This window comes from Chryseobacterium culicis, assembly GCF_002979755.1.
Taxonomy (GTDB): domain Bacteria; phylum Bacteroidota; class Bacteroidia; order Flavobacteriales; family Weeksellaceae; genus Chryseobacterium; species Chryseobacterium culicis_A.
The window spans coordinates 173,015-230,685 of sequence record NZ_PCPP01000003.1 but is presented as its reverse complement, the minus strand read 5'-3'; the positions used below and the strand labels follow the sequence as shown (position 1 = coordinate 230,685).

The following is a 57,671-nucleotide window of genomic DNA, read 5'->3' as shown; positions in this document are numbered from 1 at the left end:
TATAGGAGGAGATACTACCCTGGATATCCAAAATGCTAACCGGTGGAAGAAAACCAATATCACTACCGGTATAAATGCGTTTATCTGGAAATATACAGCTTATCATGCGACGGCAAAATGGCATTATTATATGACCAAGCAGGGTTGGGATCCCAATCAGCCGCTTACTCGTCAGAATCTTGAACTCATTGGTACAGTTATGCATAATGGAACTCCACCACAGGATAATGTTTCTCATCAGATCACAGTTCCTGCTAATCGTACGGGCTACCATATTATTTTAGCGGTCTGGGATGTAGCAGACACTACCAATGCATTTTATAATGTTATTGATGTGAATGTAACCTCAGGAACAGGAGTTTCAGCACCAGCCACTCCTACAGGGTTAACGCAGCTGGGAGTTACCAGTTCCTCTGCTAAAATTAGCTGGACACCACAGTCAGATGCCGTATCTTACATTGTGTTCCGCAACGGACAAAGTGTGCAGCAAGTGAGTGGGGCTCAGTTTGAAGATACTGGTTTAACGGCTAATACAGTTTATACTTATGAAATACAGGCCAAAGGTTCTTCAGGACTTATGTCAGGGAAAAGTGCTCCGCTCAGTGTAAAAACGAACAGTGAGGGTATTCCTGAAAAACCCACAGCGCCATCAAATCTTCATTCAATGGGAGTTACTGAAAATTCTGTTTCCCTAATGTGGATGGCCTCAACCCATACCCAAGGCATTAAAAATTACCATGTATTTGAAAATGGGATTAAAGTAGGAGAGACTGTTCAAACAAGCTTTTCAAGAACAGGATTGGCACAAGATACAGAATATGGTTATACGGTAAGATCTGTTGCTATGAATGATCAGCTTTCTGATATGAGTAATGAATTAAAAGTCAGAACAAAGAAAGTAACACCTGGTAATGGTCAGTCATATTGCGGAACAGAGCAGTATAATGCGGCTAATGCATATCCTACAGCCGGAGTGAAAGTTTTTTACTCCTGTAAAATCTGGAAAAATAAATGGTATGCGAATCCGGGAGAACTGCCAGGAACAAATATGGTATGGGAGGAAGTAAGTGCTTGTACCGAGGGTCCTGGATGTGAATCAGGCGGGCCGGTGACCTATTGTGGAGCACAGGAATATAATCCGGTAAAAACTTATCCAACAGCAGGAACAAAGGTTTTTCATGCCTGTAAAATCTGGGAAAACAAATGGTATGCAAATCCGGGAGAAGCACCGGGAAGTAATGCGGTCTGGAAGGTGGTAAGTGACTGTAGTGAAGGAACAGGCTGTACTGCCGGGCTTACCAATAAAGAAGCTGGTTTTTCAATAATCGTATCTGATCATCTGATCAGTTTCGCACCTGAAAGTGCTTACAGTAAAATAAGCAGAGTAGATGTCATTACTCCTCAGGGACTTCAGATTATGACTTTCATGAATCCAGGACAGAACAGTATGAATATCAGCCGCCTTCAGTCTGGAATATATTTTGTGAAAATTCTTTACAAAGATGGCCGCAGTATCACTAAAACTATCAGAAAATAATAAAAAGAATAAACAAAAAGGTGGTCTCAAAAGTGTCATTTTGAATGAAATGTAGTGAAGAATCTCATATTACAAATTACAAATAAGACTCTTCCTTCGTCAGAATGATAAAATGCAAATTGTTTGACTTTTGAGACAATTTCTTTTTTCAAAAATATTTAACAGCTCTTAACAAGATTATTGCACTATTCTTGTTATTAAAGCCTATACTGGAAACAGTATAAATTGTTGATAATGCAGTGAAAATCCGGGCATCAAAGATGCCCGGATTTTTAACAGATTAATTTTTATCTTTTTTCCCTGATTTCCATTTTCTCCAAACGAAAACAATAATAGGAATAAGTAAAAAGAACGGCCATAACGAAACCAATCCCAGAAGGAAACTTACAAAACTGTTCCAGCCTTCAGTCAGAGAATCCATAAAACGACTTCCAAAACCAATTTCTGAGGTCGCTGAGCTTCTTACTTTCTCTTTGTATAAGTTGAGCGTTAAAGTGCTGTAGTTTACACGGTCATCAATAAAACGGAGTCTGCCTTCAGCAACATCAATCTCATCTTCCAGTTCTCGGATATTTTCCTGAATTTCCAGCATATCCTTTGTGGTAGCAGCACTTTTGAGCATATTACGATACTTTTCAAGATAGATTTTTTTATTGGCCAGTTTTATCGATATATCAGTGTACTCTTCCGTGACATCATTGGATGAAATATTTTTGGATAAAACCGAGCCTACTCCGTCTGAAAATGAACTGACAAGAGCATCGAAATTTTTATGAGGAACTCTGATGATTAGGTTAAGGTTATCATCCATGTCCGTATTTTGAAACTCTTCTTTCTGGATATAGGCATTATTTTTCTTTATGATTTCATTGACCTGACTCTGTGCTTTTTTAATATCACCAATCTGAATTTTCATATCTCCATTTTTGATGATTTTTTTGGAGATGGTATCTGTTTTCTTTGGGGTGTACCCATCTTTGTTAGATGTATTATTATCGGGAAGCAGTTTCTCAGAAACAGCAAGGGGTGGAGGTATGGCCACAGCTGCAGCAGGTGCTTGATCTTCAGCGATAACTTCCATCAGATCAGCTTTGACTTCCTGTTTTGCCACTCCTGATTTATTACAACTAATAAGAATAAGTCCTGATAAAATGAGAATAATATTTTTCATGGGTTAGTTTTTTGTGGATATGATCAAAAAGTGTGCTTAAAAATGTTCATATTTTAAAATTGTTAAAAAATTAAAATGAAAGAAAACGTAAGAGCAGATCAAAAAAATAATAAGATGGCTTTAAAACCGGGCTGAAAAATTGCTGAGACTGATAAATTATCTCTATTTTTAATTCATGAAAAAAAGTCTTTTAGCATTTGTATTTTCACCATTTCTGATGTATGCCCAGGAAGCTCCAAAACTTACAGATGAAATGGCCATGAAATTGTCCGACAAGCCTCTTCACTGTATCAATCAGGAATATCCAAATAAAACAGCTCATATTATCAATAATGCTGGCGAAGTTCCTTTAACTCCCAAAGATCTTCACCCTAGTTTTTATGGGTGTTTTGATTGGCATAGCTCTGTTCATGGGCATTGGATGCTGACAAGACTTTTGAAAACAAAACCTAATCTTTCTCGTGCTAAAGAGATTGAAAAAATTTTAGATGAATCTTTTCAGAAGGAGAAACTGCAGACAGAAGCAGATTATTTTACAAAATATCAGCTGACAGGAACTTTCGAGAGAACTTACGGCTGGGCATGGATCTTAAAACTGGATGAAGAACTGACCAATTGGGATCATCCAAAAGCTAAAATATGGCATGAAAACCTGAAACCGCTCACTGATCAGATTCTGAAGTCATGGAAAACATATCTTCCAAAACAAACCTATCCGAACAGAACCGGAGTTCATCCTAATACAGCATTTGCAATGGCATTTGCCATAGATTGGGCAAGAGCCAATAAAGATAAAGAGTTTGAAAATCAGCTGATGGAAAAAGCGAAATACTTTTTCTTAAAAGATCAGAAAACACCTGCCTATCTTGAACCGGACGGGTCGGATTTCTTTTCGCCAAGTCTTGAAATTGCAGATCTGATGCGAAGAGTTCTTCCTCAAAAAGAATTTGTACAGTGGCTGAATGCTTTTTACGAAAAAAGAAGCCTGGAGAATGTTGAAAAAATTCCTGTAGTAAGTGACCTTAGCGATTATCAGACGGTTCACCTGGTAGGGCTCTCTTTTTCCAAAGCATGGTGTATGAAAGGAATTTCAAATGCACTTCCTGCCAATCATCCCATGAAAAAGGATTTCAGGAAAACTGCAGACGTATTTCTTGCCAATGGACTGCCTTTGCTTTTCCAGGGAAATTATGGAGGAGACCACTGGCTGGCAAGTTTTGCTGTATATGCTCTGGAAGATTAATATTTGATTCCTGTTTTTTTCAGAATAAAGCCTAGAAGCCATATAGGTCCTATCAGAAGAAACTGTAGATCTTTAAGGAAAGAAGGTTTTTTTCCTTCAATTTTATGACCTATAAACTGAAAAATCCAGGTGATAATAAATACACTAAGGTAAACCATCCGTGATTGTCTTCCGACATTGATATTGGTAAGATAGATAAAATGCTCCATCATAAGCATTATTACAATCATCACAATAGCGATCCGAAAAGACAGTCTTATATAGAACAGAGTGATCAGAATAATCGCAATAATACTTATGATACTGGCACATCCGAAGTAGGAAGCGCAGAAATGAGGGGAGGGAATCAGGGATGCAAAACCTAGAATGGTCCAGAAAATTAAGGGTACGCAAATCCAGTGAATGAACTTGTTGGTCGCATTTCTGTGACTTTTACTGTATTCGGCAAATAATAAATCGACCTTTCTCATGCTGAAGGAAAATTGGATGAATGCTAAAATAATAAAATTTTGTAATCACTGGTAAGATTGCTTACATTTGTCTTATGTCTGCCCTAGAAAAATTCGGAGTTGATATTTTTACGGAAAGAAATATTTTCGAGAGAATAGCTGTCGATAAGCCTTTCCGTCCTGATAATCCTGCGTTTATATTTATTAAATCAGGAACGATAAAACTGCGTCAGCATTTCAGTGATCTTGAAGTTTCCGCCAATATGTTTATGGTAACCGATCCGCAAACTATTTATGAAGTGGTTTCCGTAACAGACGATTTTCAGTCCAGGATGGTTTCTTATAAAAGAGGATTTATTTCGGCCTTATCATTGAAGTTTAACCGTTTGATTACTTACCGTTATTTCAGGCAGCAGATGAATAAAGGGGTCCCTTTTCCAGAGGATGAAATGGAAGTGGTCTGGAAAAGTGTTAATTTCCTGAAATATATCCTGGATTCTGATACGGAAATGCTTTACAAGAAAGAAATGGTGGAGCATCTTTTTTCTGTTTTTTGTTATCAGATGGCAGGAATTATTTCCAAGGAAGATAACAGTTCTATGAACCAGATGTCCAGACAGGAAGAAATTGTATTTGTATTTCTTACTGATCTTTCGGAACATCATCTTACAGAAAGGACTGTTGAGTTTTATGCCGAACGACAATCAATTACAACCAGACATCTTTCCGCAGTAGTGAAGACGATTACAGGAAAGTCTGCAAGCCAGATCATCGCTTTAATTGTGATCAATGAGGCGAAGGTACTCTTAAACTCTTCCAGTAAACCGGTTTCAGAGGTTTCTTCTATTCTCGGATTTAGCGATCAATACTCATTTTCTCACTTTTTTAAGAAACATCTGGAGGTTAGCCCTACACAGTACAGACATCAGTTTGAAAACTAAAATCTTACATTTGAACATCTTTTTCCAAAAATCAAGCATTTGATTGATTTTGTTGTTGACCTAACTTTGCCTCTGTAAAACAAGGTAAAATGACAAAGAAAATAAAAACAGCACTATCTGTATTGATAGCAGCTTTTCCTGCGCTGTTTTTTTCACAACAGATTAAGCAGATGACCGCAAGTGAGGTAGCGGAACTTGCTGTTCATAATCATCAGCAGCTCAAAGTTTCTGCTCAGAATATTGATATTGCAAAGCAGAATATTAATGTTGTTAAACTTCAGAAACTTCCTACGATTACTGCTTCTACAAGCCAGTTCTATCTAGGAGATGCAGTTGCCATCGATACAGATTTTTCGAATTCTACAAAGGTTCCTATGCCTCATTACGGAAGTTCCTATGCGGTACAGGCTACACAGCTGATCTTTAAGGGAGGATTGGTGAATAAGTCTATCGAAATGGCAGGACTTCGTGAGCAGCTTTCTGAACTGGATCTTGAGAAAAATAAGCAGGATGTGAAATTTTTAGTGATTTCCAATTATCTGGATGTCTATAAAATCATCAATCAGGAAGAGGTATTTCAGAATAATAAGAAACTGGCTCAGGAGCGTCTTAAAAATATTCAGAAGTTCTATCAGCAGGGAATGGTGACCCGAAATGAAGTCATTCGTGGAGAATTGGCCATCAAAAACCTGGATCAGGGAATTCTTACTCTTTCAAACAATAAAAAGATCCTTAATTACAACCTGAATATTGCTTTAGGTCTATCTTCTGATACCGAAATTATTCCTACGGAAAGTTTAGAAAACAAAGAATCCGGAATAGGCATGGATTATTATACAAATCTTGCTTATGGAAGCAACCCCTTGCTGAAATCGGCTCAAAAAAATATTGCGGTTGCAGATAAAAATATTGAGATCATCAAAACGGATAATATGCCTACGCTGGCCGGATTTGGTGGATATACGCTGCAAAGACCGATTACAACCAGAAATCCTGTTTTGGATATGTATTCAGGAGGCTGGCAGACAGGAATTTCTTTAAGTTATAATATAGATACTCTTTATAAAACAAAAGAAAAAGTGAAATTAGGTGAGCTGCAAAAGAATCAGGCGAATAGTGCGATGATTCTGGTACAGCAGAATGTGGATATGGGAGTGAATGCAGCCTATACAAAATATCAGGAAGCCATTCAGCAGGCAGATATTCTGAATGATTCCAAAAGACTGGCAGAAGAAAACTACAAGATTACAGAAGCCAAGTATCTGAATCAACTGGCTGTACAGGCAGAAATGATTGATGCACAGAACCAGAAACTGCAGTCAGAACTCGATTATGCCAATGCTGAGATCAATGTTTTGTATCAGTATTACAACCTTTTGAAATCTACAGGAACACTTTAATTTTTAACACTGAAAATCAACACAATGGAAAACAAGGGACAAACTACTCAAGATACTACATCAACTCAAGCAGCATCTGCTGTAGAAAACAAGAAAAAGAAAAATAAAACCAATAAAATCAGAGCTATTATTTCCAATATCATCGTCTTTTTGGTGATCGGTTTCGGATTATTCTGGTTAATACGAGAATATTTTCATATTGGCAGCAAAACCTATACAGAAGCTGCACAGGTAGAAGAATTTATCAATCCTGTTAATACAAGGGTTTCTGCTTATATCAAAGAAATTAAGTTTATTGAACATCAGCATGTAAAAAAAGGAGATACCCTGGTCATCCTTGACGAACGTGAAATTCTTACTCAGCTGGGACAGGCAGAAGCAGCATATCAGAATGCAATGGCTCAAAAAACGGCAACAAGTTCTTCCGTGAACACGGTTTCCAACAATATCAATGTGATGCAGTCCAATATTGCGGGAGCAAAAGCAAGATTATGGAATGCTGAACAGAATTTAAACCGATATAAAAATCTTTTGGCAGCCGAAGCAGTTACAAGACAGCAATATGATCAGGTAAAAACAGAATATGATGCTCAAAAGGCGGCTTATGAAACTCTGGTAAATCAAAAACAATCTGCAAACCTTTCTACGACTGAAGTGAAAAGTAAGCTGGGAATCAATGATGCTGAAATTAAAAGAACAAAATCTGCTTTGGATATGGCAAAAATCAACCTTTCGTATACGGTGATCACCGCACCTTATGATGGAGTAATGGGAAGAAGAACCATCTCCGAAGGTCAGTTGATCCAGCCGGGGCAACAGGTGGCAACCATCGTACTGAATGGTCAGAAATGGGTAACCGCCAACTTTCTGGAAAGCCAGATGCCTAATATCAAAATTGGAGAAAAAATTTCCATGACAGCAGATGCTTTAGGAGGTAAACAATTCGAAGGAGTGGTAACTGCGGTTTCTGCGGCTACCGGATCAAGATATTCAAGCGTACCAACGGATAACTCTACCGGAAACTTCATTAAAGTACAGCAGAGAATACCGGTGAGAATAGAGTTTACAGCTTCCAATAAAAAAGAAGATCTGGATAAACTGAGCGCCGGAATGAATATGAACGTGAATATCGGTAGTCATTAAAAGATTTAATCATTGAAAGATTAAAAGATTAGAAAATACCGGAGTTAAGCTGAAAACTTCCAGTCTCTAACTTCTGGTTTCTAACCTCTAATTTCTAATTTTATCATGTACAACAAAGGATTATATAACAATTGGGTACCGAAACCCATACAGCTGCTGCTGATTGTATTACTGCTTGCAGTGGTAATGCCTATCGGTGGAGTGTATACGGGGAATATCAGTTCTCTGGTAAGTGGTACCGGCGCCATGACAGAATATTTTATGTGGGCCAATTATGCAACCACCATTGGTATGGGAGCTTGTATGCCTGTTGTCCTCAGAATCAAAATGAGATTCAAAGTAAGGGATAAGATGGTTTTGCTTCTGGTACTTTTAGGGCTGCTTAGTTATGTGAACGGAACTACTTTACAGCCAGTAATCTTCATATTTACTTCTTTACTCATTGGTTTTATGAAGATGATGGTTACCATAGAGCTGTTCCTGCCCCTGATGGTTATGATTGGAAACCGCGGTATGTTTTATGGCGCTTTCTATACATTCGTTCTTGTGATGAATCAGGTGGCTACTTATTATGCAGCAGAGTTTGCCCTGATTTATAACTGGCAGCAGTTTTATCTGTTTACAGCAGTTTTATGCTTTATTTTAGCATTGATACACTGGATTTTTATGCACAATAAATATTTTGCGTTAAAAGTTCCTCTTCATTATATTGACTGGTTGAGTATTTTGCTTTTTATTTCAACGTTCATGTTTTCAGCATACGTTTATTCTTTTGGAAGACAGCAGGACTGGTTCAATTCGAAGAATATCATGAATGCCAGTATTGCTGCTTTTGTAAGTTTTGCATTACTTTCTATCCGCCAGCTAACCTTAAAACGACCGTATATTTCTTTCAAAATTTTTAAAAAGAATAATGTACAGCACGGTTTGTTTATGCTTTTCTGGCTGGGAATGTTTCTTGGAACAGCCTCTATACAGAATACTTTTGCAGTGGGAGTTTTGGGATATGATCAATTGACCAATACCAGATTGAGTTTACTTATGATTCCCGGAATTATTCTGGCCGGAATTCTCGCAATTTTCTGGTTTAAAAAAGAAAAACCTTTGAAAATGTATATTCTTTCCGGTTTTGCCGCAATGATCGGATATGCCATTATTATGTACTTTTCTATGGTACTGGAGTTCAATTATGACAACTGGTATCTGCCTATGTTTTTAAAAGGTTATGGAATGTGTTCTCTGTTTATCTCCGTATGGTTTTATACACTGGATAAGCTTGAAATGGATGAGATGCTGGCTGCCATCGGACTTGTATTGGTTTGGAGAACTTTCCTTGCGGTAGGAATTTTTTCAACATTGTACTCTTGGTTTCAGTACCGATTTCAGGTGACAGCAATTGGAGATCTTGCCGTTTATATGGATGGGATGACTGTTACTCCTCAGAATGTAGCTGCCAATATGAAAACAATTCAGTTGAATGCCATCATTGTAGCGACCAAAAAAATATTCGGATATATTATTTTAGTTGGATTTGGAGTGATGATTTATATTGCTTCCCATCACTTTGGAGCCAAACGTTTTCAATATTTCAGATTTGTAAGAGTTCTCGGGGGTAAATCTGTCATTGCAAGAAGAAGACTTCGAGAAAGAAAAAAATTATTAGAAGAAATAAAAGATGCTGCAGGACCTGCAGTATAAAAGATACCTTGTTTTTCACGAGTAAAATCCTGGTCCTTCGTTGGGCTGGGGTTTTACATTTTAGTAGGGAAGATGGATGCTGGAAGAGGGAAGTAGTGAAAGGCGGTTTATAGCTATTTGTTTTATTTCAAACCTTTACTCCAAAGGAATTTATTATAACTTGTATTGATTACAGATCATCAATAACTTCCAGCTCCCTTCTTCCAGCTTCCATCTTTAAAAAAAGTAAAATTTCATATTTCGTTATTTTTATTCTTTCTAAATAAGGATTATCTTTGTGAGATTATAAAATTTTGAAGTAGAAAGAATGAAAAAGCAGTATGCATTCATAGGTCTTTTGGTTTCGGGAGTGATGATTTCCCAGACCGCTAAAGATTCTATTGCCGCTAAAGGTATTGAAGATGTGGTCATTGTAGCCTCCAGAAAACCTACAAAAATCTCTGAAGTTCCGGGAACAGTGTGGGTAGTACAGAAAGAAAAGATTCAGGAACAGGCTAAAAGCGGAGTTCCCATCAAAGAAATGTTGTCGATTCTTATTCCTTCTATGGATATTGGTCCACAGGGAAGAACCAATTACGGACAGAATATGAGAGGGCGTTCAGCACTTGTCATGATTGATGGAGTCACTCTGAACAGTATCCGTGCAATCAGCCGCCAGCTGGATGCTATTGATCCCTTTAATATTGAAAGAATAGAGGTGCTTTCAGGAGCAAGCTCAATTTATGGAGGTAATGCGACTGGTGGAATCATCAATATTATTACAAAAATCCCTTCCAAAAAAGGAATCAGTGGAGAGACAGAACTAGGTGTACGTACCGGATTTATGGGTAAGGACGACCATGACTTCCGTGCCGCTCAGTCTATTGCGGCCAAAGGGGATAAGTTCTTCGGAAGATTAGGAATTGCTTACCAGCAAAATGGAGGAGTGTATGGCGCCGACCAGAAACAGCTCTTCACAGATATTACCCAGACTGACCTTCAGTATAACCAGTCGATTGATATTTTGGCTACAGGAGGATATCAGTTTAATAATAAACATAAAATAACAGCTTCCCTTCAATATTACAATTCTAAATTTAATGGAGACCGAAGTTTATTTTTAGGCGAAAACCTGAGTGCATTTACTACAAAAAATGCTTCATTGCTGGAAATGAGAGATGGTTTCTCATCTGATAAAAATGTAGGAACAGAACGTTATATGGCAACTGTAGCGTATAATGCAAACGGTATCTTAGGCGGGCAGGATTTGTATGTGCAATTGGCTACCCGTGGTGAAAAATTAGGATTCTATCCATTTCCTGGAAATGTTACCCTGCAGACGGGAAAAATACCTTATATGTCCTCTTCACAGCAGGATACTTATTATTCAGGGATTAAAGCCTTATTATCCAAATCATGGCGCGGACTGAATGTTACCTATGGAGCAGATTTCGATTTTGAAAAGTTTGAAGGAACACAATCTGTTTATGATATTGCAAAAACAATGTCTAGTGGTGGTTTAATTAATGAAACAAAATACAGCTTGGGAAGATACCCAACCAATCATTCACAGAGTTATGCAGGATATGTTCAGGCAAAATATAATATTCTTCCAAAATTACAACTGAATGCCGGGGTGCGTTATCAACATATCAATGTAAAAATGGATGATTTTATTGGCTCCGAACAGCAGACACAGATGGCAATGGGATATGGGAGTTCAGCATCTGCAATTCCGGGAGGTGAAAGTTCTTATAATGTCACCTTAGCCAATGCCGGATTGTTGTATAAATTCAATGAAAAACATCAGATTTGGGGAACATTTTCTCAGGGAGCAAGCTTAGCTGATCCTGCCAAGTTTTATGGAATTGGACAATATAAACTGGTGGGAACAAATTGGGATGTGGTATCCAGCATCAATGTAAAAGAGCAGCCTCTTCAGGCGATCAAAACCAATCAGTTTGAGCTAGGTTACCGTATCAACAAAGGAGGATTAAGAGCTCAGATTGCGGGATTCCTGAGTAATTCTGATAAAACAGTTGCCGTAGATAAAAAGACCTTCCAGATTCTTGTGAATGATTTGAAATTAAGAAACATGGGAATCGAAGCTGAGGTTTCTTATGCTTTAAACAATGGAGTTTATTTTGGAGCAAGCGGACTTTTGATTAAATCTGAGGTAGATAATAAAGGAGAATGGCAGAAACAGGAAATTTACAATGCCTCTCCTTCAAAATTGGTAACGTATATCGGATATAATATTAAAAACTGGTCATTCAGATTCCAGTCTTTGCAGAATTTCAAACAGAAAGACGAGCTTAATAATGTTGTGGAAGGTTATAATACTTCAGATCTGATGATGGGATACCGTTTCAACTGGGGAAAATTCAATCTGGGAATCCAAAACCTGTTTAATACCGATTATCAAACCATCTGGAGCAAGCGTTCCCAGGTTTTATATTCTACTTACGGACTTCCGGAACTGTTTAATTATAAAGGAAGAGGAAGAACATTCAACCTTTCTTACACTTTTGAATTCTAGAAAATAAGATAAAGGTAAAAATGCCTTGATCTGAAAACATATTGTATTTCAAATCCGGTTTCTGAGATTGATCGGAAACCGGATTTTAATTTTAAAAAAAAATCAGTTATGGCCAAAATTTCAACAGGGCAGATTGTTGCCGAAGTAACCAGAAAAGAATACATTACTGACCATTTTATCAGAGTGTATTTGTATTCACCGGAAGTTCAGTTGTTCAGGAACACGATGGTGGGAGATAATAATAAAATTGCCGTTCCACCTGCTGGATTGAACGAAATTCATTTTCCGACTTTGGATGAAAACCATCAATGGGTGTATCCGCCTAAAGAAGTTGCTCCGGCAATCAGAACCTATACCCACAGAGGAATTGATCTTGAGAAAAATGAGTTGATCATTGATTTTGTAGACCATGGAGACGGTGGCCCGGCTTCCCGATGGGTAAGAGAGGCTGAAGCAGGCTCAAAATTGGGTGTGATGATGCGTTTGGAGGGAAAAGAGCTGTATCCCGCTGCAGATTGGTATTTGTTGGTAGGAGATGCTACAGCCATTCCGGTGATCAGTGCAATCCTGGAAACACTTCCCGAAACGGCAAAAGGAACATGCATCATCGAAGTTCATGGAAAAGAAGACGAGCAGCTGCTTGAAACCAATGCCCAGGTTGATTTTAAATGGTTACACAATGCACAACGTCACATCAGCAGCGAAATTGTCAATGTGGTAAAAAGCATTGAGATCCCCGAGACGACAAAATTTGGTTATGTAGCCTGTGAATTTTCAAGTGTGAAAGAAATCCGTACCTATCTGAGAAAAGAGAAAAACTGGACTTCCCAGGAATTGTATGCTTATTCTTATTGGAAAGCTGGGGTTGCAGAGAATGAATCTCAGGCGGACAGGCATAAAGAGAAGGATTCGATGGAGTAGGAAATAGGTGATAGGTGGCAGGTTTTAGGGATTAGGGAGATATTCTGTGAAATATTGATGGAAGCGCATTGATGTCAATAGTGAATTTTGCTTCGGAAGTGAATGGTGAATTTTGATACAGAACCAAGATTCAAGATTCAAGAGCCAAGATAATGACAACCTAATACAACCAGCAACAAAAACAACTAGCAACAAAAGAAACCAGCAACCAGTAACTCGCAACAAAATAAACTCGCAACTATCATCATGAACCCGTATCTTTGCCCTATGAAAGATTTAATGGGCAGAGCGATCTGGGATTATTATCACAATGAAAATCCGGAGGATCTGCAGACTGAAACGTCAATTTCTGAGCTGGATGAGCTTCCGGTGGATTATTTATTCAGAGCGTTTGACGAAATGAATGATATTGAGCAGAAAGCACTGCAGTTATCCGAAGGAAAAGTTCTGGATATTGGGGCAGGAGCCGGTTCTCATTCTTTATTCCTTCAAAACGAAAGAAACCTTGATGTGACCGCGTTGGATATTTCACCAAAGTCTGTTGAGGTTTGTAAACTGAGAGGAATTAAAAAGGCCGTTTGTGAAAATATGCTTGATTTTTCCGGAGAAAATTTTGATACCATTTTATTATTGATGAACGGTACCGGAGTGTTTGAAAGCCTGGCGAAAATTGATACCTATCTTCAGAAACTGTACACCTTGTTAGGTGATAAAGGACAGATCCTGATCGACAGTACGGATATCCTTTATATGTTCGACCGTGATAAGGATGGTGGAGTGTATATTCCTGCAGGAGGTTACTACGGAGAACTGGAGTATGTGGTTCATTATAAAGGAGAATCTGAAGAACCGATTACCTGGCTGTATCTTGACTTCAATACGTTGAAAAATGCGGCTCAAAATAACGGCTTCAAAATAGAAAGAGTTTTGAAAGATGAAGATTGTTATCTGGCAAAACTGACTAAGAAATAATTTACAACAAGTCATTGCGAGCTGAAAGCGAAGCAATCTCAAAAATAATAGAGTCATTCTGTAAACCGGGATGGCTTTTTTTGTGCTTCTTCCTAGCCCCGATAGAAACGGTTACCCCACAGCAAGGATTGGAATGTTTCGACTAAGCTCAGGGTGGCAGCGCTGGCGCGAGGAGTAAAAGTGGATAGCGGGAATTAGCTTCTGATCATGATCTGAATAAGCGAATAACCGTTGATAACGGATAATAAGAAAACCATTCCTGAAAATTGAAATACATCAGAACAGCAGTTGCAGCACATAAAATTACGGGAAAGACATAAGATTCTGCACGATAAGGAAGCTTTTTGGGAGTGGCTAAAACGCTTATGACAAGTAAGCCTAAAGCTCCTACTGAAAGAACTCCTATTTCCGGACTGTATCTGGATGTTGTTCCGAAATCAAAATGGGAAATCAGAACGTATTTTTGAAATACAAAAAAAAGAAAACCAAATACCAGCGTAAAAAAGGCAGCAAGGTATTTTTTGAGTTTGATTAAATTCAGAAATAATAAAATGGCTCCGGGAATCGGACTAAACAAAATACTGCTCACGAAAATAGTTGATCTTGAATAAAGCTTAATGGCATCAGGATCTTCTGTAATATGATCTCTCCAGACTTCTGCCTCTTCTGTACGTTTTGCTTCTTCTGCGTCTTTTTTACGCTGGATCAATTGCAGAACAGCTGCTTTTTTCTGTTCACTGAAAACACGTCCTCTTTCTTCCAGAATTTCAAAAGCCATCTGAACGGCTTCCGGAACAAAGCGGTTGCCTTCCTGTACATATTTCTCTAATTCTGAGTCAGAGAGTTTTCTCAAAACACTTCTATTCACCATAAGCTGTATACTGTCAAAAGAAAGGCTGCTTCTAATGAAACAGCCTGTGATCTTTATAAGGATTTTAATTATCCGATCTCAATACCGTTTTCAACATTGCTGTCGTCCGGTGTTACGAAAGATAATTTTCCGTCTGGTTTTGTTGTTAATAATAACATTCCCTGAGATTCAATTCCTCTGATCTTTCTAGGAGCAAGGTTCAGCAGGATCATTACCTGTTTTCCGATTACTTCTTCCGGAGTGAAACTTTCTGCAATACCAGAAACAACAGTTCTTACATCTACTCCTGTATCTACAGTAAGTTTTAATAATTTATCTGCTTTTTCTACTTTCTCAGCTTCTGTAATGGTTGCTGTTCTAAGGTCTATTTTAGTAAAGTCATCAAATGTGATTTCTTCTTTCATAGGGTTTGCGTTAGGGTTTGTTTTTTTATTGTTTTGTTTGGTGTCTTCCAGTTTCTGGATCTGAGCTTCAATGACATCGTCTTCAATTTTTGAGAAAAGGAGAGATGATTCGTTGATTGTATGTCCTGTTTCAATTAATACGGATTGATTTTCAATCGTATTCCAGTCTTTCTTCTGAACATTGAACATATTCAATAGCTTTTCAGAACTGAAAGGCATGAAAGGTTCGCATAGCTGAGCTAATGCAACTGCTATTTGTGCCCCAACGAATAAAGATTGAGCCGCTTTTTCCGGGTTATCTTTAATAGTTTTCCAAGGTTCTTCTGTTTGAAGATACTGGTTTCCAAAACGAGCGAGATTCATTAATGCCGTTAATGAATTTCTGAACTCATAATTTTCAAGGAATCCTGAAATCTCTTTTGCCGATTTACTTATTTCCTGCAATTCAGGACTGTTGATATCCCCTTGTGGAATAACACCATCATAATATTTATGAATAAGAACGGCAACTCTGTTGATGAAGTTTCCGAAGATTCCTACCAATTCAGAATTATTCTTAGTCTGGAAATCCTTCCATGTAAAGTTGTTGTCTTTAGTTTCCGGAGCTGATGAAAGAAGAGCATATCTTAAAACGTCCTGTTGTCCCGGGAAGTCTTCCACATACTCATGAGCCCATACTGCCCAGTTTCTTGACGTTGAGATTTTATCGTTCTCAAGGTTCAGGAATTCAAAAGCAGGAACATTTTTAGGCATGATATAATCTCCGTGAGCTTTCATCATTGAAGGGAAAATAATACAGTGGAATACAATATTATCCTTTCCGATAAAATGTACCAGGTCACTGTTTTCACTCTGCCAGTAATCTTTCCAGTCTTTTCCGTTTTTCTCTGCCCATTCTTTGGTAAAAGAAATATAACCGATAGGAGCATCAAACCATACATATAATACTTTTCCTTCAGCATTCGGAAGTGGAACCGGAACTCCCCAGTTAAGATCTCTGGTCATGGCACGAGGCTTAAGGCCGTCATTTAACCAGGATTTAACCTGTCCGTATACGTTAGGCTTCCAGTCATCTTTATGACCTTCAATGATCCATTCATTGAGGAAATCTTCGTATTCGTTTAAGGGCAGGTACCAGTTTTTTGTTTCTTTAAGGATAGGAACATTTCCGCTAAGCATTGATTTCGGATTGATCAGCTCAGAAGGAGAAAGGGTAGAACCACATTTCTCGCACTGATCCCCGTAAGCATTTTCGTTACCACAATTAGGACAAGTTCCTACAATATAACGGTCAGCAAGGAATTCTCCTGCCTGCTCATCAAAATACTGCTCAGAAATTTCTTCCGTGAATTTTCCTTTCTCGTATAAAACCTTGAAGAAATCCTGACTGGTTTCATAATGGTTTTTAGACGTTGTTCTTGAATATTCATCAAATGAAATTCCAAGGTCAGAAAAAGATTTTTTAATGATCTCGTGATATTTGTCAACGATATCCTGAGGAGTTACTCCTTCTTTTTTGGCTCTTATGGTAATAGGAATTCCGTGCTCATCTGAACCACAGATAAACGCTACATCTTTTCCTAATCTTCTCTGAAATCTTGCGTAAACATCCGCAGGAATATAAACACCTGCCAAATGTCCTATATGAACCGGACCGTTTGCATAAGGCAAAGCTGCCGTAATCATCTTTCTGTTTGACATTTATAGTAAAGTTTTGACTGCAAAGATAAGGAATATCTGCTGAATACCGCTATTGAAGGTATTATTATGGCAAAGAATGCAATTTTCAAAGGCTGAATATGAAATTAAGTTAAACAGTTGTTTAACCTTTTCTTAATTTAAAACAAATATTATGCAATGCATAGGACGTTCTAAATTATTGGATTTTAAAAAACTAACTAAAATCGGTTTCGTAATATACATAATTTTAACTAAAATTATATTAAATTTATAATAATTCTAATTTTTTTTTAAATTGCGAGTCTGGCTCTAGGCCAAAATATGACTGAAAACGAAACTATAAAAAAAATAAGATTGTGAAGAATTTTGCAACAGTATTAAAAATCGCACCTGCTTTTTTACTGGCAAGTACAGTAATGCATGCGCAGAAAACGGATTCTCTTCCTCAGGAGAAGAAAATTGAAGAAGTGGTTTTGATCGGATATGGAAAACAGAAAAAATCTGACCTTACCGGTTCCATAACTTCCGTCACTGCTAAAGACTTCAACGGGGGAGCTACTTCCGCCGGGCAGCTGATCCAGGGGAAAACTCCAGGGGTACAGATTACCAATAACAGTGGAGCGCCAGGTTCCGGAACAAAAATCAGAATCAGAGGTACTTCTTCTTTAAGTGGAGAAAACTCTCCGTTGATCGTCATTGATGGTGTTCCTCAGGATTTCGTGGGAATGAATGGTGTTTCTGATCCTCTATCTTTAATTAACCCTAATGATATTGAAACATTTGATATCCTGAAAGATGCTTCTGCAACTGCCATCTATGGTAACAGAGCTTCGAATGGGGTTATTCTCATTACCACTAAGAAAGGAACAGCAGGGAAGTTCAAAGTGAATTTCTCCACAGTGACTTCCGTTTCTACTAAAATGGGTAAAGTAGATGTATTAAATGCTCAGGAGTTCAGAGATTTTGTTAATACTTATGCACCTGCAGGGTATAAAACAAAACTTGGAAATGCCAATACAGACTGGCAGGATCAAATTTACCAGGCAGCATGGGGTACAGATAATAACGTAGCCCTTTCAGGAGGTATTAAAGGTCTGCCATACCGCTTATCATTAGGTTATAATGAGCAGAACGGTATCGTAAAATCAAACTCTTTCCGCAGAACTTCCGTAGGTTTGAACTTAAATCCTAAATTCTTTGATAACCATCTATCAGTAAATGTAAACGCAAAAGGAACATTTACCGATAACAGATTTGTAGACGGAGGAGTAATTAAGTCCGCTACTTATTTTGATCCTACTCAACCGGTATATTCAGGAAACTCTAATTATGGCGGTTATTATGAATGGCTGGATTCCGGATCTGCAACAGGATATAATGTAAACGCCAACTCCAACCCGCTTGGACTGATTAATGGGATTAGAGATGTGTCTTCTGTACTCAGAGGATTGGGGAATATTCAGTTAGATTATAAGTTTCACTTTCTTCCGGACCTGCATTTCAATGTGAACGCCGGATATGATTATACCAAAAGTGACGGACATAAATTTAAAGATGCCCGCCTGAGACCAGGTTTCGAAGATAAAGGAAGCTCGAATTTCTATTCTATGGAAAAGAAAAATAAGCTTTTGGAAACCTACTTTAACTATGTGAAAAATATCAGTGCCATCAAAACGGGGGTGGATATTACAGCGGGTTATGCTTATCAGGATTTTAATATTTTACTTCCCGGAGCTGTAACGTATAGAGGAACAGGGATCAATTCACAAGACTTGAACTTTGAAACTCAAAATACATTGATTTCATTCTATGGAAGAGCCATTTTTACCATAGATAATAAATATGTTATTTCAGGATCAGTTCGTAAAGATGGTTCTTCAAGATTCTTTAACGGAACCAGAGATAATGTATGGGGTGTTTTCCCGGGAGTTTCCTTGGCATGGAAGCTTAATGAAGAAAACTTCATCAAAAATATATCTTCCATCAGTACATTAAAGCTGAGAGCAGGATGGGGTAAAACAGGTCAGCAGGAATTACCTGCACTTAATGGTAACAAGCCAAACAATTACCCGGCCTTTGCCGCGTACAATCCAAGTTATCAGGGAGCAGGATATCAGTTTGGAAATGAATTCTATTTTATGTTCAGACCTGCTAACTATAACCCGAATCTTACCTGGGAAACAACTACTACCAAGAACTTAGGATTAGATTTTGGTTTTAATAAAAACAGAATTACAGGATCAATAGATGTCTTCAGAAAAGATACCAAAGACCTTTTGGTATATGCTGACGAACCTGCAGGAGGCTTAAGCAATGCAAGCTGGCAGAACGTTGGTGATATGAAAAATGAAGGGATTGAGGGAAGTATTACCGTAATTCCGGTTAAAAATCAAAATACAACCTGGGAAGTAAGCTTTAATGCTACTCACTATAAACCGGTTGTCACTAAGCTTAAAGATAGAGCTGATGCATCATTTAATATGGAAGTAGGAGGTATTGAAGGAGGTTCAGGGAACAGAATTCAGGCTCATGCAGTAGGATATGCACCTAATTCATTCTGGGTATACCAACAGGTGTATGATAACAATGGAAAACCTGTTGATGGAGCCTTTGTAGACAGAAACGGAGATGGAGCAATCAATACAAAAGATATGTATTATTACAAATCTACTACCCCTGATGCCATTTTAGGTTTCTCTACCAAAGTATCTCATAAGAACTGGGATTTTGCATTAAGCGCAAGAGCTGTATTAGGAAATTATGTCTATAATAATGCTGCTTCCAATAGTTCACTGCAATCAGCATCTACAAACGAATATCTTCAAAACGTATTCTCTACTGCACCTCAGTATCAATTCGCGGTTCCACAGTACAAGTCTGATATTTATGTTGAGAATGCTTCATTCCTGAGACTGGATAATATCAATGTAGGATACAATTTCGGGGAAATTTTCTCGAAAGGAAGCAATCTGAAAATATATGCGATGGCTCAGAATGTTTTTGTGATCACTAAATACTCAGGCGTAGACCCTGAAGTTTTTGGCGGAATAGATAACGGTTACTATCAAATGCCTAAAATTTACTCTTTAGGTCTTAACTTCCAATTTTAAATAAGAATTCAATGAAACTAAATAGAATTAAACTTAAAAATATAGTATTGCCTCTTTCGGCAGTATTTTTATTGACAGCAGCTTCTTGTGTGAAAGATCTCGAAAGAGAACCTATCACAGATGTTACTTCAGCCAGTATTTATAAAGATTTTGCCAATTACAAAAATGTTCTGGCAAAACTTTACGGAGGACTTGCTATGGGAGGTCAGGTAAGTGGAGATGGTGATCAGCCGGATAGTGATATTAATGGAATTAATGGTGGTTTTTCCCAATATACCAGATTAATGTACACCCTGAACGTTGTCACAACCGATGAAGCTGTGATTGGATGGAATGACGGAAACCTTCATACCCTTCATAAAATGACCTGGGATGCTTCCAACGAGTTCATCGCTGCGATGTACTATAGAGTATATACAGAAATTGCGTTTTGTAATGAATTTCTAAGAAACGTAACAGATGAAAAATTGGCTTCCAATAATATTACAGGAGATAATCTTGCCCAGGCAAAATTAATGAGAGCGGAAGCCCGTTTCCTGAGAGCGCAGTCGTATTTCCATGCCATAGATATGTTCGGAAATGTTCCTTTTGTAGATGAATCCTATTTACCAGGTTCTATCAATCCGCCACAAAGAATAGAGAGAAAAGCATTATTTAATTATATTGAATCTGAATTACTTGCTGTAGCAGGAGAACTAAAAGATCCTAAAACCAATGAATACGGAAGAGCCGATAAAGCAGCCGTATGGTCATTATTGGCAAAATTATACTTAAATGCTGAAGTTTATACAGGAACTCAAAGAAATACAGACTGTATCACATACTGTAACAAAGTAATTGCAGCAGGATATTCTTTAAAACCAAAATATGACGATTTATTCCTTGCGGATAATAATATCAACAATCCTGAGCAGATTTTAAGTGTCAATTTTGACGGAATCAATACACAGACTAATGGAGGAACTACTTATCTGGTACATGCTGCAATAGGCGGAGATATGAAAGCTGCTGATTTTGGAGTGAATGGTGGATGGAGTGGTTTAAGAACTACAAAAGCATTTGTAGGCCTGTTTCCAACGAATGGAAGTGATAAAAGAGGAAGATTCTTTACTTCGGGACAGAATTTGGAAATTAATGATTTGGGTTCATTTACAGATGGTTATGCTTTTATCAAATTTAAAAATGTTAAAAGTAACGGATCTGTTGGAGCTCATACCAACTGGGTTGAAGCCGATATCCCATTATACCGTTTAGCGGATATCTATCTGATGTATGCTGAAGCTGTATTGAGAGGAGGAGCTGGCGGAAACCAGGCTACAGCAATCGGTTATATTAACCAGTTGAGAGAACGTGCTTATGGAAATACAAGTGGAGATGTATCTTCTATCAATCTTAACTTTATTTTAGATGAGAGAGGAAGAGAATTATCTTGGGAAATGACCAGAAGAAGTGATCTTATCCGTTTCAACAAGTATACAACGGGAGATTATCTATGGCCATGGAAAGGAAATGTAAAAGATGGTAAAGCGGTAGAAAACTACAGAAATCTTTTCCCGATTCCTGCTAAAGATATTGTAGCAAATCCTAATCTGATTCAGAATCCTGGATATTAATTTAAAATCCTGTTAAAAATGAAAAATCTATTCAAAATATTAGCCCTGGTTTTTACCGGACTTTTAGTTTTTTCCTGTGAAAAAGACGAGGATCAGGCCATTATTAATGAAACATCTGCAGGTAAAATAGCTGCCGATAAAAGTGCAATTGTCCTGAATGAGCTTAATGCCAATACTGCAGTAATCAGTTTTACATGGACAAAGCCAACATTTAATATTGCCGTAGTTCCTAATCAGAAAGTAGAATTCGGAATCAAAGGGAACAGTTTCAAGAAAAGTGCTACTGTTGACTTTTCCAATGATATGACTTCAGGCTCTGTTACTCATGCAGCAATGAATGCCGCTATGTTTGCTATTGGAGCTACACCGGATGTTGTAAATGATATCGAGGTAAGATTAAAGACTTCTGTAGGATCAGCAGTTTTTTATTCCAATGTCATTGCACTTAAAGTAACTCCTTATACTCCAAATCCAGATTTGGTATATCCTAAAATTAATGTTCCGGGTAGTTATGCCGGAGCAGCAGGATATGCAAACTGGACTCCTGCTAATTCACCGAACTTGTTTTCTCCAGGAAAAAATGATGAATACAGAGGGTTTATCTGGATCAACACTGTTTCTGGTGATGAGGATGGTAAATATAAATTCTCTATCAACGAGGATTGGCCTGGAAATAAAGGAGACGATGGAACCAATACCGGAAAATTGAAACTAGATGGAGCAAACGTAAAAGCACCTGCAGTAGGAGCTTATTACATTAAGGTAAATTGGGCAGCAAATACTTATTCTTCCGTGTTGGCAAACTTCGGAGTTATTGGTGATGCAACGCCTACGGGATGGGGATCAGATACCGATTTTGTATATAATCCTGCAACCAAAACTTTTGTGATTAATTCTATTGCATTATCAAGTACAGGAGTATTTAAATTCAGAGCCAATGATGATTGGGCAATGAAATTCCAGCCAAAAGATGCAGATCAGACTCTGGTTTCCGGAACTGCTGTTCAGTCTTATTTAAGTGCAGAGAACACGGTAACAGGAGATCCTGCCTATAAAGTTTCACAGGCAGGAAATTATAAAATTGAACTTGATTTGCACAATTCAGCATATTATAAGTTAACCATTACAAAATTGTAAATCAAACTAGAATAAAGCAAAGTGCTGCTTTACCGCGGCACTTTATCTATTTTTTAAGTTAATAAATAGTCATTATGAAGAAAATTACAGTTGGAGCACTTTTGCTCTCAATGATGTTTACAGGTGTGAAAGCCCAATCTTTAAAATCTCCGGACGGGAAGTTCGAAATGAATTTTCAGCTGAAGGAAGGAGTTCCTTACTATAACCTGAAGTACAACGGTGCAGTAGTAGTTGAAGATTCTAAATTGGGATTGAGATTATTTAAAGACACAGCCATAAAATTCGCTTCTGAGATTGCCAAACCAGAAGATGCAAAATACGATCTGAACAACGGTTTTGCAAAGACAGATGAAAAAAGAGACTCCAAAAATGAAACCTGGCAACCGGTTTTAGGAGAAAAGAAAAATTATATCAACCATTATAATGAACTGGCAGTGACCCTGAATCAGGCTTCTACAGACAGAAGTATTGTAGTGAAATTCAGATTGTTTAATGATGGTTTAGGGTTCCGATATGAATTCCCGCAGCAAAAGAACCTTAATTATTTCGTAATCAGAGAAGAAGATTCTGAAATTGATTTCCCTACCGATATGAAGGCTTGGTGGATGGTAGCAGATTATGACTCTCAGGAATATCAGTATCAGGAAACTAAAGTTTCTGAAATTCCGGCAAAATGGGATAAAGCTTTTGATGCCAATGCTTCCCAGTCTTTGGTGAAAAATGCAGTTCAGTCTCCTTTAATGCTTAAAAAAGAAGGAAAAGAACCTTTGTATATCAACGTTGCAGAAGCAGCAGTGCTGGATTATCCGGCTTCACATCTGGAAGTAGATGCACAGAATTTTAAATTCAAAACGCATTTAACTGCCGACAGACAAGGAGCGAAAGGATATATTCAGACTCCGTCAGTAACCCCATGGAGAACCATTATTGTAGCTCCGAAAGCAGAGCAGGTTATGGATTCTAAAATGATCTTTAACCTTAACGAGCCTACAAAATATACGGATACCTCTTACATTCACCCTACAAAATACATGGGAGTTTGGTGGGAAATGATTATCGGAAAATCACAATGGGCTTATTCTACTGCTGAAAATGTTCATTTAGGGAAGACTGATTTTGCGAAGTTGACTCCCAACGGAAAACATGCAGCCAACAATACAAAAGTTAAAGAATATATTGACTTTGCTGCAGAAAATGGTTTCCAGGGATTATTGATTGAAGGTTGGAATGTAGGTTGGGAAGACTGGTTCGGACACTCAAAAGAATTTGTTTTCGATTTTATTACTCCTTACCCGGATTTTGACATCAAAATGTTGAATGAATATGCGCATTCAAAAGGAATTAAACTGATCATGCACCATGAAACTTCAGGTTCTGCAACGAACTACGAAAGATGGGCAGACAAAGCATTCCAAACGATGAACAAATATGGATATGATGCTGTGAAAACCGGATATGTAGGAGATATTATTCCTAGAGGAGAACATCACTATTCTCAATGGACTATCAACCACTACTATAGAATTGCAGAAAAAGCAAATGACTATAAAATCATGGTTAATTCTCATGAATCTGTACGTCCTACAGGAGAAAGCCGTACTTACCCGAACTATATCTCTGCAGAAGCAGCCCGTGGAACAGAGTATGAAGCATTCGGAGGAAATAAACCTGATCACCAGACGGTTCTTCCGTTTACAAGATGGATGGGAGGTTCTATGGACTACACACCGGGAATTTTCCAGACGAAGCTAGACTACTATTTCCCTGGAGATAACCGTTTTGTGAAAACTACGCTGGTAAAACAGCTGGCTCTTTATGTAACAATGTACATGCCGCTTCAGATGGCTGCAGATCTTCCTGAAAACTACAAAAAGCATATGGATGCATTCCAGTTTATCAAGGATGTGGCAGCAGATTGGGATGATACCAAAATTTTATCAGCAGAACCTGGTGATTATGTGGTTACAGCAAGAAAAGCAAAAGGTACTGAAAACTGGTTTGTAGGAGGTATTACCGATGAAAACAAACGTGAATACACAGTAGATTTCTCTTTCTTAGACAAAGGAAAAAAATATGAGGCAACCATCTATGAAGATGGAAAAGATGCTGATTATATTGATAATCCTCAAAGCTATAACATCTATAAAAAAGAGATTACAAGCAAATCAAAAATTAATTTTAAAATGGTAAGAAGCGGTGGTTTCGCAGTTTCAATTAAACCAGTAAAATAATTTTAAAGATACACTAAGGTGCCCCGGTTCATTAATTTCTAATGTTCCGGGGTATTTTTTATTTATCCTCTGTCTGCTGAATGAGTTGGGAATATTGATTTTCAGATTCTGAAATCTGTTCTTTTACGTTTAGAGGAGTTCCGGTTTTCATTTTCTCTTTATATTCTTTCTGATACTGTTTCACGGTTTTTCCAGTGCCATCATGTCTCCATCCCGGTGAATAAAAAAGATATTTTATCCGGTTTCTAAAGGAAATTCCCGGCTGTCTGATGTCTTTTCCTATTCTTCTCCATTCATAGAAAAGCATCGTTGCAGGATCTTTGGATTTTATTTTAGGATAAACCCCATATTTCACAGGAACTTCAGGGTCTTCTTTTTCAAAAGTTCCGAAAATTTTATCCCAGATAATCAGTCCCATTCCCATATTGCGATCCAGATATTTGATGTTGCAGGCATGGTGTACCCTGTGATGGGAAGGGGTAACCAGAATGTATTCTAAAAATCCCATACTTTTAATCGATTGGGTGTGTACAAATGTGCCGTAGATCTGTATAGAAGAGTAGGCTACCAGAATATGCCATGGATGGAAACCCATAAAAGCTAATGGAGAGAAAAATAAATACCTGTATAATGGCTGAAATACAGGACTTCTGAATCCCGTACTGATATTGAAATAATCAGAATTATGGTGCGTAATATGTACTGCCCAGAAAACTCTGGAATGATGATCTACATAATGATGAACATAATAGGCGAAATCCTGAGCAAGGAATACTGCAATCCAATACCATATTCCCTCCTGCCAGTCGAAAAGACGATGCTGGTAAAAAAACATCATAACAAATAACGAAAAACCTTTCATGATGATGTCTAGTCCATAATTAAGCAAAGCAAAAAGAACGTTTGTTGCTACATCTTTAGTTTCATAAATTTTCTCTTTATTAAAGTGGCTGTAGGCCATTTCTAAGAAAATAATCGTAGCAAACACAGGAATTGTCCATGTGTAAACAACATCCGGTCCTTCCGTTTTAAATATATTGCTGAAATCCAACATTTTTTCTATAAAACTAAAGATAAAAAGCATGAAAAGTTAATTTTTCACATGAATTTTTTGTGAAAAAGTTAATTATTCTTTATAAAAATTAAAATAAGGATATTTAATCTTGAAATTTTGCATGAATGAAGATCAAAAAAGAGACTTTCTCTTGCATTTTTGAACGTATATATGAAAATTTAATGCTAAATTGAACACTAATATGAAGACAATATATGCAGCATTCGCCCTTTCGATAGCTTCCATTGCTTTTTCCCAGAAAAATCTGGAAAGAGTAGAGCCGGCTTTCTGGTGGAAAGGGATGAAAAACCCTGAGCTTCAGATTCTTGTTTACGGAAAAGAAGTGGGGAATAATGAGATCACGCTTTCAGATGGAATTCAGATCAAAGATATCCGGAAAGTGGATAATCCCAATTATGTTTTTATTACAGTCAATACCAACGAAATAAACGTTCCGAAGTTTACCATCAATATTAAAAAAGGTAAAAAGAATGTTGGCTCATACCTCTATGAACTGAAACAAAGAAATCCGGGATCTGCAAACCGCGAGTCTTTTACTTCAAAAGACTTCATGTATCTGATCATGCCGGATCGCTTTGCCAATGGGGATGAGAAGAATGATTCAAAACCGGAACTGACTGAAAAAGCAGATCGCAGCCTGCCCAATGGCAGACATGGTGGAGATCTCCGTGGAATCCTTAACAACCTTGATTATATTCAGAATCTGGGAGCTACTGCTGTCTGGCTTACTCCTGTGAATGAAGACAACGAAAAAGTGTATTCCTATCATGGCTATGCCCAAACCGATCTGTATAAAATAGATGGCCGTTACGGAACGAATGAAGACTATAAAAATCTATCTCAGGAGCTGAATAAACGAAATATGAAGCTGGTGATGGATTATGTGACCAATCACTGGGGAGGCTCACACTGGATGATTAAAGATCTTCCTTCCAAAGACTGGATACACTGGTTTGATGAAGGAGAAAAAGGATTTAAACGTTCTAATTATAAAACGACAACGCAATTTGATACCAATGCTTCAGACATTGATAAAAAATATGCACTGGACGGATGGTTTGATACTACCATGCCTGATATCAACCAAAAAAATCCATTAGTCCTGAAGTATTTAATCCAAAATGCAATCTGGTGGATTGAATATGCTGAACTGGGAGGATTTCGTGTAGATACTTATCCTTACAATGATAAAGAGGCTATTGCAAAATGGGCTAAGGCGATCACTGATGAATATCCTAAATTCAATATTGTAGGAGAAACCTGGCTTTACACCGCTGCACAAATTGCAGCTTGGCAGAAAAATTCTAAAATAGGAGAGATAGAAGGATACAATTCAAATTTACCCTCGGTAATGGATTTTATGCTCTTTGAAAATATGCCGAAAGCGCTTAAAGAAAAAGAAGGCTGGGATAAAGGAATGATCCGTATTTACGACTCTTTTACCAGCGATTTCCTTTATCCGGATATCAATAACCTTTTGGTTTTCTTTGAAAATCATGATACCGAAAGATGGAATGAAATCTTCAATGCAAGTCCGGATGCTTATAAAATAGGACTTGCTATGATCTCCACAGTAAGAGGAATTCCACAGATCTATTACGGATCAGAAATAGGAATGAGAGGAGATAAAAAAGAAGGTGGCGATGCCGATATTCGCAGAGATTTTCCCGGAGGCTGGAAGTCTGATAAACAAAATGCTTTCAATCCATCCTCTCAAACCCCGGAGCAAAAAGAATTTTTCCATTTTACACAGAAACTTCTGAACTGGAGAAAGGGTAAAGAGGTGATTCATACCGGGAAAACTAAAAATTTCGTTCCTCAGGATGGCATTTTTGTGTATTTCAGATATAATGAAAAAGAAAGTGTAATGGTAGTGATCAACAATAATGAAAAAGATCAGACGTTAGATCTGAAACGGTTTGCAGAATCACTTAATGGATTTACAAAAGGAAAAGACATTATTTCAGGAAAAGATATTTTATTACAAAACAGCATGAATATTCCTGCGAAAACACCATTGATTATTGAACTAGAAAAATAATAATTACCTATGAAAAAACTAACGACTGCTTATACATTAATCCTTTTTTTACTGGGATTTTCTTCATTTACCGCACAGTCGAAGACCGGATTTGAGAAAGAAAAATCGGAAATAAGTACCATGCTTGATGCATTCAACGCAGCTGCCGCAAAAGCAGATTACAACGCTTATTTTAATCTATTTGCAGATGAATCTACCTTCATCGGAACAGATGCTACCGAAATCTGGGATAAAAAAGCATTTATGGTCTGGGCAAAACCTTATTTCGATAAAAAGAAAACCTGGAATTTTAAAGCACTTAAAAGAAATATTTATTTCAGCAAAGATGGAAAACTGGCATGGTTTGATGAATTATTGGATACTCAAATGAAAATTTGCAGAGGTTCCGGAGTGGTAGAGAAAATTAACGGAGACTGGAAGGTTAAACAATATGTTCTTTCTGTGACAGTTCCTAATGAGGTGGTAGATAAAGTGGTGACTGAAAAAGCCCCTATCGAAGATGCATTAATCCAAAAACTGAAGTCATAATGGCAATAATGATGGGGAAACATGATACTGAGGTATTTGGAAAAAGAAAAAAGCCAAACTTATCCATGCTCCAGATTATTAATATGAGTATGGGATTCCTTGGAATTCAAATGGCGTTCGGATTACAGAATGGAAATGCAAGCCGTATTCTTGGAAATTTAGGAGCTGATGTACATGAATTATCCTGGTTTTGGCTGGTTGCTCCTGTTACAGGGCTGATTGTTCAGCCTATTATCGGCCATATGGGTGACAATACCTGGAGTCCGCTGGGAAGAAGGAAACCTTATTTCCTGATTGGAGCTGTTTTGTGTGCAATAGGGTTGGTTTTACTTCCTAATGCAGCTTCCGTTACCCAGATGTTTGCCGCCAATGCCCTTTTATTAGCCGTAATATTTCTTGCGATGATGGATGCATCGGTGAATATTGCCATGGAACCTTTCAGAGCGCTAGTAGGAGATATGCTCCCGAAACATCAGGGAACAATAGGATTCTCAGTACAGACCATTCTGATTGGAATTGGAGCGGTATTGGGTTCTTATCTGCCGGACTGGCTGACAAAAATGGGAATTTCCAATGAAGCACCGGCAGGATTTGTAGCAGATAACGTGATTTACTCCTTTTATATAGGTGCAGGACTGCTGATCATATCAATTCTATATACCATCATGACAACCAGAGAATATTCCCCACAGGAATTTGCTGATTTTGAAGATGGAAAAGAAGTTGATAAGCAGGAATCTAAGTTTTCAGATATTTTTAAAGATTTTGCTGCGATTCCTGCACAGATGAAAAAGTTGGGAATTGTTCAGTTTTTCTCATGGTTTGCCTTGTTTACCATGTGGGTTTTCACCACCAGCGCTCTGGCAACCCATCATTTTGGACTTTCCCCGGAAGATACCCATTCCAAGGCATTTAATGATGCAGGAGATCTTACCGGAAAACTATTCGGAATGTATAACCTTTGGGCAATCCCATTTGCTTTTCTGTTGACACCCATTGCTAAACTGATTGGTAAAAAACAAACCCATGCTTTAGCTTTATTGTGTGGAGGGTTGGGACTTGTTTCAATGTATTTTATTAAGGATGTGAATAATCTATGGATCTCCATGATCGGATTAGGTTTTGCCTGGGCAAGTATTCTGGCGATGCCTTATGCAATGCTTATTGAAGTAATTCCACAAAGAAAAATGGGAGTTTATATGGGAATATTTAATTTCTTTATTGTTATTCCACAAATTATTAATGGATTATTTGGAGGTCCTGTGGTGAGTGGTATTTTCGGAAAACAGGCGATGGATTATGTGGTTGTGGGAGGAATTTGTATGCTGATAGGAGCTGTAGTAACCATGATTTTTGTTAAATCTGAAGATGAAACCCCTAAAGAAATTGAAGAGGAAATCAAGCAGGTGCATTTTTAAATTAGAAACAGAAGTTAGAGGTTAGAAATTAGTAATGTGATGTTTTTGAAATTTAATAATATCATAAAAATCAATAGGAGCGGGCTTTAGCCCGTTTTCTCTTTAAGTATTTATTGATTGGGTTTAGCCAAAACCTATCTTTTTTTTGTAATTTTTTTTTAACCAAAATTGTTTATCATGAAGCTTAATTTTTTGAATAAGTTTTTTTCGTCTATAAAACAAAAGGATAAGACTGAAAATGAAGATGTTACTGAAATTAAAGATGTTGCTGAAAATTTAGAAGATAACGGCTTCACTCAGGAAGAGTTACTTGAATACGATAAGCATGTACATCTCTATTATACTTATATGATCAATTCACTGATTCTTTATACCTATAATGTAGACCAATTGGATGAGATGGCTCCCATTTTAATAGATCCACTGGCTGAACTGTATGAAGAACTTGATTATGCATTTATCCCTGTTTTATTTAATACCATTTTCAGAAATAAACTCATTGACGAATCTTTTAAGGAAGACCTTCTGAATTTTAAAAAGAAAGTAGATGATATTCCTGTGGAAATTTGGGACTGGGACTTTTTAGATCATCATGAAACGTGGAAAAATATAAGACTTGAAGCCGAAATGCTTTTAAATAAACTCAATATAGAAACAAGAATTTATAATACAGACTATACTACAATTCTTTTTAAAAAATAAGAACAACAAATTCAATAGGAGCGGGCTTTAGCCCGCTTTTCTATGGATGTCTTTCATTGGCTTTAGCCAAAACTTAAAATCTATCCTTTATATACTTATTGTTTTTTGAGGTTCAGAATATCATAGTCTCCCGCAGATTTCACAAATAACACAGATGTTTGCGCTTATTCATACAATTGGTTTAATCTGTAAAATCTCCGTAAGAAAAGATGTCCAATATGAAATTTTATCGCAGATGAAATCCTTGCGTCCTAAAGCATATAGAAAATAAAGAAATTGCGTCTTTGCGTAATCCACCTATCCGATATTTTCACCTCCTCCACCTTTTTATCCCATAAAACGTCCTTTCTTAACCTACATCAACTTTTAAAATACCCACATCCCGTACATTTGTACCATAAATAATCACAGAAAATGAAAACAGTATATCATAAAGCAGATTCAAGAGGTCATGCCAACCACGGATGGCTAAATTCTTACCATACATTCAGTTTTGCCAATTATCAAAACAGAGACAGAACGAACTTTGGAGTTTTAAGAGTGTTGAATGATGACACCGTTTCTCAGGGAATGGGCTTTGGGACACATCCACACAGGGATATGGAAATTATTTCAATTCCTTTGGAAGGAGATCTGGAACATAAAGATTCAATGGGAACTACAGCAGTGATCAGAAAAGGAGAAATTCAGGTGATGAGCGCAGGAACCGGTGTCATGCACAGCGAATACAATAAAAATAAAGATGAGGAAGTGAAATTCCTTCAGATCTGGGTTTTTCCAAAAGAACAGAATGTTGAACCACGATATGATCAGAAAAGCATCAAAGAAGGTGAAAAAATCAATGGATTTCAACAGATTTTATCTCCAAATAAAAATGATGACGGAGTTTGGATTCATCAGGATGCATGGTTTAATCTGGCCAACTTTAAAAAAGGAAACGGTAAAAATTATATGCTGAACAAAAAAGGAAACGGAGTCTATGCATTTGTGTTGAAAGGAAGTGCGAAAATAGGAGACCGCGTTCTGAATGAAAGAGACGGATTAGGAATCTGGGATACTCAGAGTTTTAATATCGAAGCTGTGGAAGATACCGAAGTATTATTAATGGAAGTTCCAATGGAACTGCCGTCTTATCTTAAATAAAAAACTAAATTTGTAATCTTAAAAATAAACCTCACATATGAAAATTTTAGCAATAGCAGGAAGTAACTCAGACGTTTCAATGAACAAACAGTTGGTAGCCTATGCATCAACATTATTTGAAAATGCAGAAGTAGAAGTAGTGGATCTGAATCCTTTCGAAATGCCAATCTATAAACATGAAAGAGAATTAGCAGGTGGAGTTCCTCAGGAAGCTCATGATTTTGCAGCTAAAATTGATGGTGCGAATGTATTGCTTGTAGCTTTGGCAGAACACAATGGAACCTACTCTACAGCATTCAAAAATGTGTTCGACTGGGTATCAAGAATCAAAGACAGAACAGTTTGGAATGAAGTACCCATGTTATTGATGTCTACATCTCCCGGAGGTAGAGGTGGAGCAGGAGTTTTAGATGCTGCATCAAAGCGTTTTCCTTTCCATGGAGGAAATGTGGTGGAAACTTTTTCACTTCCTTTCTTTAATGATAACTTTGATAAAACAACTCGGCAGATTTCTAATGAAGAGAAAATCAATGAGTTGAAAGAAAAAATAAAGAAGATTGCGGCCATTGAAACCATCCTTGAAAAATAGAATTTGAATATTCATTTAAAATTACTATTTTTGCAAAAAGAAAAGAGATGAAAATTCAGACCTCCTATAAACAATGTTTTTCTCATAAAGGGAAAGTTGTGGGCTCTGAAATTCTGAGATAAAATAACGGCCGATAATCTGAAAAGATTGTCGGCTTTTTTGTTTTCTAAAATCGAGTATAAAAGTAATTGAAATATTAAAAGATAAGAAGACTCCAGAAGCCGTTACTAGATCATAAATAGTATGAAATCTGAAATCTGAAATCTAAAAATCTAAGCAGACATGAGCAACACTTACAAATCAGCAGGAGTAGACAAAGAAGAAGGATACAAAACGGTTGACAAGATCAAAAAAGCGGTCGGTGAAACCCACAATTCCAATGTATTGAATCATTTGGGAAGTTTTGGTGCTTTCTATGAAATCGGTGGATATAAAAATCCGGTTCTTGTATCAGGAACAGATGGAGTAGGAACAAAGCTGAAAGTAGCTTTAGATACCAAAAAATATGATTCTATCGGGGTAGATTGCTTCGCAATGTGTGCCAATGATATTCTTTGCCACGGAGCAAAACCTTTATTCTTCTTAGATTATCTGGCTTGTGGAAAGCTTGATTCAGAAATCGCTGCAGAAATCGTTTTAGGAATGGTGGAAGCTTGTAAGGATAACAACTGTGCACTGATTGGTGGAGAAACTGCTGAAATGCCGGGAATGTACCAGCCTGGAGATTATGATGTTGCCGGATTCTGTGTAGGAATCGTAGAAAAAGACCAGATCATTGACGGTTCTACCATTAAAGCAGGTAACAAAATTATTGCATTGCCAAGCTCAGGATTCCACTCAAACGGATTCTCTTTAGTAAGAAAAGTATTCCCGAACTTTGAAGAAGAGTTTGAAGGAAAACCTTTATATGAAACACTTCTTGTTCCTACAAGATTATACTATAAAGATATTCATAAAGTATTGGAAGAAGTAAAAGTAAGCGGAATTGCTCACATTACAGGAGGTGGTCTTTACGAAAACGTTCCAAGAATTATTCCTGAAGGACTTTGTGCTTCTATTGACGAATCAAAAATCAGAATTCCTAGTGTAATGCTTGAGTTGGAAAAAAGAGGTGGAGTAGCCCGTGAGGAAATGTACGGAACATTCAATATGGGTGTAGGGATGGTAATCGTTGTAGATGCTGAACATGCTGAAAAAGTATTACACCTTTTAGATGATGCTTACGAAATCGGAGAAATCACAGAAGGAAGTGAAAAGATAGATTTAAAATTTTAGGAGCTTACTCCCGCTTTCCGCTGTATCTTTTTTGTTACGGCCTCCGCTTCGCTGCGGCCGCCACAAAAAAGGATGTCGCTGCAATCGGGGCTAGTTAACAATATTCAAAGCCTTGTCAAGGTTCTACACCTTGACAAAGCTGCCAAAAAAATATGAAGAACATCGTTGTGCTTGTATCCGGTTCAGGAACCAATCTGCAGAGAATCATTGATACCATTGATAATGGAGAAATCCAGAATGCAAAAGTATCTTTAGTGATTGCCGACAGAGAATGTTTCGGATTGGAAAGAGCAAAAAATCATAACATAGAAAACGTTCTGATTCCGAGAGGAAAAAACTTCAGCAGCGAATTGGGTAAAATCATCCCGGAAAATACAGATTTAATCGTATTGGCAGGGTTTTTATCCATTCTGAAACCTGAGTTTTGTGAAAACTGGAACGGAAAAATTATCAACATTCATCCGGCATTACTTCCGAAATTTGGAGGAAAAGGAATGTGGGGACATCATGTTCATAACGCTGTGATTGAAGCTAAAGAAGTAGAGAGTGGGGCGACTGTACATTTTGTAACGCCGGGCATTGATGAGGGAGAACCTATTCTTCAGAAGTCTTTTGAAGTGACTGCTGATGATACTCCTGAAACACTGGCTCAGAAAGTCCACCAGATTGAATATGAGATATTTCCTATAGCGATCAATAAGGTCCTGGGAAATAAATAATGTAACAATCTAACGATTTACCAGTTTACCAATGTTAAAGGTATTGTTACATTGCTAGACTGATACATTGTTACATTAATAAAAAGAAATCTAAGTAAAAATAAAAGTAAGTTCGGAGGTGAAAGACCCGGACACAGTTTGAAATAGCTGTAAAAAGTAAAAAATTGAAAGTAAAATGAGTAAAAAGAGAGTTTTAATCAGTGTTTCTGACAAAGGTGGATTAATTGAATTCGCGCAGTTTTTGGAAGCTCAGAATTATGAGTTGATCTCTACAGGAGGAACGTTCAAACATTTGAAAGACGCTGGTTTAAATCCTATTCAGATTGATGAGGTAACCAATTTCCCTGAAATGTTGGATGGAAGAGTGAAAACTTTACACCCAAAAGTTCACGGAGGATTGTTGGCTGTTCGTAGCAACGAAGAGCACATGAAAACCGTTCAGGAACACGGAATTGGTCTGATTGACATGGTAATCGTAAACCTTTACCCTTTCTTTGAAAATGTAAACAAAGACATTTCTTTACATGAAAAAGTAGAGTTTATTGATATCGGAGGCCCTTCAATGCTTCGTTCTGCAGCTAAAAATTTTGATTCTGTAACGGTAATCACTGATGTTGAAGATTATGCAGCAGTGAAAATCGAAATGGAGCAAAACGGGGATACTTACATTGAAACCCGTAAAAAACTGGCAGGAAAAGTATTCAACCTTACCTCTGCATATGATGCCGCAATTTCAAGAATGCTTTTAGATGAGGAATATCCTACTTACCTGAATGCTTCTTATAAAAAAGTTGCTGACTTAAGATACGGAGAAAACCCTCACCAGACGGCTGCTTATTACGTTTCTACTTTCGAGAACGGAGCGATGAAAGACTTTGAACAGCTGGGTGGTAAAGAACTTTCTTTCAACAATCTTCGTGATATGGACCTTTGCTGGAAAGTAGTTACTGAGTTCAAAGAAGAAATGGCTTGTTGTGCGGTAAAACATTCTACTCCTTGTGGAGTTGCTATTGGAACTTCAGCACTGGAGACATATCAAAAAACATTTGAATGTGATCCGGTTTCTATCTTTGGCGGAATTGTTGCAATGAACTATAAGATCGATGCAGCAACAGCTGAAGAATTAAACAAAACTTTCCTTGAAATTGTAATGGCTCCTGAATTTGATGAAGAAGCTCTTGAAATTTTAAGAAAAAAGAAAAACCTGAGAATCATCAAAATCGTAAACCCTGTTTCTGATAAACAGACTTGGGTGAAAGTAGACGGTGGTATCTTGGTTCAGGATAATGACCTTCACTTCTCGGATGATATCAAAGTGGTAACAGAAGTACAGCCTACAGAAGAGCAGAAAAAGGCATTACTTTTCTCTCAGAGAGTAGTAAAATATGTGAAGTCAAACGCAATTGTAGTTTCCAACGGAATTCAGGCATTCGGTATTGGTGGCGGACAGGTAAACAGAATCTGGGCGACTCAGCAGGCTATCGAAAGAGCAAAAGAAAAATTCTCCGGAGATTTGGTACTGGCTTCAGATGCATTTTTCCCTTTCCGTGATGTAGTAGATTTCTGCGCTCAGGAAGGTATCAAGGCAATTATTCAGCCAGGTGGAAGTGTAAAAGACCAGGATAGTATTGAGGCTGCAAACGAGCACAATATTCCAATGATGTTTACAGGTGTTAGACACTTTTTCCACTAATTAAAATAGAATTAAAAAATAATTAGGGATTGTATTTTTAGCATTCAAAATTATATATTTGTAAAATAAGACTAGATAATAAATAAAGTATGAGAATATTAATCATAGGTGAAGGCGGTAGAGAATCTGCTTTAGCGGCAAAGCTTCAGAATGACTCAAGAATTTCTAAAATGTTTTTTGCCAACGGGAATGCTACTACCGATGTAATAGGGAAAAATGTTCATTTATCAGAAATCAAAGAACTTAGAGATTTCGCTATTAAAGAAAAGATTGATCTTACGATCGTAGGTCCGGAAGCTCCTCTTGTAGCGGGTATCAAGGACGAATTTAAAAAGCATGATCTTAAGGTTTTCGGGCCTACTCAAAAAGTAGCAAGCCTGGAAGGAAGTAAAGCTTTCTCTAAGAAATTTATGCAGACCTATGATATCAAAACAGCTAAAGCTGTGGTATTTGATTCATATAACGAAGCTAAAGAATATGTGCAGACACAGCAGTATCCTTTGGTAATCAAAGCCAGTGGTTTAGCTGGTGGTAAAGGTGTGGTTATTTGTGACACCCTTGAAGAAGCTGAAGCTACCATCCATGATTTCATGATCAGAAGAATCTATGGAGATGCTGGTATTCGTTTAGTTATTGAAGAATATTTACAAGGTTTTGAAGCTTCTATCATTGCTTTCTCTAACGGTGAGAAACTATTCCCGTGTGTAGCAGCAAAAGATTATAAAAAAGCCGGAAACGGAGATACAGGACCCAATACAGGAGGTATGGGTTCCGTAGCACCAAGCCCGGAATTTACTCAGGAACATTATGCAGATTTTGAGAAAAATATCTTAGAACCTACCATTACAGGTCTTAAAGCAGAAGGTTTCGGATTTAAAGGAATCATCTTCTTCGGATTGATGGTTACGAAAAACGGAGCTTACCTTCTTGAATACAACATGAGATTCGGAGATCCTGAAACTCAGGTATTGATGGCATTGATGGAAAACAATCTTCTTGATGTGATCCAGGACTGTATGGAAGGAAAAGACATTGAACTTAAATTTAAAGATGAAAAAGCTGTTTGTCTTGTAATGTGTTCTGGAGGTTATCCGAGAAACATCGAAATTGGTTTCGAAATTACAGGAGAAGAGAAGCTGAAACACAGTAAACTATTATACGCCGGAGCAGTTAGCAAAGGAGATAAAGTGGTTTCCAATGGCGGTAGAGTACTGAACATTGTGGCTACAGGAGCTACCTACGAAGATGCCCGCAAAAAAGTTTACGAAGATGCAGGTCATGTACATTTCGATTACGGCTTCTACAGAGAAGACATCGGAAAGTTTTAATAAAAATCACGAAAAAAGATTTGGAGCTGTTCCAAGTCTTTTTTTGTAAAACGTTTGAATAAACAACAGGGTTTAGCAATAAGCCGCAGATTTTTTTTAGGTTTTATATTCCATCAATAGGATCGGGCTTTAGCCCGATTGATTATAGTAAATAGTGATAGAATTGGGCTTTAGCCCAAACCTAAATAATTGCTGAAACAGTTTTTGAGTGAATATTTTGATGAACAGATATGATCCAGGCTTTGTCATTCCGTAGGAATCTAACCTTCCATATCTCTTATTGTTGAGATTCCTACGGAATGACAAAAGTACAGTGAATCTCTAATACAATTAAATAATCAAAAGAATCCTCATTATTTATAATTTATAAATCATAATTCAAAATGAACAACGGTATTATTATTTTAGATTTCGGATCCCAGTACAACCAACTTATCGGAAGAAGAATCCGTGAGATGGGTGTATATTCTGAAATCTTGCCTTACAATACACCATTACAAGATATTTTAGCAAAACAGCCAAAAGGAATTATCCTTTCCGGTGGACCAAGTTCTGTGAATGCAGAAAATGCTCACCTGGTTGAAAAAGAATTATACGAACAAGGAGTTCCTGTTTTGGGAATCTGTTATGGGATGCAGATGACTGCTCACCTTTTAGGAGGAAAAGTAAACAAAGGCGAAAAAGGCGAATATGGTAAAGCCAACCTTGAGATCGTTAAAGAAAGCTCTTTATTAAAAGGAGTGACTCAGAACTCTGTTGTTTGGATGAGCCACTTTGACGAAGTAGGAGAATTGCCTGCAGGCTTTGAATTAAACGCAAAATCAGGAGTAATTGCTTCCATTTCTAATGAAGATCAAAAAATCTTCTGCGTTCAGTTCCACCCTGAAGTTTCTCATACTGAAGAAGGAGGAAAAATGCTTGAAAACTTTGTTTTCGGAATCTGTAACTCAGAGAAAAACTGGAAACTGACGAACTATATCGAAAAAACAGTAGAGGAAATCCGTGAGAAAGTAGGAGACAACAAAGTAATCCTTGGTCTTTCAGGAGGAGTAGACTCTTCTGTAGCCGCTGTTTTGATCCACAAAGCAATCGGTGATCAGTTGACTTGTATCTTCGTAGATACGGGATTATTGAGAAAAGATGAAGGTAAAAAAGTAATGGATCAGTATGGAGAACATTTCCATATGAACATTAAAATGGTAGATGCTCAGGAAAGATTCCTTACTAAATTAGCCGGAGTAGATGATCCTGAAGCAAAAAGAAAAATTATCGGAAACGAATTTATCCATGTTTTTGATGAAGAATCTCACAAAATTGAAGGCGCTAAATTCCTTGCACAAGGGACTATTTACCCGGATGTTATCGAAAGCCAGTCTGTAAACGGACCCTCTGCAGTAATCAAGTCTCACCACAACGTTGGAGGACTTCCTGAAGATATGGAGTTCGAATTATTAGAGCCTCTAAGAGAGCTTTTCAAGGACGAAGTAAGAAGAGTAGGAGAAGAATTAGGTATTCCTCACCACATGGTATACAGACACCCTTTCCCAGGTCCTGGATTAGGAATCAGAGTATTGGGCGCTGTAGATGCTGAAAAAGTAAGAATCCTTCAGGAAGCTGATGATATTTTCATCGAAGAATTATACAAAAATGACCTTTACGAAAAAGTATCTCAGGCATTTGTAGTGCTTCTTCCGGTAAAATCTGTAGGAGTAATGGGAGACGAAAGAACTTACGAATACACAGCTGTAGTTCGTTCTGCCAATACCATCGACTTTATGACAGCAACGTGGAGCAGACTTCCTTACGAATTCTTGGATACTGTTTCCAGCAGAATCATCAACGAAGTAAGAGGAATCAACAGAGTAGCTTACGATATTTCAAGCAAACCACCTGCAACTATTGAGTGGGAATAATTTTTGACTTGAATTTTAAATACAAATCCTGCCCGCTTTGGGTGGGATTTTTTTTGTTAAAACTGTTTTAATGAAGAAATGATCAGTAAAATATTTAAAGCAATTAGCAAGCAATATATCAGCTTGAATAGTATACGCTTATGGAAGATAAGATAATTTAAAAATACTAATCCGGCTAAATATAAATAAACAAAGGTTTTAACTTCCTGAGCTTTTATTTCAGATACTGAAAATAGGTTTACGTTATGGGAAAGATTGATTATTGAGTCAGGATAAAAAAATCTTAAAATAAAAATAATAGTGACACTTATAATTAAGGTTAATGCATATGGTTTCATGGATAAATTATATGAAATTTTACCTACCAAATTTTTATTAATCCGGTAGGTTGACGAGGTCCTTCAATAATCATGGTAAGAGTATCTTTTAAATATGGTGTTTTTGAATATCCCCAAGCAACATCTGAACTGTCTAATTTTTTCACACTATCTTCTGTAAAACGCAAAACAATAGAGTCCTTTAAATTCCTTTCATAGCAGATGTTATATGGGTATAAAGAGTTTTGGATAATTTGGGTTTCTTCTGATGAATGCTTGCCAAATTTAAATCCTTTTTCCAAATAAGGAATAAAACGAAAATTTTTAAAACCTGCAGAATCTATGATTTTATAATTCAGGTGCTTTACAAAAACATGTCTATTTTTGGACTCTTGTATGCTATCCGTACCTATTCTGTATTTCCATTTACTATAACCATACCAGCCAATATAATTGGAAGCAAACGGTAGAAATATATAAACAAAAAATAATATACTTATTGTACCTATGATTAAGTATTTGAAGGCTTTCTTCATCATTTAAATTGACTGATTTGTCTTTTTTTTCTAAATTTTGAGTGTATTTTCATCAAATCTATTAAAACTGTTTTAATGAAGAAATGATCAGTAAAATATTCATGCTAATTAATAAACAATACACCAGCTTAAAGAGTATATGCTTATGGAAAATAAGATAATTTACTAACATTGTCACCATTAAATAAAAGTAAATAAAACTTTTTGCTTCCTGAGGTTTTATTTCAGATACTGAAAACAAGTTTAAATTATGTGAAACATTGACTGATGTGTCTGCATAAAAAATTCTTAAAATAAAAATAATCGTGACACTTATAATTAAGGTTAATGCATATGCATATGGTTTCATTAGCTAATAAAAATATTAACATCATTTGTTTTTTTAAACGACATTGTAAAAGTAAAAATCTTCAGCAGAAAAAGCATTCAAGTTTTCCATAAAATCAAAATAAGCATTATAAATCTCAGGATCTACAGATAGATATGGATGAGATAGAGTATTGACCATAATGTATTCTATATCATGAAATGTATGAAGAAGATTTTTTACTTGTAAAGCATATTGATTCTCTATAAAAATCAGAGGATAATTCAAACAGATATATCCGATGGGCTTATTTCCTAAGTGCAGAGCCGTAATTTTTTCTGTATCCATTTCTATATGAAGGTCATAATGAAATGAAAGTACCTCCATTACAGAGCTGAAGTCAGAATGTTTCCAGTAATTATTTGAATGAACTGCTGTTTGTAAAGTTTCGGTAATATCCACTGTTAATTTTTATATAAATGGTTGGAAAGTACTTTTATATAAGGATTTAAATAAAATATTTTCACTAAATTTAAGTAAAATTACATCAAATGCAAATAGAAACAAGAAACCTGACCCTTCAGGATTATAATGAACTGGCGGAAACGATGAAAAGGGCCTACCCGCAAATGTCGGAGTCCATTTGGTCCAAAAAAAGTATTGATAAACTGACAAAAATATTCCCTAATGGACAGATTTGTATTACAGTAGATGGGAAACTGGCTGCTGTGGCACTTTCCATAATCGTTAATTACGAAGAATTCGGGGATGATCATACCTATAGTGATATTACGGGAAATTATACGTTCAATACCCATAGTTCAACAGGAAATGTCCTTTACGGAATTGAAGTTTTTGTAGATCCGGAATTTCGTGAACTCCGTCTGGGAAGAAGGTTGTATGATGCCCGAAAAGAACTTTGTGAATTATTAAACTTAAAATCCATTATTCTGGGAGGAAGAATCCCGAATTATCACAAATACAGCCACGAGCTTTCCGCAAGAAATTATATCCGAAAAGTAAGAGATAAAGAGATCTATGACCCGGTACTATCTTTCCAGCTTTCCAATAATTTTCTTCCGATAAAGATTCTGAAAAAGTACCTTCCGGAAGATGAAGCTTCCAGGGAAAATGCAGTTCTTTTGCAATGGAATAACATCTATTACAGCCGAAAACCGAATACGATGCAGGACAGCATTATCCGTCTTGGATTGGTTCAGTGGCAAATGAGGACTTTCAAAGATATCGATGCCTTTTATGAACAGGTAGAATTCTTTGTGAATGTGATGGGAGATTATAAATCTGATTTTGTGCTTTTCCCGGAACTGTTCAACACGCCTTTGCTGGCACCTTTTAATAATCTTTCAGAAAGAGACAGTATGATAGAATTGTCTAAACTTACTGAACAGATCAAAGAAAAAATCTCAGAACTGGCGATCAGTTACAACGTGAATATTATTTCCGGAAGTATGCCCGTTTTTGATAGTGATAATAATGATTTATATAATGTAAGTTATCTTCTTCACCGCGACGGCCGTATGGATGAATACAGAAAAATTCACATTACCCCGAACGAAAAGAGATACTATGGGATGAAAGGAGGAAATGAAATTAAAGTTTTTGATACTGACTGTGGTAAAATAGGTCTTGTCATCTGCTATGACGTAGAATTCCCGGAATTACCAAGGATTTTAGCGGATCAGGGCATGAAAATCTTATTCGTTCCTTATCTGACGGATACCCAAAATGCTTACATGAGAGTGCGTCACTGTGCTGCTGCGAGAGCCATAGAAAATGAATGTTATGTAGCGATTGCCGGTTGTGTAGGAAACCTTCCCAAGGTAAATAATATGGACATTCAGTTCGGACAGGCTGCCGTATTTACCCCTTCCGATTTTGCGTTTCCGTCTAATGCGGTAAAAGGAGAAGCGACTCCGAATACAGAAATGACTCTGATTGTTGACGTAGATCTGAACCTTTTAAAAGATCTTCATCACAATGGCTCTGTTCAGGTGATGAAAGACCGCAGAAGAGATCTCTATGATACCTATCTTAAATAAAATAATTCCGGGGCAGCTAGCTGCCCCGGAATTTTAATTATTCAAACAGATTAAACTATCCTTTCTTAGCCGATTCTCTAATTAAATCCTGATTGTTTTTATAAACTTCAAATTGTTCAGGACTTAAGATCTTTTTAAAATCTTTATCCAGTGCTTTAAAATCACTGATAATAACCTTTTTTGCCTTATTGCTGTCAGCATCTGCAGGACCTGTATTTTTCTTATTGAGGCGCTTTCCAAAATCTTTCTGAACTTCCTGAACCCCTTTGAAGTTGATCTCGTAGGCTTGCTCAACCTGTTTTTCAGTAAGATCCAGGATTGGGATCATCAGTAATGTTCTGAAAAGCGCAATCTTTTCTGCCCTGTCCTGTTTTACCACTGCCATCTGTTCCGGGGTAAGGATTTGTCCCAGTGCCTGATGACGCTGGGCAATGATACCTACAAACTCATCAGCAATTACTTTGTTGTTTTGGGAACTGCTATTATCACCGGCTTTGCTGTCAAGAGCAATAAGTGCATCTGCCGTAGTTTTATTGATTTCTTCAATTTTACCCACCTGCGATGCTGTAAGGCCTAAATAACTCATTTCTTTTGTGGCTACTTCCGCAATAGAATGAGCTGATGCTACCTGAGCTTTTACTTGTGTTGTAAACACAACTGCTGATAATATAAGACCAGCTGAAATAATTTTTTTTAACATAGTGTTGTAATTAAATTAATGGTTTGTTGTTAATTGAATATGATTATGAATTTAATTCTCGTTTTAAAGTGTTTTTATGTAATTGTTTGATAATTAAATATTTAGATGTGTTTTTTTATTGTTTTAGATAGAAATAACGTGCCATAAATTTTGACACATAGGCATTTTTTGAAGCAAAAAAAATACCCAAAGAATATTTCTTCGGGTACTATATAGTTCTGTGTAAAATCTAATCTTACATATACTCTGGGCATACTACGTCAGGACACATTAGCCATGGGCATGTTGGTCTTCCGTCAGTAGGACAGCACTCATACGTACAGTTGATGGCTATACTTCCTATAACCCCTTTTAATTGCTTTCTTGAAAGTTTGTTGTTGCGTAAATTTTTCATTTTGAATATTTTTTGATTAGTGTAATGGTGTACAATAAAAGCTAATTTTTATCACTTTTATTGTTATTTATTAGAGTAAATTACATGTACTCAGGACATACCACTGCAGGGCAGATCAGTCTTGGACATTTTGGTCTTCCGTCTGTAGGACAGCACTGGTTGGAACAGTTTCCGATAATGATTCCGTTTCCTGCAATTCCTTTTAATTGCTCTCTTGAAAGTTTGTTGTTACGTAAATTTTTCATGTTCTAATACTTTTGGTTTGTTTTATTTGTACGCTGTAAATATATTAATTTTTATGATATATGAATTTTTTAGTGATTATTGGTGTATTTAATTCTTTAAAATATTGATTATATGTTATTGTTTTTAATTTAATGTCTTGATATTGCTATGATAATTCTTTTCATAAAGGAACAATTTTTGGAGTAAATTGCACTTACTATTGATAGACTATGTTTGACAAGCCGCAAAGAAAACTGAAAAGATCCGCAAGACTGATTTCCGTACTGAGTAAATATGGATTCAAAGATATGCTGGCAAGGATGAATGGAGGGAATAAGCAGGAAGAAACTGCCAATTCGGATGAAATTATTTCAAAAGGAACCGTTTACGAAAGAATAAGACTGGCTCTTGAGGAACTGGGGCCTACCTTTGTAAAGCTTGGCCAGACATTCAGTAACAGGGAAGATCTTTTACCGCCGGAACTGATCCAGGAGCTGCAGAAGCTTCAGGATAAAGTGGAAACAGTAGATATGGACGTAGAAGAAGCGCTGGAAAGTGAGTTTAATATTTCCGTGAAAGATTATTTCCTGGAAATTCAGAAAGAACCGTTGGCTACAGCTTCCATTGCTCAGGTGTATAAAGCTGTTTTGAAAGATGGCAGTCCTGTGATTTTAAAATTGAGAAAACCCGACGTACAGTCTGTTATTGAAGACGACCTACTTTTGATCAAAGATATTGAAAAGCTGATATCTGCCTATTCAGAAATAGGAGAGAAGCTCAATCTGAAGCAGGCCATTTCTACCTTTGAAAGATCATTACTGGAAGAAGTTTCCTTGACTAATGAAAGGAACAATATCCTGCAGTTCCGACTTAATTTTAAAAATAATAAAGAAACCTATGTTCCAAAAGTCTACGAAGAGTTTTCCAACAATAATATTCTTTGCATGGAATTCATTGATGGGATCAAGGTTACAGATAAATCCCTTCTATTAGCCAATGGTATTGATCCTGTAAAAGTTTCTGAAGCAGGATTAAGGTTATTTGTTTCTCAGATTTTAGATTACGGATTTTTCCATGCCGATCCTCATGCCGGGAATATTCTGGTAAAGAAAGATGGTAAAATCGTTTTTATTGATTTCGGGGCGGTTGGGAAAATTCAGCCCAATGATAAAGAAATTCTTGAAAGCCTTATCGTAAGTTTTGTAGCTAAAAATTCACATAAAATAGTTCGTTCCCTTAAAAAAATGGCCATAAGCTATGAGATTCCCGATGAAAGACGGTTTGAAAATGATGTTGAAGAAATCCTGAATTTTGTACACAGCTCGTCATTGCAGGATATTAATGTGCAGGTGATCATTAACAAGATGAAAGATATTTTGAAGGACAACAGACTTTATATGCCGGATTATTTCTATCTTTTATTCAAAGGAATAAGCCTGATAGAAGGAGTTGGAAGGAGTATTAATCCTGATCTGGATATCGTGAAAAGTCTTCATCCGTACACGAAAAAGATTTTCACCAAGAAAATAAATCCTAAGAATCTTTTAAAAACAGGAATGGACCGGATGATGAATTTTACGGATAATGTAGATGAAATCCCGAAAGAGCTTCGTTCTGTGCTTCAGAAACTAGATGAAAACAAATTTACAGTATCCAGTGAGATCAAAAATATAGACAAAACCAACCAGCTGATCAAATCAAGTGTTGTCAATCTGATTCTGGCCATGGTTTTAGGAGCCAATATCATTGCAACGGCTATTGTTTTTTCTTCAGAATCCGGACCAAGAATCGGGGAGTTGTCTTTGGTGGCTGTTCTGGGCTTTATTTTCTCAATGATATTAGTTCTGATCCTTTTGCTAAGAGTTACAAGAAAGTAAGCCGCATATAAAAACCAAAACCTACAATGAAAACACTTATTATAACTGCAATGACCTTCTTTAGTTCGTATTGTTTTGCTCAGCAAGGAAATGAAGAAAAAGTCCAGGGAGATTTTGACGGAAACGGAACAAAAGAATATGCCTATACAAAAGTAAGTGACTGCGGTGATGAATGTGAAGGAAAATGTGAGACCACTATTTACTTCAGCGATAAAAGTATCGCCCCAATAATTGTTTCACCTGCCAACCAGGGAAGCTTGTATAATTTGGGAGACCTTAATGGTGACGGGAAAGACGAAATTGGTTTTTATCCCAATTGGTGTACCAGTTGCTGGCATCCATTCTACGTATATACTTTAACTAAAGCAAGCTGGAAACCATTATTGTCACCTATTTCAACACATTGTAATCAATGGGAAGAGGATAAGTTTCCCATCAAAAAGGATCCGAAAAAGAAAGGCTATGTTATTGTTACCTCCAGTAAATGGATCGATGATGATATTAAAATTATCAGTAAAAGTGTTAAGGTAAATTAGAATGTTAACGTGTTGCTGGTTGTTCTTTCTTGCTGGAAATATCAATGTATTTGGTAGTGATTTCCTATAATCAGAGAGCTACTCCCTATAGCCTGCTGACTAATATCTGCCACCTCTGATTTTCAACTTCTAATTAAATGCCTATCTTTGCAAAATGGAAAAACTCACTTTTGCGGATTTTGACCTTCCGGTTAAAATTCTTGATGTTTTAGCGGATTTGGAATTATTTGAACCTACCCCGATTCAGGAGAAGAGCATAAAACCTATTCTTTCAGGAAGAGATGTAATGGGAATTGCACAAACAGGAACCGGGAAAACATTAGCTTATCTTTTACCCGTTCTGAAAACATGGAAATACAGCAAGACAGGAAATCCAACTGTTTTGGTGCTTGTTCCTACAAGAGAATTGGTGGTACAGGTAACTGAAATCCTTGAAAAACTGACAGAAAACATCACAGCAAGAGTGATCGGAATATACGGTGGAAAAAATATCAACACTCAAAAGCTATTGTTCAACAATGGTTGTGATATTTTGGTAGGAACACCGGGAAGAGTGATGGACCTTTCCATAGACAATGCCATCTCTCTGAAAGAAGTACAGAAGCTGATTATCGATGAATTTGATGAGATGCTTAACTTAGGTTTCAGACCACAGCTTACTCACATTTTTGAAATGATGAAAGCGAAGAGACAGAATATTCTTTTCTCTGCAACGATGACGGAAGCTGTAGATGAAATGTTGGATGTATATTTTGCAAATCCAATAGAAATTTCATTGGCAAAATCAGGAACTCCGCTTGAAAAAATTGAACAGACTGCCTATAAGGTTGAAAACTTTAATACCAAGATCAATTTACTTGAACATTTGCTGAAAAATAATGCAGATATGTCTAAAGTGTTGATTTTTAATAATAATAAAAGACATGCCGACCTGCTCTTTACTAAGATTGATGAGCTTTTCCCTGGTCAGTTTGATGTGATTCACTCCAATAAATCTCAAAACTACAGACTTAAGGCTATGAAAAGCTTTGAGAACGAAGAAGTAAGAGGTTTGATTACTACGGACGTAATGGCAAGAGGTCTTGATATTTCAAGCATTACCCATGTGATCAACTTTGAAACACCCGATATTCCGGAGCAATATATCCACAGAATTGGTAGAACGGGTAGAGCAGACAAAGACGGTAAGGCAATTACTTTTGTTACTAAAAAAGAAGAACCTTTGATTCTTGATATTGAACTATTGATGGATAAGGAGCTGAAGTATAATGAATTCCCGGAAGACGTTAAGATCAATCCTAAAAAGATTGCAGCTGAAGAAGATCAGATTGTCATGAAGAATCCTGCTCAGGTAAAACTGAATGATGGAGGAGGAGCATTCCATGAGAAGAAGGCTAAAAATACAAAAGAAAACTGGGGTGGTCCTTCCAAAAGAAAAGCACCTAAGAAGTTTGGAGCCAACAGATCTCAGCAGAAAGCAATATCAAAATCAAAAAGAAAGAAATAAAATAAAAAACTCCCAAATTGGGAGTTTTTATTTTTTAATCAAATTGAATGTTATTGTTCTTTAAAATTTCCTTAAACTTATCTGTTTTGCCCTCTTCTTTCATACTCTTGTAAATATATCCGATCATTTTTTCGGCATCTGATCGGTAAGGAGATTTCTGTTCGGAATAGAGCCTGTAAGCTTTACAAATATTGTCAAGACCTTTCTCATTATTCTTCAGATAAGTAAAATAAACCTGTCCCATTCCATAATAAACTTCCGGATCACCAGGATATATTTTATCAAAATCGTTATAGGCATCAATAGCTTTCTGGTATTCCTTCTTATAAACATACGTTATTGCGATGTTCTGCAAAGGCATTTTGCCTTTTGGATCAGCAGCCAATGACTGTTTATAAGCATTAAGAGCTTTATCATATTCTCCAACTCTTCTATAACAGATTCCCAGATTATCCCATGCATAAATGAATTTTGGATCAATCTTTACAGCCTGCTCATAATTCTGAATGGCCTCCTTCCAGTTTTCTTGCTTGGATGCGTCAACAGCTTTCTGGTAAAAATTAATTGCTGTATCATTCTTTGAGAACTTGTCATAGCTGGTTTCAGTAGTTTGGGTAGCTTTTTGTACGCTTTCGCAGTGTTGCATCAGATAACGCTCAAGCTCATTATAGCTGTCCTTATACTGCTGTGAATTCTTATTCGTATTAAAAGTCAGGTTAATCTCTTTTTTTCCATTCACTTCCGTTGTCTTTTCTGCCTGTTTTTCTGCTCCTTTCAAAAGGGTTGATATCTGAAGTGCTCCTGTATATTTGTCAATACATTCATGAACATCTTTTATGATATCTTCTTTCTTTCGGTTTGACAGAGAAATAGAATCAGCACATTTACAGGCTTTCTCTGAAAGTTCCTGAAGAATCGTTGTTTCATTAGGTTTCTTCTGAGAAAATGCAAGAGAATACAGTAAAATGAAAAATAAAGTGGTTATTGGTTTTTTTATCATGGGTTGTAGTTTATTTCAGATAAGGAGTGATGATCTTCGTCCAGATTCTGTATCCTTCAGGCTTAAAATGAAGCATATCTTCTACAAAAATATCTTTTCTTACATTTCCGTTAGCATCTTCCATTGCTTTCGTTACGTCAATGAATTCTGCATTAGGCTCTTTCTTCATAAAAGCAGCAATTTTTTTGTTGGCAATTTTCATCTGTGGCCAGATCACTTCTCTGCTCGGAGAATATTTAATGGAGATATAATCGATCTCAATATTAGGAAATCTTTCACGTATTTTTTTATAAAAAGCTTTATAGCGGTTCACTACCACTTTTGCTTTTAGCTGATGATTGTCTGCAAAATCATTTTCCCCACAGTAAATGATGATCTGTTTGGGCTGATAAGGAGCTAAAAGATCATTCGCAAAATCATTAAGATCAGTAAGTCTTGAACCTCCGAATCCTCTGTTGATAATTGTTTTACCCGGAAAATAATCTGCTATATCAGTCCATTTTGTAAATGATGAGCTTCCCAAAAACAGGATCGCATCCTTTTGAGGCGGGTTTTGCTGATCCAGTTTTTTAAACTCCTGGATATCCTGCCAGAACATCGGTTTTTTCTCCTGAGAAAAGGCAATAGCAAAATACAGCAATAGAAATGCTGATAGAATCTTCTTCATTATATTCAGTTTTAAATTAGATATAAAAGTAATAAAAAACTCCCGATTAGCGGGAGTCTATGATTTATCTTTTGTAAGTAACGTAAGGAATGTCAGGAATTTTATCTCCATCCATATCAAAGATCCCTGATTGCTGTGCAAGTTTAAGTTCTTTGCCTGTCAAGACATCAATTCTGTAGTTTACAGAACCTTCGTCACCAAGTTTAATTCCAATCACTTTTGAATCAACATCGTAGGTATATCTTCCTTCAGTTTTTTCCGATGGGGTACAATCTGCACCTGTTCCCGTATATGCTGTGTAGCTTACATAATAGTCTGTTCTTAAGAAAAGAGTATTTTTAGCTGCGCATCCTGTTAAAGTTTCAGTATAAAGCACTGTTTTATTATCTTTTCCGGAAATTACTTCCCTTTTAACTTCCTTCCAATCTCCCTTCATGATATCCATATCGTAAGCTTCGAGATTGTCATCTTTACAAGAAGTAAGTGCCAGGGCAGAAAAGGCAAATAAAAGTAGCTGTTTTTTCATTTTCACAAATTTAAGAATATGCTAAAATATAAATAAATTTGAAATATCTATAATGAAATAATGATTTTTTAAACAAATGTTTGTAAATTAAATAATTTTGAGAAGATTATCGGTATTTTTACCCATATAAATCAGTCAGAAAATGAAAAATTGATTTTAAAATATAGTGACTGCTAAAATGAAAAGAAGCGGGTGGAAACCCGCTTTCTATATAAATTAATGGATGATCCGGCTTTGACCCAATCATACATTGCTAGATTAAGTTCGAACTTTAAACCTTGAATTTAAAATCCTTAGTAGCTCATTTCTACAATTTTATAAGCATCCTGTGGAGTCAGTTTTTTGTATTCTCCAAGACCTAACCAGTTTCTGTCTGTAAAGGCTTTTTCAACTTTTTCAGCAGTTCCTTTGAAGTCTTCTGTATATTCAGAAAGTTTGGTTTTGATATGAAGGCTGTGGAAAAATTCTTCCATTTTTTTGATTCCCAGTTCAGCTTTTTCTTCTACACTTCCGTCTTTGATTCCCCAAACTCTTTCAGCGTACTGAGCCAGTTTGCCTTTTTTATCTTCAAAGTTGTAACGGTAATGAGAAGGCGCAATAATAGCCAGTGTTCTTGCGTGATCAATACCGAAATAAGCAGTCAGTTCATGTCCCATAGCATGTACTGCCCAGTCAGTAATGACTCCTTTCTGGATCAGTCCGTTCAGAGCCATGGTACAGCACCACATAAAGTTTCCGGCAGCATCATAATTGAAATCATCGGCCAATACTTTTGGAGCGGTTTCCTGAAGACTGATCAGAATGCTTTCTGCAATTCTTTCCTGAAGGTCAGCAGAAGAAGGAGCAGTCATATATTGTTCCAAAACATGGGTATAGGCATCAGTAATTCCGTTCACGATCTGATTTTTTGGGATAGATCGGATAACTTCCGGATCCAATACAGAAAACTGAGGAAAAAGTCCAGGTCCTCCTGAAGATAATTTTTCATTGGTTTCCCTTCTGGAGATTACGTAACCGGAATTCATTTCTGAACCCGTTGCCGGCAGTGTTAAAATACTTCCGAAAGGCATTCCCTGACCTTCAAATGTTCTTACCGACTTTCTCAGAATATCCCATGGTTCACCGTCATAATGAGCTGCTGCAGAGATAAACTTCGTTCCGTCAATTACAGATCCACCACCTACAGCAAGAAGGTAAGTAATGTTTTTTTCTTTGATAAAGCTCAGAGCATTGATTAAAACTTCGTATTCAGGGTTGGCAGGAACTCCGCCAAATTCATACACTTCATGATCTTTCAAGGCCGCTTTTACCTGGTCATAAACACCATTGTTTTTGATGCTTCCGCCACCATAAATCATTAATATTCTTGCGTCTTTAGGAATTTCGTTGGAAATTTTAGCGATTTCGCCTTTCCCGAAAAGTATCTTTGTTGGGTTTTTAAACTCGAAATTAAGCATTATTCTAAATTTATTTTAAGTCAAATTTACGGAATGAAAAAGGAAATGTGAGTTAATGAAATTTTAAAATTGCTATTATTCAATTTTATGAAAGCTATTTATGCCTTATTATTTTTCTCAAAAATTATTACAAAGAAGAACAGTTTTCATCTTTTGCATAAATACCATTGCTCTTCGCTTCAATTTTTCCGGTTCTTCTGTTGATTTTAACCCAAAAAGATTCTTTTACAGCGGGACAACCCTTAGACTGCATAAGATACATGGAGATATGACGGTCTTCTATCTTATAAGCTCCGGTAAATCTGTTGGTGGTATCAACGGAGTAGCCATATGTTTTTGCCAGTAAAATAGCTTCAGGAAGATTGTCTACCGTTCCGATAAAATCTCTAAGTTGCTGCTCATTGGAAAAATAAACGGATCTTTCATTTTTGCATGCCAGAACGTATGAAAAACAGTTGTTCCCTATACATTTCTGGAAAAAACCTCTTTCCGGAACGGGTTCATTAATCGTCATAAAGTCAGGAGCCTGGCTTTCATAGATCACTGCTTTTTCATAATCTGTATCATTGCTGAGAACGCGCCAGTAAGCATAATCTTTATCCGGTACAATGAAGGGATAGAGATATTCTACCGTGTCAAGAATATCAGGGATTTTTTTATAATCATCGGGAACCTTGATCTGACTGTAAAGCAGATTAGAGAGAATCAGGGAAAATGCGATGATGAGTTTCATAGAGAATGTGTTTCCGATGCAAATTTAACAAAGAGAATTATTCCAATACAATTTTATAATATCCTTTTTCAGCAGTTACATCAATATCTATACCTGTAAACGTTAATTTATTAATTTGATAGCCATCACACCCTCCATTAAATTCTGATGATTGTATTGAAAAGTCTAAGTCTTTAATATTAGAAAAGAATTTATACTTTTTTGTTCCATTATAAGCACCTACATTTTCTACAATGATCATATTGTCGGATGTTTTGGATAGTTGTACACTATTGTTATCTTCGTCCTGAACTGAATAAGTTATCAATGTTCCATTGGCAATAAGATTTTCATCATTAGAATCCACAAACTTAAAAAGGATCGGCAGAGGTGCATTATAACAATCTTTTTCACATGATATGAAAAAAAAGGCTATGAGTAGAAAAGTAAATATTTTTTTCATGGATTATGGATGATGTGAGGAGTAAAATTACTATTATTTTTTTGCATTTTGGTCTCAATTTTTGTCATTTGTCAATTAAATTAATTTCAAAATCACTTACATTTGTTACTATGATACACGACCAACGCGCAGAAAAATTCAGGCAGATTGTGGAAAATAAGTTCCAGATCTACAATTCATTATTTATGAGCCTGCCATATGATAAAATGACGAACATCGGGATGCTGCTTCCGTTTCTCTATGAAGAAAGCAGAACCGGATATGAAGCGGGAAAGACTCCTGAAGATATCGTCGAAGAATTCTTTAAAAACCATACCGATCTTCAGAACGAAGAGCAGAAATTGGAACTGCTTTTTAAGATCATTCAATATATAGAAAGACAGGTTGTTTTGTTTGACAGTATTGAAGATGCTGCATTTCCAAACCTGCATTCTGAAAGTGATAATGGGACGGTGACGAACCTCTTTGAACGTTCTTTTCAGGATCATAAAATTGAAAAAGTACGTGAAAAATTAAAAGATTTTAGTGTAAAGGTGGTATTTACAGCGCACCCTACTCAGTTTTATCCGAGTTCAGTACAAAGGATTATCCAGGATTTAAGAGGAGCTATTACCGGTGATTCTGTGACGCAGATTGATATGCTTCTGCAGCAGTTGGGGAAGACTCCTTTTGTCAATAAAGAAAAACCGACTCCGATAGATGAAGCCCTGAGTATTATTTCCTACCTGAGATATGTGTATTATGATACCATCGGTGAACTGTTTACGAAAATAAAAAAGACTTTCGGGAACGGGCATTTTCACCTTCATGAAGATATTATCCAGCTTGGCTTCTGGCCTGGAGGAGATAGGGATGGTAACCCTTTTGTCACTGCGGATGTAACGAAAAGAGTAGCGGAAGAACTTCGTTCAGCAATCCTCAAATCTTATTACAGCCATTTGAAATTTATCAGAAGAAGATTAAGTTTCCGTGGGGTAGCTGAAGTTTTAACGCAGTTAAGTGAAGAGTTATATGCTGCAATTTTTGATGGAAAAAGCATTAAAGCAGAAGATATTTTAAAGAAGGCTTCTGAAGCGGAAAAAATATTAATCAATGAACATAACTCTTTGTTTTTAGATCTTTTGATTAATTTCAGGGATCGTGTGATGATCTTTGGAACTCATTTTGCAACGTTGGATATCCGCCAGGACAGCAGAATTCATCAGAAAGTTATTGATGAGGTATACACAAAAGTGTACGGAAATGAAAAGGCTGAATATGAAGAGAAATTCAATAAACTGATTCAGGTTTCAGAAACGGTAAATGCTGAAGATTTTGAAGATATTGTAAAAGATACCCTGTTAACCGTTTCACAAGTCTCAGAAATCCAGAAGTTGAATGGCCTAAGAGGAATGAACCGCTATATTATTTCCAATTCTGATGCTGTAAAGGATGTGATGAATGTTTATGCATTCTTTAAAATCTGTGGTTATAAAGATGAAGAGATCAATATGGATATTGTTCCGCTTTTTGAAACTATGGAAGGTCTTGCCAATGCAGAGCATGTAATGAACGAACTGTATCATAATCCTGTCTATAAAAAACACCTTGAAAAAAGAGGAAACCAGCAGACGATTATGCTTGGATTCTCAGATGGAACGAAAGACGGTGGATATCTAAAAGCCAACTGGGAAATTTATAAAGCGAAAGAAGTATTGACTAAGCTCTCTGAGCAGAATAACATCAAAGTCGTATTTTTTGACGGTAGAGGAGGCCCGCCTGCAAGAGGAGGAGGGAAAACCCACGATTTCTATGCTTCTCAGGGAAAAACGATTGCAAATAATAAAATAGAACTCACCATTCAAGGGCAGACCATTACCAGTATTTTTGGAAATAAAGAACAGGCAAAATACAATTTTGAACAACTTCTGACAGCCGGAGTGGAAAATGACGTGTTCAAAAACGCAAAAAAAGACCTTACAGAAAAGGAAAGAGCCTTGATCATAGAATTGGCAGATATCAGTTACCAAAAATATTCAGACTTAAAAGCACATCCAATGTTTGTTCCTTACCTTCAGGAAATGAGTACGCTGGAATACTATGGAAAAACCAATATAGGAAGCCGTCCTTCAAAAAGAGGAAATGGCAGCGAATTGAAATTTGAAGACCTGAGAGCCATACCATTTGTAGGTTCATGGTCACAATTAAAGCAGAATGTGCCTGGATTCTTTGGGTTTGGATATGCTATGCAAAAGATGAAAGAGCAGGGTAGATTTGAAGAAGTAAGAGAGCTGTACAAAGGTTCGGATTTCTTTAAAACCTTAGTGCTGAACTCGATGATGAGTATGAATAAATCTTACTTCCCTTTGACATATTATATTAAAAACAATCCGAAATTCGGGGCATTCTGGAATGTTCTTTTCAATGAATATGAGCTTTCCAGAGATATCATGCTCGAGTTAACAGGATTCAAAATGCTTCAGGAAGAAGATCCATTGTCCAGAAAGTCTGTGAAAATCCGTGAAAAGATTGTTCTGCCGTTATTGAGTATTCAGCAGTACGCTTTAATGAAAATTCAAAAAGGAGAAGGAAATAAAGAAGCTTATGAAAAGCTGGTAACCCGTTCTTTATTCGGGAATATCAATGCAAGCCGAAACTCCGCTTAAGTTATTTTATACAAATGTTTTGTACATATTGTACAATAATATATCAATAGGAATGGGCTTTAGCCCATTCTTTTTTTATTAATCAATCCATCGGCTTTAGCCAAAATATATTGTATGTGTTTTTAGAAGAATATCTCTCGCCTGTTCAACATAACATGCAGTATCAGAATCTACCTAATCTGTTTAATTTGCGAGAGATAAAATAGTTATTCCTTTAAGAATTTTTCATACAAAACCTTATCCTTCGTCTGAATTTTCAGATAATAGGTTCCTTTTGCAAAATCCTCTACTTTTATAGATTTTTGATTATAATTTTTTCTGACGAGTCTTCCCAGATTATCATAAATTTCTAAAGACAGTATTTCCTGTTCTGAAGCAATGTTCAGAATATTTTTAGCAGGATTTGGGAATATAGAAAGTTTTTCTTTCTTTACAAGTTCAGAGGTATTCAGAACGAGGTTGTATAAGTTTCCGAAATTAAGAATACCATATCCTATCTGATCTGAATGGGCAGGATACAGTGAAGCGGTCTGTCTCAGTCTTGTTCTGATCTGCTCCCTGTTCATCGTTGGAAATGCCTGAATAAGACAGGCTACTCCTCCGGCAGCAATAGGCGTTGCAATAGAAGTTCCGTTCACGATTAAGGTAGCATTATCATAAACCGTTGTGGTACCCGTGCCCTGTGTGCTTCCGTCAGGTTTTACCACTCCAAGAGAGTTGGGTCCGAAAGAAGAAAATCCGGATGGATTTCCGGCTGAATCTACTGATCCGATAGAAAATACTTTATCATTGTCAGAAGGTGTCATAAGATAATGCCATGGCTGTTGTCCGGAATTACCTGCAGCAGCAAGTACAAAAATCCCTTTCTCAGCAGCAATTCCTGCTCCGCGTGCAATGAAAGAAGTACTTCCGTTCATATTGGCATACGTATAATTGTAACGGCTTTCATCAAAAACATTGTAACCTAATGATGACGTAATAATTTCCACCCCTTTTCTGTCCGCTTCTTCAGCAGCCTCAATCCAATAGAGTTCTTCTTCAGGAATTTCTACAGTAGCATTTTCACTGCGGTAAAGATAAAAATCAGCATCAGGGGCTGCTCCTACAAAAACATCTTGCAGATATCCGCCGATAACTCCTAAAACAACAGAACCGTGAGGACTTAGAGCCGTATTGTAAATGTCTCCGGTTTTGGTAACAAAATCATAAGATGCTTTGATATGATTATTTGTCCACAATCTTGCAAAAGCAGTTCCCGTATTCACTGTTGGAAATCCGGCATCAATCACCGCTATGGAAATTCCTGTTCCGGTGTAACCTGCGAGGTGAAGCGGCCGAATATTAACCTGGTCAATTTGTGCAGAACCGGAACCATAATTAAAGTTCGTGAGTGTTTTATTGACACTGGCATCATCTTTCCATTTTCCAGGTGTTGTTTTTACAGTTGTTGAACTGTTTCTTGCAAAACTTTCTACAGACAAAACAAAGGTTTGAGACTGCAACAACGTTTTTTGAGCTGGAGTGGCATTTACTGCAGCTCCGTTGAGCCATTTTGAATAATCTGTAACCGTAAATCCTAAATTTTGAAGATTCTGGAGATAAGACTGTTCAATAGGGGCATCCTGATCATTGAGCGGTATTCCCAGTGCGGTGCGCCTGTTGAGTGATTTCTGGCTGAGTTCTGACAGTGGATTTGCATAAAAAGCAGCTTTATTGGGCTTATCTGTGAAGAAAACAAAAACGAGCTCCGTTTGTGCGGAAACATGAAGGTAACCTGTTAGGAAACAAAAGAGTAAAATTTTTTTCATAGAATTTATTTGTATAAAGATAAAAACAAAATCAATAAAATTTTTGATAGGATATTAAATTCCTTATTTTTACAGAAATATTTATTATATGAAAAAAATTCAGATGGTTGACTTGCAAAGTCAGTATTACAAAATAAAGAATGATGTAGACAATGCAGTGTTGAATGTAATGGATTCTGCGGCATTTATTAACGGTCCTGAAGTAAAGTCTTTCCAGAATGAATTGGAGTCTTATTTAGAAGTAAAACATGTGATTCCATGTGCCAATGGTACAGATGCATTACAGATTGCCCTGATGGCTTTAGATCTGAAAGAAGGAGACGAAATTATTACAGCTGATTTTACTTTTGCTGCAACAGTAGAAGTAATTCACCTGCTTAAATTAAAATCTGTATTAGTAGATGTGGATTATGATACATTCACGATTTCTACAGAACAGATTAAAAAAGCAATTACACCAAGAACAAAAGC

At 36.8% G+C, this 57,671-nt stretch carries 47 protein-coding genes (2 of these 47 running past the window's edge); 30 read left to right on the top strand and 17 right to left on the bottom strand.

The genetic code is table 11. From position 1 onward, the window contains the following. Positions 1-1,537 carry the 3' portion of a lytic polysaccharide monooxygenase gene (locus CQ022_RS17565; RefSeq protein WP_105683613.1) on the top strand. It extends 263 nt beyond the left edge of the window, so only the last 1,537 of its 1,800 coding nucleotides appear in the window; the start codon falls outside the window, past its left edge; it ends in the stop codon at positions 1,535-1,537. A gap of 280 nt (positions 1,538-1,817) precedes the next feature. On the opposite strand, the gene CQ022_RS17560 is transcribed toward CQ022_RS17565, so the two are convergent. Further along, positions 1,818-2,708 (bottom strand): DUF4349 domain-containing protein, encoded by an 891-nt coding sequence (locus tag CQ022_RS17560; RefSeq protein WP_105683612.1) that lies wholly within the window; start codon positions 2,706-2,708, stop codon positions 1,818-1,820. Between the two features lie 175 nt (positions 2,709-2,883). Between CQ022_RS17560 and CQ022_RS17555 the strand changes: the two genes are divergently transcribed. Further along, positions 2,884-3,951, top strand: a complete 1,068-nt coding sequence (locus CQ022_RS17555) for a DUF2891 domain-containing protein (protein WP_105683611.1) — start codon at positions 2,884-2,886, stop codon at positions 3,949-3,951. On the opposite strand, the gene CQ022_RS17550 is transcribed toward CQ022_RS17555, so the two are convergent. Continuing rightward, positions 3,948-4,421, bottom strand: a complete 474-nt coding sequence (locus CQ022_RS17550; protein ID WP_105683610.1) for a DUF962 domain-containing protein — start codon at positions 4,419-4,421, stop codon at positions 3,948-3,950. The two genes, CQ022_RS17555 and CQ022_RS17550, sit on opposite strands and share 4 nt — an antisense overlap. A gap of 74 nt (positions 4,422-4,495) precedes the next feature. Between CQ022_RS17550 and CQ022_RS17545 the strand changes: the two genes are divergently transcribed. From CQ022_RS17545 to CQ022_RS17515, 7 genes are all read left to right on the top strand, one after another. Then, positions 4,496-5,341, top strand: coding sequence for a helix-turn-helix domain-containing protein (locus tag CQ022_RS17545; protein WP_105683609.1), 846 nt, complete (start codon positions 4,496-4,498; stop codon positions 5,339-5,341). An 89-nt stretch (positions 5,342-5,430) separates the two neighbouring features. Then, the gene (locus tag CQ022_RS17540; RefSeq protein WP_105683608.1) at positions 5,431-6,741 is read left to right on the top strand and encodes a TolC family protein; all 1,311 of its coding nucleotides are present in this window, start codon (positions 5,431-5,433) and stop codon (positions 6,739-6,741) included. Between the two features lie 24 nt (positions 6,742-6,765). Continuing rightward, positions 6,766-7,884, top strand: coding sequence for an HlyD family secretion protein (locus CQ022_RS17535; protein ID WP_105683607.1), 1,119 nt, complete (start codon positions 6,766-6,768; stop codon positions 7,882-7,884). Between the two features lie 105 nt (positions 7,885-7,989). Continuing rightward, positions 7,990-9,582 (top strand): MFS transporter, encoded by a 1,593-nt coding sequence (locus tag CQ022_RS17530; RefSeq protein WP_105683606.1) that lies wholly within the window; start codon positions 7,990-7,992, stop codon positions 9,580-9,582. A gap of 307 nt (positions 9,583-9,889) precedes the next feature. After that, the gene (locus CQ022_RS17525; RefSeq protein WP_105683605.1) at positions 9,890-12,100 is read left to right on the top strand and encodes a TonB-dependent receptor; all 2,211 of its coding nucleotides are present in this window, start codon (positions 9,890-9,892) and stop codon (positions 12,098-12,100) included. Positions 12,101-12,208: 108 nt separating this feature from the next. Next, positions 12,209-13,021: a siderophore-interacting protein gene (locus CQ022_RS17520; RefSeq protein WP_105683604.1), complete on the top strand. Its 813-nt coding sequence runs from the start codon at positions 12,209-12,211 to the stop codon at positions 13,019-13,021. A 267-nt stretch (positions 13,022-13,288) separates the two neighbouring features. Beyond that, positions 13,289-13,993, top strand: coding sequence for a class I SAM-dependent methyltransferase (locus CQ022_RS17515; RefSeq protein WP_105683603.1), 705 nt, complete (start codon positions 13,289-13,291; stop codon positions 13,991-13,993). A 205-nt stretch (positions 13,994-14,198) separates the two neighbouring features. On the opposite strand, the gene CQ022_RS17510 is transcribed toward CQ022_RS17515, so the two are convergent. Further along, on the bottom strand, positions 14,199-14,846 hold the full coding sequence (locus CQ022_RS17510) for a hypothetical protein (protein WP_228421765.1): 648 nt from the start codon (positions 14,844-14,846) through the stop codon (positions 14,199-14,201). Between the two features lie 86 nt (positions 14,847-14,932). Next, on the bottom strand, positions 14,933-16,969 hold the full coding sequence (gene metG / locus CQ022_RS17505; RefSeq protein WP_105683601.1) for a methionine--tRNA ligase: 2,037 nt from the start codon (positions 16,967-16,969) through the stop codon (positions 14,933-14,935). Between the two features lie 335 nt (positions 16,970-17,304). Here metG and CQ022_RS17500 point away from each other — a divergent pair, with 335 nt between their 5' ends. From CQ022_RS17500 to CQ022_RS17485, 4 genes are all read left to right on the top strand, one after another. Then, positions 17,305-20,058, top strand: coding sequence for a SusC/RagA family TonB-linked outer membrane protein (locus CQ022_RS17500; RefSeq protein ID WP_105683600.1), 2,754 nt, complete (start codon positions 17,305-17,307; stop codon positions 20,056-20,058). 11 nt (positions 20,059-20,069) lie between these two features. Next, positions 20,070-21,671, top strand: coding sequence for a RagB/SusD family nutrient uptake outer membrane protein (locus CQ022_RS17495; RefSeq protein ID WP_105683599.1), 1,602 nt, complete (start codon positions 20,070-20,072; stop codon positions 21,669-21,671). Between the two features lie 18 nt (positions 21,672-21,689). Further along, entirely contained in the window at positions 21,690-22,808 is a 1,119-nt protein-coding gene (locus CQ022_RS17490; protein WP_105683598.1) for a SusE domain-containing protein, read from the top strand. 74 nt (positions 22,809-22,882) lie between these two features. Beyond that, complete coding sequence (locus CQ022_RS17485; protein ID WP_105683597.1) at positions 22,883-25,039, top strand: glycoside hydrolase family 97 protein; 2,157 nt, start codon at positions 22,883-22,885, stop codon at positions 25,037-25,039. A 58-nt stretch (positions 25,040-25,097) separates the two neighbouring features. Here CQ022_RS17485 and CQ022_RS17480 read toward each other — a convergent pair whose 3' ends face one another. After that, positions 25,098-26,093 (bottom strand): sterol desaturase family protein, encoded by a 996-nt coding sequence (locus CQ022_RS17480; RefSeq protein ID WP_105683596.1) that lies wholly within the window; start codon positions 26,091-26,093, stop codon positions 25,098-25,100. Positions 26,094-26,295: 202 nt separating this feature from the next. Between CQ022_RS17480 and CQ022_RS17475 the strand changes: the two genes are divergently transcribed. From CQ022_RS17475 to guaA, 11 genes are all read left to right on the top strand, one after another. Then, the gene (locus CQ022_RS17475) at positions 26,296-28,155 is read left to right on the top strand and encodes a glycoside hydrolase family 13 protein (protein ID WP_105683595.1); all 1,860 of its coding nucleotides are present in this window, start codon (positions 26,296-26,298) and stop codon (positions 28,153-28,155) included. A gap of 9 nt (positions 28,156-28,164) precedes the next feature. After that, positions 28,165-28,683 (top strand): nuclear transport factor 2 family protein, encoded by a 519-nt coding sequence (locus CQ022_RS17470; protein WP_105683594.1) that lies wholly within the window; start codon positions 28,165-28,167, stop codon positions 28,681-28,683. After that, positions 28,683-30,101 carry an MFS transporter gene (locus CQ022_RS17465; protein ID WP_105683593.1) on the top strand — a complete coding sequence of 473 codons (1,419 nt, stop codon included), beginning with the start codon at positions 28,683-28,685 and terminating at the stop codon, positions 30,099-30,101. Before CQ022_RS17470 ends, CQ022_RS17465 begins: the two co-directional genes overlap by 1 nt. Positions 30,102-30,278: 177 nt before the next feature. Then, complete coding sequence (locus tag CQ022_RS17460; protein WP_105683592.1) at positions 30,279-30,803, top strand: hypothetical protein; 525 nt, start codon at positions 30,279-30,281, stop codon at positions 30,801-30,803. Between the two features lie 414 nt (positions 30,804-31,217). Further along, entirely contained in the window at positions 31,218-31,946 is a 729-nt protein-coding gene (locus CQ022_RS17455; protein ID WP_034696330.1) for a pirin family protein, read from the top strand. 37 nt (positions 31,947-31,983) lie between these two features. Continuing rightward, positions 31,984-32,535: an NADPH-dependent FMN reductase gene (locus tag CQ022_RS17450; protein ID WP_105683591.1), complete on the top strand. Its 552-nt coding sequence runs from the start codon at positions 31,984-31,986 to the stop codon at positions 32,533-32,535. A 282-nt stretch (positions 32,536-32,817) separates the two neighbouring features. After that, entirely contained in the window at positions 32,818-33,810 is a 993-nt protein-coding gene (purM, locus tag CQ022_RS17445) for a phosphoribosylformylglycinamidine cyclo-ligase (protein ID WP_105683590.1), read from the top strand. 152 nt (positions 33,811-33,962) lie between these two features. Beyond that, on the top strand, positions 33,963-34,529 hold the full coding sequence (purN, locus tag CQ022_RS17440; protein WP_105683589.1) for a phosphoribosylglycinamide formyltransferase: 567 nt from the start codon (positions 33,963-33,965) through the stop codon (positions 34,527-34,529). 175 nt (positions 34,530-34,704) lie between these two features. After that, positions 34,705-36,222: a bifunctional phosphoribosylaminoimidazolecarboxamide formyltransferase/IMP cyclohydrolase gene (purH, locus tag CQ022_RS17435; RefSeq protein ID WP_105683588.1), complete on the top strand. Its 1,518-nt coding sequence runs from the start codon at positions 34,705-34,707 to the stop codon at positions 36,220-36,222. 89 nt (positions 36,223-36,311) lie between these two features. Next, positions 36,312-37,550 (top strand): phosphoribosylamine--glycine ligase, encoded by a 1,239-nt coding sequence (gene purD / locus CQ022_RS17430; protein WP_105683587.1) that lies wholly within the window; start codon positions 36,312-36,314, stop codon positions 37,548-37,550. 383 nt (positions 37,551-37,933) lie between these two features. Beyond that, the gene (guaA, locus tag CQ022_RS17425) at positions 37,934-39,463 is read left to right on the top strand and encodes a glutamine-hydrolyzing GMP synthase (RefSeq protein ID WP_105683586.1); all 1,530 of its coding nucleotides are present in this window, start codon (positions 37,934-37,936) and stop codon (positions 39,461-39,463) included. A 361-nt stretch (positions 39,464-39,824) separates the two neighbouring features. On the opposite strand, the gene CQ022_RS17420 is transcribed toward guaA, so the two are convergent. After that, positions 39,825-40,319 (bottom strand): hypothetical protein, encoded by a 495-nt coding sequence (locus tag CQ022_RS17420; protein WP_105683585.1) that lies wholly within the window; start codon positions 40,317-40,319, stop codon positions 39,825-39,827. Positions 40,320-40,698: 379 nt separating this feature from the next. Further along, positions 40,699-41,085 (bottom strand): hypothetical protein, encoded by a 387-nt coding sequence (locus CQ022_RS17415; protein ID WP_105683584.1) that lies wholly within the window; start codon positions 41,083-41,085, stop codon positions 40,699-40,701. Positions 41,086-41,174: 89 nt separating this feature from the next. Between CQ022_RS17415 and CQ022_RS17410 the strand changes: the two genes are divergently transcribed. Next, positions 41,175-42,683 (top strand): carbon-nitrogen hydrolase family protein, encoded by a 1,509-nt coding sequence (locus tag CQ022_RS17410; protein ID WP_105683583.1) that lies wholly within the window; start codon positions 41,175-41,177, stop codon positions 42,681-42,683. Between the two features lie 55 nt (positions 42,684-42,738). Here the strand turns inward: CQ022_RS17410 and CQ022_RS17405 are convergent, their stop codons facing one another. The 3 genes from CQ022_RS17405 to CQ022_RS23005 all read right to left on the bottom strand — a co-directional run bounded on the left by CQ022_RS17405 (position 42,739) and on the right by CQ022_RS23005 (position 44,022). After that, positions 42,739-43,383 (bottom strand): hypothetical protein, encoded by a 645-nt coding sequence (locus CQ022_RS17405; RefSeq protein WP_105683582.1) that lies wholly within the window; start codon positions 43,381-43,383, stop codon positions 42,739-42,741. Between the two features lie 235 nt (positions 43,384-43,618). Further along, positions 43,619-43,777 carry a hypothetical protein gene (locus CQ022_RS23010; RefSeq protein WP_165791682.1) on the bottom strand — a complete coding sequence of 53 codons (159 nt, stop codon included), beginning with the start codon at positions 43,775-43,777 and terminating at the stop codon, positions 43,619-43,621. Between the two features lie 80 nt (positions 43,778-43,857). Continuing rightward, on the bottom strand, positions 43,858-44,022 hold the full coding sequence (locus CQ022_RS23005; RefSeq protein ID WP_165791681.1) for a hypothetical protein: 165 nt from the start codon (positions 44,020-44,022) through the stop codon (positions 43,858-43,860). Between the two features lie 210 nt (positions 44,023-44,232). Between CQ022_RS23005 and CQ022_RS17400 the strand changes: the two genes are divergently transcribed. From CQ022_RS17400 to CQ022_RS17390, 3 genes are all read left to right on the top strand, one after another. Next, positions 44,233-45,879: an ABC1 kinase family protein gene (locus tag CQ022_RS17400; protein WP_105683581.1), complete on the top strand. Its 1,647-nt coding sequence runs from the start codon at positions 44,233-44,235 to the stop codon at positions 45,877-45,879. Positions 45,880-45,905: 26 nt separating this feature from the next. Beyond that, complete coding sequence (locus tag CQ022_RS17395) at positions 45,906-46,415, top strand: hypothetical protein (RefSeq protein ID WP_105683580.1); 510 nt, start codon at positions 45,906-45,908, stop codon at positions 46,413-46,415. A gap of 154 nt (positions 46,416-46,569) precedes the next feature. Continuing rightward, a complete protein-coding gene (locus CQ022_RS17390; RefSeq protein ID WP_105683579.1) occupies positions 46,570-47,922 on the top strand; it encodes a DEAD/DEAH box helicase in 1,353 nt (450 codons plus the stop codon). Positions 47,923-47,956: 34 nt separating this feature from the next. On the opposite strand, the gene CQ022_RS17385 is transcribed toward CQ022_RS17390, so the two are convergent. The 6 genes from CQ022_RS17385 to CQ022_RS17360 form a co-directional block, all read right to left on the bottom strand. After that, positions 47,957-48,922 (bottom strand): tetratricopeptide repeat protein, encoded by a 966-nt coding sequence (locus CQ022_RS17385; protein WP_105683578.1) that lies wholly within the window; start codon positions 48,920-48,922, stop codon positions 47,957-47,959. A gap of 10 nt (positions 48,923-48,932) precedes the next feature. Next, on the bottom strand, positions 48,933-49,589 hold the full coding sequence (locus CQ022_RS17380; protein WP_105683577.1) for a GDSL-type esterase/lipase family protein: 657 nt from the start codon (positions 49,587-49,589) through the stop codon (positions 48,933-48,935). A 64-nt stretch (positions 49,590-49,653) separates the two neighbouring features. Then, on the bottom strand, positions 49,654-50,115 hold the full coding sequence (locus CQ022_RS17375) for a lipocalin family protein (RefSeq protein WP_105683576.1): 462 nt from the start codon (positions 50,113-50,115) through the stop codon (positions 49,654-49,656). Positions 50,116-50,408: 293 nt separating this feature from the next. Beyond that, entirely contained in the window at positions 50,409-51,572 is a 1,164-nt protein-coding gene (locus CQ022_RS17370) for an iron-containing alcohol dehydrogenase (protein ID WP_105683575.1), read from the bottom strand. 127 nt (positions 51,573-51,699) lie between these two features. Beyond that, positions 51,700-52,305, bottom strand: coding sequence for a hypothetical protein (locus CQ022_RS17365; protein WP_105683574.1), 606 nt, complete (start codon positions 52,303-52,305; stop codon positions 51,700-51,702). A 37-nt stretch (positions 52,306-52,342) separates the two neighbouring features. Next, the gene (locus CQ022_RS17360; protein WP_123864454.1) at positions 52,343-52,651 is read right to left on the bottom strand and encodes a hypothetical protein; all 309 of its coding nucleotides are present in this window, start codon (positions 52,649-52,651) and stop codon (positions 52,343-52,345) included. Positions 52,652-52,857: 206 nt separating this feature from the next. On the opposite strand from CQ022_RS17360, the gene CQ022_RS17355 reads away from it, so the two are divergent. Further along, complete coding sequence (locus CQ022_RS17355) at positions 52,858-55,392, top strand: phosphoenolpyruvate carboxylase (protein ID WP_105683572.1); 2,535 nt, start codon at positions 52,858-52,860, stop codon at positions 55,390-55,392. Positions 55,393-55,598: 206 nt separating this feature from the next. On the opposite strand, the gene CQ022_RS17350 is transcribed toward CQ022_RS17355, so the two are convergent. Further along, a complete protein-coding gene (locus CQ022_RS17350; RefSeq protein WP_105683571.1) occupies positions 55,599-57,200 on the bottom strand; it encodes a S8/S53 family peptidase in 1,602 nt (533 codons plus the stop codon). An 88-nt stretch (positions 57,201-57,288) separates the two neighbouring features. Between CQ022_RS17350 and CQ022_RS17345 the strand changes: the two genes are divergently transcribed. Continuing rightward, on the top strand, positions 57,289-57,671 hold the 5' portion of the coding sequence (locus CQ022_RS17345; protein WP_105683570.1) for a DegT/DnrJ/EryC1/StrS family aminotransferase. 742 nt of this gene lie beyond the right edge of the window; 383 of the gene's 1,125 nt are visible here — the first part of the coding sequence; its start codon is at positions 57,289-57,291; its stop codon lies beyond the right edge, outside the window.

What these genes read in the sequence shown, in the direction of transcription:
- CQ022_RS17560 (WP_105683612.1), bottom strand. Translation starts at nt 2,708, where the DNA reads ATGAAAAATATTATTCTCATTTTATCAGGACTTATTCTTATTAGTTGT.
- CQ022_RS17555 (WP_105683611.1), top strand. Translation starts at nt 2,884, where the DNA reads ATGAAAAAAAGTCTTTTAGCATTTGTATTTTCACCATTTCTGATGTAT.
- CQ022_RS17550 (WP_105683610.1), bottom strand. Translation starts at nt 4,421, where the DNA reads ATGAGAAAGGTCGATTTATTATTTGCCGAATACAGTAAAAGTCACAGA.
- CQ022_RS17545 (WP_105683609.1), top strand. Translation starts at nt 4,496, where the DNA reads ATGTCTGCCCTAGAAAAATTCGGAGTTGATATTTTTACGGAAAGAAAT.
- CQ022_RS17540 (WP_105683608.1), top strand. Translation starts at nt 5,431, where the DNA reads ATGACAAAGAAAATAAAAACAGCACTATCTGTATTGATAGCAGCTTTT.
- CQ022_RS17535 (WP_105683607.1), top strand. Translation starts at nt 6,766, where the DNA reads ATGGAAAACAAGGGACAAACTACTCAAGATACTACATCAACTCAAGCA.
- CQ022_RS17530 (WP_105683606.1), top strand. Translation starts at nt 7,990, where the DNA reads ATGTACAACAAAGGATTATATAACAATTGGGTACCGAAACCCATACAG.
- CQ022_RS17525 (WP_105683605.1), top strand. Translation starts at nt 9,890, where the DNA reads ATGAAAAAGCAGTATGCATTCATAGGTCTTTTGGTTTCGGGAGTGATG.
- CQ022_RS17520 (WP_105683604.1), top strand. Translation starts at nt 12,209, where the DNA reads ATGGCCAAAATTTCAACAGGGCAGATTGTTGCCGAAGTAACCAGAAAA.
- CQ022_RS17515 (WP_105683603.1), top strand. Translation starts at nt 13,289, where the DNA reads ATGAAAGATTTAATGGGCAGAGCGATCTGGGATTATTATCACAATGAA.
- metG (WP_105683601.1), bottom strand. Translation starts at nt 16,969, where the DNA reads ATGTCAAACAGAAAGATGATTACGGCAGCTTTGCCTTATGCAAACGGT.
- CQ022_RS17495 (WP_105683599.1), top strand. Translation starts at nt 20,070, where the DNA reads ATGAAACTAAATAGAATTAAACTTAAAAATATAGTATTGCCTCTTTCG.
- CQ022_RS17490 (WP_105683598.1), top strand. Translation starts at nt 21,690, where the DNA reads ATGAAAAATCTATTCAAAATATTAGCCCTGGTTTTTACCGGACTTTTA.
- CQ022_RS17485 (WP_105683597.1), top strand. Translation starts at nt 22,883, where the DNA reads ATGAAGAAAATTACAGTTGGAGCACTTTTGCTCTCAATGATGTTTACA.
- CQ022_RS17480 (WP_105683596.1), bottom strand. Translation starts at nt 26,093, where the DNA reads ATGTTGGATTTCAGCAATATATTTAAAACGGAAGGACCGGATGTTGTT.
- CQ022_RS17475 (WP_105683595.1), top strand. Translation starts at nt 26,296, where the DNA reads ATGAAGACAATATATGCAGCATTCGCCCTTTCGATAGCTTCCATTGCT.
- CQ022_RS17470 (WP_105683594.1), top strand. Translation starts at nt 28,165, where the DNA reads ATGAAAAAACTAACGACTGCTTATACATTAATCCTTTTTTTACTGGGA.
- CQ022_RS17465 (WP_105683593.1), top strand. Translation starts at nt 28,683, where the DNA reads ATGGCAATAATGATGGGGAAACATGATACTGAGGTATTTGGAAAAAGA.
- CQ022_RS17460 (WP_105683592.1), top strand. Translation starts at nt 30,279, where the DNA reads ATGAAGCTTAATTTTTTGAATAAGTTTTTTTCGTCTATAAAACAAAAG.
- CQ022_RS17455 (WP_034696330.1), top strand. Translation starts at nt 31,218, where the DNA reads ATGAAAACAGTATATCATAAAGCAGATTCAAGAGGTCATGCCAACCAC.
- CQ022_RS17450 (WP_105683591.1), top strand. Translation starts at nt 31,984, where the DNA reads ATGAAAATTTTAGCAATAGCAGGAAGTAACTCAGACGTTTCAATGAAC.
- purM (WP_105683590.1), top strand. Translation starts at nt 32,818, where the DNA reads ATGAGCAACACTTACAAATCAGCAGGAGTAGACAAAGAAGAAGGATAC.
- purN (WP_105683589.1), top strand. Translation starts at nt 33,963, where the DNA reads ATGAAGAACATCGTTGTGCTTGTATCCGGTTCAGGAACCAATCTGCAG.
- purH (WP_105683588.1), top strand. Translation starts at nt 34,705, where the DNA reads ATGAGTAAAAAGAGAGTTTTAATCAGTGTTTCTGACAAAGGTGGATTA.
- purD (WP_105683587.1), top strand. Translation starts at nt 36,312, where the DNA reads ATGAGAATATTAATCATAGGTGAAGGCGGTAGAGAATCTGCTTTAGCG.
- guaA (WP_105683586.1), top strand. Translation starts at nt 37,934, where the DNA reads ATGAACAACGGTATTATTATTTTAGATTTCGGATCCCAGTACAACCAA.
- CQ022_RS17420 (WP_105683585.1), bottom strand. Translation starts at nt 40,319, where the DNA reads ATGATGAAGAAAGCCTTCAAATACTTAATCATAGGTACAATAAGTATA.
- CQ022_RS17410 (WP_105683583.1), top strand. Translation starts at nt 41,175, where the DNA reads ATGCAAATAGAAACAAGAAACCTGACCCTTCAGGATTATAATGAACTG.
- CQ022_RS17405 (WP_105683582.1), bottom strand. Translation starts at nt 43,383, where the DNA reads ATGTTAAAAAAAATTATTTCAGCTGGTCTTATATTATCAGCAGTTGTG.
- CQ022_RS23010 (WP_165791682.1), bottom strand. Translation starts at nt 43,777, where the DNA reads ATGAAAAATTTACGCAACAACAAACTTTCAAGAAAGCAATTAAAAGGG.
- CQ022_RS23005 (WP_165791681.1), bottom strand. Translation starts at nt 44,022, where the DNA reads ATGAAAAATTTACGTAACAACAAACTTTCAAGAGAGCAATTAAAAGGA.
- CQ022_RS17400 (WP_105683581.1), top strand. Translation starts at nt 44,233, where the DNA reads ATGTTTGACAAGCCGCAAAGAAAACTGAAAAGATCCGCAAGACTGATT.
- CQ022_RS17395 (WP_105683580.1), top strand. Translation starts at nt 45,906, where the DNA reads ATGAAAACACTTATTATAACTGCAATGACCTTCTTTAGTTCGTATTGT.
- CQ022_RS17390 (WP_105683579.1), top strand. Translation starts at nt 46,570, where the DNA reads ATGGAAAAACTCACTTTTGCGGATTTTGACCTTCCGGTTAAAATTCTT.
- CQ022_RS17385 (WP_105683578.1), bottom strand. Translation starts at nt 48,922, where the DNA reads ATGATAAAAAAACCAATAACCACTTTATTTTTCATTTTACTGTATTCT.
- CQ022_RS17380 (WP_105683577.1), bottom strand. Translation starts at nt 49,589, where the DNA reads ATGAAGAAGATTCTATCAGCATTTCTATTGCTGTATTTTGCTATTGCC.
- CQ022_RS17375 (WP_105683576.1), bottom strand. Translation starts at nt 50,115, where the DNA reads ATGAAAAAACAGCTACTTTTATTTGCCTTTTCTGCCCTGGCACTTACT.
- CQ022_RS17370 (WP_105683575.1), bottom strand. Translation starts at nt 51,572, where the DNA reads ATGCTTAATTTCGAGTTTAAAAACCCAACAAAGATACTTTTCGGGAAA.
- CQ022_RS17365 (WP_105683574.1), bottom strand. Translation starts at nt 52,305, where the DNA reads ATGAAACTCATCATCGCATTTTCCCTGATTCTCTCTAATCTGCTTTAC.
- CQ022_RS17355 (WP_105683572.1), top strand. Translation starts at nt 52,858, where the DNA reads ATGATACACGACCAACGCGCAGAAAAATTCAGGCAGATTGTGGAAAAT.
- CQ022_RS17350 (WP_105683571.1), bottom strand. Translation starts at nt 57,200, where the DNA reads ATGAAAAAAATTTTACTCTTTTGTTTCCTAACAGGTTACCTTCATGTT.